The sequence below is a fragment of the Leclercia adecarboxylata genome, assembly GCF_006171285.1.
Taxonomy (GTDB): Bacteria; Pseudomonadota; Gammaproteobacteria; order Enterobacterales; family Enterobacteriaceae; genus Enterobacter; species Enterobacter barmai.
Genome location: NZ_CP040889.1, coordinates 2874972 through 2932642 on the forward strand (window position 1 = coordinate 2874972; position 57671 = coordinate 2932642).

Sequence of the window (57671 nt, forward strand, 5' to 3'; positions counted from 1 at the left end):
TTCCCGAAAGCCGACGTGGTGGGTAACCCGGTACGTGTCGACGTACTGGCGCTGCCATTGCCGCAGGAGCGACTCACCGGCCGTGAAGGGCCGGTACGCGTGCTGGTGGTAGGGGGATCGCAGGGCGCGCGCGTCCTGAATCAGACCATGCCGCAGGTGGCCGCGAAGCTTAACGATAGCGTGACGATCTGGCATCAAAGCGGAAAGGGCGCTCAGCAAACGGTAGAGCAGGCCTATGCCGATGCGGGCCAGCCGCAGCACAAAGTAACCGAATTTATCGACGACATGGCGGCGGCATATGCCTGGGCCGATGTCGTGGTCTGCCGCTCCGGCGCGCTGACGGTGAGCGAGATCGCCGCCGCCGGTTTGCCGGCGCTGTTTGTGCCCTTCCAGCACAAAGACCGTCAGCAGTACTGGAATGCGCTGCCGCTTGAAAAAGCCGGGGCAGCCAAAATTTTTGAACAGCCGCAGTTTACCGCCGAGGCGGTCGCCACCACCCTGGCGGGCTGGGACCGGGAGACATTACTGGCGATGGCGCAGCACGCACGTGCGGCGGCGATCCCGGATGCAACGGAGCGGGTGGCGAAAGAAGTGAGCCTGGCAGCCCAGGTTTAACCCTCGCAGCGCGTGTTGCGCTGCACGATTTTTTTGAAGTAGTCGATGGCGTTTAGAGAATGAATACACAACAACTGGCGAAACTGCGTTCAATCGTGCCCGAGATGCGTCGCGTCCGGCACATTCACTTTGTTGGCATCGGCGGCGCCGGTATGGGCGGTATTGCCGAGGTGTTGGCGAATGAAGGCTACCAGATCAGCGGGTCCGATCTGGCGCCGAACCCTGTTACGCAACAGTTGGCGTCGCTGGGTGCGACAATCTATTTCAACCATCGCCCGGAAAACGTTCTTGATGCGAGCGTGGTGGTGGTCTCCAGCGCCATTTCTGCCGATAACCCGGAGATCGTTGCGGCACACGAAGCGCGTATTCCGGTGATCCGCCGCGCAGAGATGCTGGCAGAACTGATGCGTTTTCGTCACGGCATTGCCATTGCCGGTACGCACGGTAAAACCACGACCACGGCGATGGTCTCCAGCATTTATGCTGAAGCGGGCCTCGATCCGACCTTCGTTAACGGCGGCCTGGTGAAAGCCGCGGGCGTTCACGCTCGCCTGGGACACAGCCGCTATCTCATCGCTGAAGCGGATGAAAGCGACGCGTCGTTCCTGCACCTGCAGCCGATGGTCGCGATTGTGACCAACATCGAAGCCGACCACATGGATACCTACCAGGGCGATTTCGAAAATTTAAAGCAAACCTTTATAAACTTTTTGCACAACCTGCCGTTTTATGGACGTGCCGTAATGTGCGTTGACGATCCGGTGATCCGCGAGCTGCTGCCGCGTGTCGGACGTCAGATCACTACCTACGGTTTCAGCGAAGACGCTGATGTCCGCGTAGAGAGTTACAGGCAGGTTGGTGCGCAGGGGCATTTCACCCTGGCGCGTCAGGACAAAGAGCTGTTGCAGGTGACGCTTAACGCGCCGGGACGCCATAACGCACTGAACGCGGCGGCGGCCGTTGCGGTCGCCACGGAAGAGGGCATTGACGACGAGGATATCCTGCGGGCGCTCGAAAGCTTCCAGGGGACCGGTCGTCGTTTTGATTTCCTCGGCGAGTTCCCGCTGGAAAGCGTTAACGGGAAAAGCGGTACCGCAATGCTGGTGGATGACTACGGCCATCACCCGACGGAAGTTGACGCCACGATCAAAGCGGCGCGCGCGGGCTGGCCGGACAAAAATCTGGTTATGCTGTTCCAGCCACACCGTTACACCCGTACGCGTGACTTATACGACGATTTCGCTAATGTGCTGTCACAGGTTGATACGCTGCTGATGCTGGAAGTGTACGCGGCAGGTGAGGCGGCTATTCCGGGTGCCGACAGCCGTTCGCTGTGCCGTACTATTCGTGGTCGCGGCAAGATCGACCCGATTCTGGTCTCCGATCACGCCCAGGCGGCAGCGATGCTTGCCCCGGTATTGACCGGCAATGATTTGATTCTGGTGCAGGGTGCCGGAAATATCGGCAAAATCGCCCGTACGCTGGCCGAAATCAAACTTAAGCCGCAAATTTCGGAGGAAGAGCGCCATGGCTGATAAGATTGCGGTCCTCTCTGGCGGCACCTCTGCCGAGCGCGAGGTTTCCCTGAATTCCGGCGCGGCCGTGCTGGCAGGGCTGCGCGAAGGCGGCGTTAATGCGCACCTGGTCGATCCGAAAGAGACCGACGTGACGCGCCTGAAAGAGCTGGGCTTTGATAAAGTTTTTATCGCGCTGCACGGTCGCGGCGGTGAGGATGGCACGCTGCAAGGCTTGCTGGACATCATCGGCCTGCCTTACACCGGCAGCGGCGTGATGGCGTCGGCCATTTCCATGGACAAACTGCGCAGCAAACTGCTGTGGCAGGGCGCCGGTTTACCGGTTGCCCCCTGGGTGGCACTGACGCGTCGTGAGTTTGAGCAGGGCCTGACAGCCAGCGTTAGCGGGCGCATTGCCGCGCTGGGTTTACCGGTGATTGTTAAGCCCAGCCGTGAGGGCTCAAGCGTAGGAATGTCTAAAGTTGATAAAGCTGACGATATATCATCAGCATTAGCGCTGGCTTTTCAACATGATGAAGAAGTTCTGGTGGAAAAATGGCTAAGCGGACCGGAATTTACCGTCGCGATGCTCGGTGAAGAAATTTTACCGTCAATTCGTATCCAACCAGCCGGAACCTTCTATGATTATGAGGCGAAGTATCTCTCTGATGAGACGCAATATTTCTGCCCAAGTGGTCTGGATGCCGGGCATGAAGCTGAAATCAACGCGCTGGTGCTTAAAGCCTGGCAAGTTCTTGGCTGCTATGGATGGGGAAGAATCGACGTCATGCAGGATAGCGACGGACAGTTTTATCTGCTGGAAGCCAATACCTCACCGGGCATGACCAGTCATAGCCTGGTGCCGATGGCGGCTCGCCAGGCTGGCATGAGCTTCTCGCAGCTGGTAGTCCGCATTCTGGATCAGGCGGGCTGATATGTCTCAGGCTGCGCTGAACACGCGAAACCGCGAAGAGGAAGAAGAATATTCTTCACGGCGGAGTAATGGAACGCGTCTTGCAGGGATCACCTTCCTGCTTGCCGTGCTGTGTACTGTGTTTGTCAGCGGCTGGATGGTGCTCGGCTGGATGGAAGATGCACAGCGTCTGCCTCTGTCGAAACTGGTGGTGACCGGCGACCGTCACTACACGCGTAATGACGATATCCGTCAGTCGATCCTGGCATTAGGGTCGCCTGGCACCTTCATGACGCAGGATGTGAACATCATCCAGAGTCAGATTGAGCGCCTGCCCTGGATTAAACAGGCGAGCGTCAGAAAGCAGTGGCCTGATGAATTGAAGATTCATCTGGTTGAATATGTACCCATTGCGCGTTGGAATGATCAGCATATGGTTGACGTAGATGGAGTTTCTTTCAGCGTCCCGGCCGATCGTGTCAGCAAGCAAAATTTACCTATGTTGTATGGGCCGGAAGGCAGCGAAAACGAAGTACTGGAAGGTTTTCGTAGCATGGGTAAAGTGCTGGCTAAGGATCGTTTTACCCTGAAACAGGCTGCAATGACGGCGCGTCGTTCCTGGCAGTTAACGCTGACGAACGATATCAAGCTGAATCTGGGGCGGGGTGACACGATGAAGCGTCTGGAACGTTTTGTAGAACTTTATCCCGTTCTGCAGCAGCAGGCGCAGGCTGAAGGCAAAAGGATTAGCTACGTTGATTTGCGCTATGACTCAGGCGCATCGGTCGGGTGGTCCCCGGCCCCGGTTGAGGAACCTAATCAGCAACAGAATCAGGCTCAGGTACAGGCAGAATAACAATGATCAAGGCGACGGACAGAAAACTGGTAGTAGGACTGGAGATTGGCACTGCGAAGGTTGCCGCTTTAGTAGGGGAAGTTCTGCCCGACGGTGTGGTCAATATCATTGGTGTGGGTAGCTGCCCGTCCCGTGGTATGGATAAAGGTGGGGTAAACGACCTCGAGTCGGTGGTGAAATGCGTACAGCGCGCCATCGATCAGGCCGAACTGATGGCAGATTGCCAGATTTCCTCCGTGTATCTGGCACTCTCTGGCAAGCACATCAGCTGCCAGAACGAGATCGGTATGGTGCCGATCTCAGAAGAAGAAGTCTCGCAGGAAGACGTCGAGAACGTAGTGCATACTGCGAAGTCGGTACGTGTTCGCGACGAGCATCGCGTCCTGCATGTGATCCCGCAGGAATATGCGATCGACTACCAGGAAGGTATTAAGAATCCGGTAGGACTTTCAGGCGTGCGTATGCAGGCAAAAGTGCACTTGATCACATGTCACAACGATATGGCGAAGAACATCGTCAAAGCCGTTGAACGTTGTGGCCTGAAAGTTGACCAACTTATTTTCGCCGGTCTGGCGGCAAGTTATTCGGTGCTGACGGAAGACGAACGTGAACTGGGCGTCTGTGTCGTCGATATCGGCGGTGGTACTATGGACATGGCCGTCTACACCGGTGGTGCACTGCGCCACACCAAGGTTATCCCTTATGCAGGGAATGTGGTCACCAGCGATATCGCGTACGCCTTCGGTACGCCACCGAGCGATGCCGAGGCAATTAAAGTGCGCCACGGTTGTGCACTGGGCTCCATCGTGGGTAAAGATGAGAGCGTTGAAGTGCCGAGCGTCGGTGGTCGTCCGCCGCGCAGCCTGCAGCGCCAGACCTTAGCCGAAGTGATTGAGCCGCGTTATACCGAGCTGCTTAACCTGGTGAACGAAGAGATTTTGCAATTACAGGAACAGCTTCGCCAGCAGGGTGTTAAACATCATCTTGCGGCGGGGATTGTATTAACCGGCGGCGCGGCGCAAATTGAAGGTCTTGCGGCCTGCGCTCAGCGGGTGTTTCATACGCAGGTGCGTATTGGTGCACCGCTGAACATCACCGGTCTGACGGATTATGCTCAGGAGCCGTATTACTCAACGGCAGTGGGCTTGCTTCATTACGGGAAGGAAACCCATCTCAGTGGCGAAGCAGAAGTAGAAAAACGTACGTCGGTAGGTTCGTGGTTTAAGCGAATCAATACCTGGCTGCGAAAAGAATTTTAATTTTAGTAAGAGACCGGAGAGAATTAACGGTTTCAGGCGACAGGCACAAAACGGAGAGAAACTATGTTTGAACCTATGGAACTGACCAACGACGCGGTGATTAAAGTCATCGGCGTCGGTGGCGGCGGCGGTAATGCTGTAGAGCACATGGTGCGCGAGCGCATCGAAGGTGTTGAGTTCTTCGCGGTGAACACCGATGCGCAGGCACTGCGTAAGACGGCTGTTGGCCAGACAATCCAGATCGGTGGCGGCATCACCAAAGGGCTGGGGGCTGGGGCAAACCCGGAAGTCGGCCGTAATGCTGCAGAAGAAGACCGTGAAGCACTGCGTGCTGCGCTGGATGGTGCAGACATGGTGTTTATCGCCGCAGGTATGGGCGGTGGTACCGGAACCGGTGCTGCGCCAGTTGTTGCGGAAGTGGCTAAAGATTTAGGTATCCTGACTGTTGCCGTAGTGACCAAGCCTTTCAACTTTGAAGGCAAGAAGCGTATGGCGTTTGCAGAGCAGGGTATCACCGAGCTGTCCAAGCACGTGGACTCGCTGATCACCATTCCAAACGACAAGCTGCTTAAAGTGCTGGGCCGTGGCATCTCTCTGCTGGACGCTTTTGGCGCAGCGAACGATGTCCTGAAAGGCGCAGTCCAGGGTATCGCCGAGCTGATTACCCGTCCGGGCCTGATGAACGTCGACTTTGCTGACGTGCGCACGGTGATGTCCGAAATGGGCTACGCGATGATGGGCTCCGGCGTGGCGAAAGGTGAAGACCGTGCAGAAGAAGCCGCTGAAATGGCGATCTCTTCTCCGCTGCTGGAAGATATCGATCTGTCCGGCGCGCGCGGCGTGCTGGTTAACATCACTGCGGGCTTCGACCTGCGTCTGGATGAGTTCGAAACCGTGGGTAACACCATCCGTGCGTTCGCTTCTGACAACGCCACCGTGGTAATCGGTACTTCCCTTGATCCGGAAATGAACGATGAACTGCGCGTAACGGTTGTTGCGACCGGTATTGGCATGGACAAACGTCCTGAGATCACTCTGGTGACCAATAAACCTGCTCAGCAGCCGGTGATGGATCGTTACCAGCAGCACGGTATGGCGCCGCTGACCCAGGAGCAGAAACCAGCCGCTAAGGTGGTTAATGACAATACTCCACAAACTCAGAAAGAGCCGGATTATCTGGACATTCCCGCGTTCCTGCGTAAGCAAGCTGATTAAGAATTAGCTGGAATTAGGGGATTTACGCTCTTTGTGCTAAACTGGCCGCCCGATAGTGATGTACACTCTCGGTTGGATAAGTAACTTGGCGAGATTATACGATGATCAAACAAAGGACATTAAAACGTATCGTTCAGGCGACAGGTGTCGGTTTACATACCGGCAAGAAAGTCACCCTGACGTTGCGCCCTGCGCCGGCCAACACCGGGGTCATCTATCGTCGCACCGACTTGAATCCACCGGTAGATTTCCCGGCTGATGCCAAATCTGTGCGTGATACCATGCTCTGTACTTGCCTGGTGAATGAGCATGACGTGCGGATCTCTACCGTAGAGCACCTGAATGCCGCCCTGGCGGGTCTGGGTATCGACAACATCGTTATTGAAGTTGATGCGCCAGAAATCCCAATCATGGATGGCAGTGCTGCACCGTTTGTCTATCTATTGCTGGATGCCGGCATCGAAGAGCTGAACAGCGCGAAGAAATTCGTACGCATTAAAGAGACCGTTCGTGTCCAGGATGGCGACAAATGGGCAGAATTCAAGCCGTTTAATGGTTTTTCGTTGGATTTCACCATCGATTTTAACCACCCGGCGATTGATTCCAGCGCTCAGCGCTATGCGATGAACTTCTCTGCTGATGCGTTTATGCGTCAGATCAGTCGAGCTCGTACGTTTGGTTTCATGCGTGATATCGAATATCTGCAGTCCCGTGGCCTGTGCCTGGGCGGCAGCTTCGATTGTGCCATCGTTGTTGACGATTATCGCGTACTGAACGAAGACGGCCTGCGTTTTGAAGATGAATTCGTTCGTCACAAAATGCTGGATGCGATCGGCGACCTGTTCATGTGTGGTCACAACATCATTGGTGCGTTTACCGCGTATAAATCCGGTCACGCGCTGAACAACAAACTGTTGCAGGCTGTTCTGGCAAAACAGGAAGCCTGGGAATATGTGACCTTCGAAGACGAAGCTGAACTGCCACTGGCATTCAAAGCACCGAGCACGGTTCTGGCGTAACGGCACACTCCGTTATGTAAATTCGACTGGTTGACCTGGCACTCTCTCCGGCCAGGAAGACCAGTCGTTTTTGTTTTTGCCTTTCCCGAATCGCTGTAGTCAATGGCGCGTTTGCTGATTTCATCACCATTTTTAACCTCCCCGGTGCCTCAATACTGCTGCTGTGAAGTAGCTTTAGTGGTACTATCTTGGCGCGAAAATATAAAAATCATACGGTGAGCCTGAAAGCTTACTTACTTGTGGTGGGGCAATTGAGCGGAATTCTGACGCGCTGGCGACAATTTGGCAGACGTTACTTCTGGCCGCATCTCCTTCTGGGGATGGTCGCGGCGAGTCTTGGCCTGCCTGCGCTCAGCAGTAACGCTGAAGCCGCCAGTACTGCCAGGACCACCACCACCCGCCACGATCTGAACACGCGGGTTAATTTCACCAATCTTGCCCTGCTGGAAGCGAACCGCCGACCGAATTTCACGGTGGATTACTGGCATCAGCATGCGATTCGTACCGTCATCCGGCATCTCTCATTCGCCATGGCGCCGCAGGCGTTACCTGCTGTTGAAGAGTCTTTACCGGTTCAGGCGCACCATCTGGCGCTGCTGGATACGCTCAATACGCTTCTGACGCAACAGAGCAAGCCGCCGGTTATTGTCCGTCAGGTCGCGCTTGCTGCATTCGAGCCACACACCGCTTTCTCCGTGTCCGCCTGGATTAGCCAGGTACAGGGCATCCGCGCCGGACCTCAACGCCTCAGCTAAATTAACCGTCTTTCAATACCTTAATTTAACTGCCCATGATGGGGCGTTTGAGAATTTATTATGTTAATCAAATTACTAACTAAAGTTTTCGGTAGCCGTAACGATCGTACCCTGCGCCGCATGCGTAAAGCTGTCAGCGTCATCAATGGCCTCGAGCCAGCGATGGAAAAACTTTCTGATGATGAGCTGAAAGCCAAAACCGCTGAATTCCGTGCCCGCCTTGAAAAAGGTGAAACCGTTGAAAGCCTGATCCCGGAAGCGTTCGCCGTTGTGCGCGAAGCGAGTAAGCGCGTGTTCGGCATGCGTCACTTCGACGTGCAGCTGTTGGGCGGTATGGTTCTGAACGACCGCTGCATCGCCGAGATGCGTACCGGTGAAGGTAAAACCCTGACCGCGACTCTGCCAGCCTACGTTAACGCCCTGTCGGGTAAAGGCGTGCACGTGGTGACCGTCAACGACTATCTGGCCCAGCGTGACGCCGAAAACAACCGTCCTCTGTTCGAATTCCTCGGTATGAGCGTCGGCATCAACATGTCCGGCCTGCCGGCTCCCGCGAAACGCGAAGCCTACAACGCTGACATCACCTATGGTACCAACAACGAATATGGCTTCGACTACCTGCGCGATAACATGGCGTTCAGCCCTGAAGAGCGCGTCCAGCGCAAACTGCACTATGCGCTGGTGGATGAGGTGGACTCCATCCTGATCGACGAAGCGCGTACGCCGCTGATCATCTCCGGCCCGGCTGAAGACAGCTCCGAGATGTATCGCAAAGTCGACAAAATCATTCCGCACCTGATCCGTCAGGAAAAAGAGGACTCCGACACCTTCCAGGGTGAAGGTCACTTCTCCGTGGACGAAAAAGCCCGTCAGGTGAACCTGACCGAGCGTGGCCTGGTCCAGATCGAAGAGCTGCTGGTTGCCCAGGGCATTATGGAAGAGGGCGAGTCGCTCTACTCTCCGGGCAACATCATGCTGATGCACCACGTGACTGCCGCCCTGCGCGCGCACGTGCTCTTTACCCGTGACGTGGACTACATCGTTAAGGATGGCGAAGTCATCATCGTCGACGAACACACCGGTCGTACCATGCAGGGTCGCCGCTGGTCCGATGGTCTGCATCAGGCGGTTGAAGCCAAAGAGAACGTCGATATCCAGAACGAGAACCAGACCCTGGCATCGATCACCTTCCAGAACTACTTCCGTCTGTACGAGAAGCTGGCAGGGATGACCGGTACGGCAGATACCGAAGCCTTCGAATTCAGCTCCATCTATAAGCTGGATACCGTGGTGGTGCCAACCAACCGTCCGATGATCCGTAAAGATATGCCGGACCTGGTCTACATGACCGAAGCGGAAAAAATTCAGGCCATCATCGAAGATATCCGCGATCGTACCGCTGCGGGCCAGCCGGTGCTGGTAGGGACTATCTCCATCGAAAAATCGGAAGTGGTCTCCGAAGAGCTGACCAAAGCCGGTATTAAGCACAACGTGCTCAACGCCAAATTCCACGCCAAAGAAGCGGATATCGTTGCGCAGGCGGGTTATCCGTCAGCCGTGACCATCGCCACCAACATGGCGGGTCGTGGTACTGACATCATGCTGGGCGGTAGCTGGCAGGCAGAAGTGGCCGCGCTGGAAAACCCAACGCCGGAGCAGATCGCGCAGATCAAAGCCGACTGGCAGGTTCGTCACGATGCGGTGCTGGCTGCGGGCGGTCTGCACATCATTGGTACTGAGCGCCATGAATCCCGCCGTATCGATAACCAGCTGCGCGGCCGTGCGGGTCGTCAGGGTGATGCCGGTTCTTCACGCTTCTACCTGTCGATGGAAGATGCGCTAATGCGTATTTTCGCCTCTGACCGTGTGTCGGGCATGATGCGTAAGCTGGGCATGAAGCCGGGCGAAGCGATTGAACACCCATGGGTGACCAAAGCCATCGCCAACGCCCAGCGCAAAGTGGAAAGCCGTAACTTCGATATTCGTAAGCAGCTGCTTGAGTATGATGATGTGGCCAACGATCAGCGTCGCGCGATCTACACCCAGCGTAACGAGCTGCTGGACGTTTCCGACGTGAGCGAAACCATTAACAGCATCCGCGAAGACGTGTTTAAAGCCACCATTGATGGGCACATTCCTCCGCAGTCCCTGGAAGAGATGTGGGATGTTGAAGGTCTGCAGGCGCGTCTGAAAAACGACTTCGACCTGGATCTGCCGATTCAGGAGTGGCTGGATAAAGAGCCGGAGTTGCACGAAGAGACCCTGCGCGAGCGTATTTTTGCTAACGCCCTTGAGGTGTATAAGCGCAAAGAAGAAGTTGTTGGCGCAGAGATGATGCGTCACTTCGAAAAAGGCGTGATGCTGCAAACCCTGGACTCCCTGTGGAAAGAGCACCTGGCGGCGATGGACTACCTGCGTCAGGGCATCCACCTGCGTGGCTATGCGCAAAAAGATCCGAAGCAGGAGTACAAGCGCGAATCCTTTGCAATGTTTGCCTCCATGCTTGAATCACTGAAGTATGAAGTGATCAGCACCCTGAGCAAAGTTCAGGTGCGCATGCCGGAAGAAGTGGAAGAGATGGAACAGCAGCGTCGCGAAGAAGCTGAGCGTCTGGCCCAGATGCAGCAGCTCAGCCATCAGGACGACGAAGAAGCCGCAGCCGCCGCGATTGCCGCGCAGTCCGGTGAGCGTAAGGTCGGTCGTAACGATCCGTGCCCATGCGGTTCCGGTAAAAAATACAAACAGTGCCATGGCCGTCTGAGCTAAGCCTGAAACACACCTGAAAGGCGCAGATATCTGCGCCTTTTTTATGGACGTAAGACAATGAAAATACTGCAAATCGCTGTCGGGATCATTCGCAATTCAGATAACCAAATCTTTATTACCCAGCGTGCAGCGGATGCGCACATGGCAAATAAATGGGAGTTTCCGGGCGGCAAAATCGAGTCTGGCGAGACGCCGGAACAGGCGCTGGCCCGCGAACTTCAGGAAGAGGTGGGGATCACCCCGCTCGGTGCGACCCTGTTCGACAAACTGGAATATACCTTCCCCGATCGCCATATCACGCTGTGGTTCTGGCTGGTGGAAAGCTGGGAGGGGGAGCCCTGGGGCAAAGAGGGACAGCTTGGAAACTGGGTGATGCTGAGCGCGCAGGATGCCGATAAATTCCCACCGGCAAACGCGCCTGTCATTGCCCGTTTAGTGGACAATCTGTAAGCCTGCCGGACAAAGCGCCAGCAGGCATTAAACGTTACTGCTGGCTTTCACTCCAGTCATCGCTGTCAGAGAGATCGCCTTCGCTTGGAATGCGTTTCTCTTCCGCGGCCCACTCACCCAGATCGATCAGCTGGCAACGCTTGCTGCAAAAAGGACGAAACGGGCTCTGCTCGCCCCAGATGACGGGCTTCCCACAGGTGGGGCAGTTCACGGTAGTAACATCAGACATCTTAACTCCTTAACAACACGCCAGTTCAAAGTCCAGGCGTTCCGGCACCAGGCCATGTTCACTGTCGAGCGGCATGAAACGAATCGCAAAGCGGCTTTTATGGCCTGAAATCTGCGGATAAAGCTGAGCGGCAAGGGGCAACTGCAGGCGCAGCAGATCGGCATCTTCCCCATTATCCTGATAAAAACCGTTCAGGCTGGTTTGCTTGCGGAACGGCGCGGAGTTGCGGATCAGGTCGAGGATCAGCGTCAACGCCTGGTTCAACGGCTCAAGGCTGACCAGCCAGTTTTGTACCTGGATATCGCGCTGCTCCTGCGGCATATGCAGCCAGATGTGCAGGGTCGGTAAATCGAAACTGCAGCAGCCGCCGGGAATGCTCAGACGCTGACGCACCAGCGCTACCAGGCGGTCTTCCCGCAGAAACTGGCCGATACGGGGTGCTGCCATTAACACTCCGCTGCTGTTTTTCAGCTGCTGGCGCAGACTGTCGATGCGGCTGTTGTCCACTCCCGGCACTTCTGCCCAGGCCTGCAATTTACGCTGCTGACGCTCCAGTTCTTTTACTAAATCAGTGCGGACTTCGCCACGCTCTAACACATCCAGCAGGTCGCCCACGTTACGGAAAAAATGCAGCGCCGTGGTGTGGTCGTGAACCGGAAGCAGGCTCGAAAGCTGCTGGATTAAAAACTCAATGCGCAGCCAGGTGCGCATTTTTTCATTGAGGGGATGCTCAAAAAGAACGTGGGTGTGCATTAGGCTTTTTCCTGTAAAACGGCCTGCGCCAGGTATTGCTGATGCAGGCGAGCCACATCCGATGCAATGGCATCCGGTGCGCCGTTATTATCAATAACATCATCCGCGACGGCCAGACGCGCTTCACGCGTGGCCTGCGCGGCAAGAATTTGTTCCGCATGTTCACGCCCGACGTTATCGCGGGCAATGGTGCGCTGAATTTGTGTTGCCGGGGAGACGTCCACCACCAGCACCCGGTCCGCTTTGTCATGGAGATTATTTTCCACAAGAAGCGGGACAACCCAGAGCACATAGGGTGACGTTGCTTGCGCTATCTGCTTCTGCGTCTCCTGCTGGATAAGCGGGTGAAGCAGGGCGTTAAGCCAGGCTTTCTCTTCAGGGTGGGCAAAAATGCGTTCGCGCAGCTTACGGCGATTAAGGGTGCCGTCAGGTGCGATCGTATCGTTGCCGAAATGTTCTGCGATAGCGCGTAATGCGGGTGTACCGGGTTCTACCACCTGGCGGGCAAGGATGTCGGCATCAATTATTGTGACGCCCAGACGAGAGAAGGCTTCTGCCACAGTGCTTTTGCCACTGCCAATGCCTCCCGTTAGTGCAACGATGTACCCCATTAAATAAAATCCTGGGAAATATTCATTATTGATATCAATTGCTTAAGATTTAATCTTTTATCAGCAAAGATTAAGCTCTGCTTACGTACTTTTTACCAGGTAAATTTATAGGATTGTAGCGTAAAAAAAGTGATTTTCGCAGTCTTGCGCAACAGGTATTAGTGCGTATGATAGCGTCACTGGAGTTGTGTGTTACGTTTTTTCGACATTTACCCCAGTACCCCAGGAATCCGCAAATGCGTATCGAAGAAGATCTGAAGTTAGGTTTCAAAGACGTTCTTATCCGCCCTAAACGTTCTACTCTGAAAAGTCGCTCCGACGTTGAACTTGAACGTCAATTCACCTTTAAGCATTCCGGTCAGACCTGGTCTGGCGTACCTGTTATCGCCGCGAATATGGATACCGTCGGGACGTTTGCCATGGCAAAAGCGCTGGCCTCCTTCGACATTCTGACCGCTGTGCACAAGCATTACAGCGTTGAGGAGTGGAATGCATTTGCAGGTTCCGTATCTGAAAACGTGCTGAAACACGTGATGGTTTCCACCGGCACCTCTGATGCCGATTTCGAAAAAACAAAACAGATTCTGATTGCGAATCCAAACCTAAACTTCGTCTGTATTGATGTGGCGAATGGTTACTCCGAGCACTTCGTTCAGTTCGTCAGCAAGGCGCGTCAGGCCTGGCCGACCAAAACCATTATTGCGGGTAACGTGGTTACCGGTGAAATGTGTGAAGAGCTGATCCTGTCCGGCGCAGACATCGTGAAAGTGGGCATCGGCCCGGGCTCCGTCTGCACAACGCGTGTAAAAACTGGCGTTGGCTATCCGCAGCTGTCAGCAGTTATCGAGTGTGCTGATGCAGCCCACGGCCTGGGCGGCCAGATCATCAGCGACGGTGGATGCACCATGCCGGGCGACGTGGCGAAAGCCTTCGGCGGCGGCGCAGACTTCGTGATGCTGGGCGGTATGCTGGCGGGCCACGAAGAGAGCGGCGGCACCGTGGTTGACGAAAACGGTGAAAAATTCATGCTCTTCTACGGCATGAGCTCTGAATCTGCGATGAACCGCCACGTGGGTGGTGTTGCGCAGTATCGTGCCGCTGAAGGTAAAACCGTTAAGCTGCCTCTGCGCGGCCCGGTTGAGAATACGGCGCGTGACATCCTGGGCGGCCTGCGTTCCGCATGCACCTACGTGGGTGCATCCCGCCTGAAAGAACTGACCAAGCGCACGACCTTTATCCGCGTTCAGGAACAGGAAAACCGCGTCTTCAACAGTCTGTAATGCCTCTCGCTGGCGCGTCCCGCGCCAGCGTTATCCCGCACTCATCGCATCCCCCAGATGGAAAATCGGCAGATACATCGCCACCACCAGCGTGCCGATAATCAGTCCCGTCACAATCAACAATAATGGCTCCAGCAGCGAGGCAAGATTGTCCGCCTGCTGAAAGGTCTGCTCATTGTGATGCTGCGCCAGATTGCTCAGCATGGTGTCCAGCGCACCCGATGCCTCGCCTGTGCGTACCAGCTGAATGCAGAGTGGCGTAAAAATCGCGGCGTCGTGCAGGGCTGACCAGATGGGCATACCCTGCATAATGCGATGCCGTATCGTCTGTAATTTCTCCCGCCAGAAGGGGCACTCCAGCGTCTCCTCCGTACTTTCCAGCCCCTGTATAAAAGCGATGCCCGCCTGTTGCGTGAGGGACAGAACGGTAAAGATCTGGCTAAGCTTTTGCCCCCGCACCAACTGGCCAATCACGGGGCTGGTCAGCAGCAGACGCTGGGTGGCGTACTGCCATCGTCGTTTGCGCCGAAGAAACAGCAGGCCCGATATGATTGCCAGCAGGCTTAACAGCAGTACAGCGCCCTGCTCCTGGAGCGCATTTGCCAGCCCCATGACGGCCCGGGTCAGGGTAGGTAAGGGGGTGTTAAAGGTTTTGTAGATCGCAGCGAACTCCGGCAACACCAGCGTCACCATCGCCAGCACCACCGCGACCGCCAGACTGAGAATGATCACCGGATAGCGCAGCGCTTTCTTTACCTTTGCGCTGAGCTGCTGCTGGGTTTTTTGCTGGTGCGCCAGCTGACGGCAACATTCATCCAGCTTGCCGGTCAGCTCCCCGGTTTTAATCATCGAGATATAGAGCGGCGGGAAGACGTGCGGCCACTTTTTCAGGGCGTCAGAGAAGGCGCATCCGGCGCTGAGGTCATCGGCGATGCTTTGCAACAGCGCCTGCCATTGCCGGGCCGGATGCTGTTGCGCCAGAAGCGACAGCCCTGCCGACAGCGTTAAGCCCGCCTGCAGCAGCGTCGCCAGCTGGTGGATAACATCGTAGCGATGCTGCGCCTGCCAGCGACTCTGCTGCGCGCATCGTCTGAGCTCAAGGGGGACAAGCTCTTTGCCCTGCAGGACTGTCCATGCCGTTTGTTTGTCGGGCGCCCAAAGCGCGCCCGCCTGGCGTTCCCCTTGTGGGCTGAGTGCTCGCCAGCGCCAGAGCTGATTACCTGCCATCCGGGGCACCCAGCATCTGCACCACCTCTTCGAGGGTGGTGTGGCCCTGTTCTACCGCCATGCAGCCATGTTCAAACAGCGTGACCATGCCCGTCTGTCGGGCCAGTTTTTCGATCTCTTCCACCGCAGCTCCGCTGGCAATGGCCGAGCGCAGTTCGCGGGTAATAACCATTACCTCGAAGATGGCCACACGGCCATAAAAACCGTGATAGCAGCGGTCGCAACCCACCGGCAGCCAGTGCGGCAGAGGGCGAGGCCACAGCGCCTGCGGTAGCGGCGTATCCCTTAGGGCCTCCTGACGACAGTGCGGACACAGCCGACGGACCAGCCGCTGGGCAATCACCAGAGACAACGCCGAGGAGATCATCCAGCGCGCCACCCCCATCTGCTGCAGACGTACCAGCGTTTCGGCGGTGGAGTTGGTATGCAGCGTCGACAGCACCAGATGGCCGGTCTGTGCGGCGTTGATGGCGATCTCCGCCGTTTCGCCATCGCGTATTTCGCCCACCATGATGATGTCCGGATCCTGACGTAACAGCGCGCGCAGTACGCTCTGGAAGGTTAACCCCGCCCGGGGGTTAATGGGGGTCTGGTTTAGCCCATCAAGCGGGATTTCGACAGGATCTTCGACGCTGCAGATGTTCACTGCAGGCGTGTTGCGGGCCTGCAACGCGCTGTACAGGGTGACGGTTTTGCCGCTTCCGGTGGGCCCGGTCACCAGAATCAGCCCCTGGGATTTATGCAGCGCTCCGGCGAATAATCGCTGCTGGGTTGTGCTCATGCCCAGCTGATCGAGCAAAAGTGCCTGTTGCTCCTGCTGCAGAAGCCGCAGGACGATTTTTTCTCCGCTGCGACAGGGGAGCGTGGCAATACGAAACGAGACGGGAGCCCCTGAAAGTTCAACCGTAAATTGCCCATCCTGGGGTAAGCGCCGCTCGGCGATATCCAGGTTGCCCAGCACCTTCAGCCTGGCGATAAGCGTTGTGCCCAGCTCGGATGAGAGGGGCTGTTGCGGGTACAGCACGCCATCGATGCGCAAGCGGATCTGCCAGCTCTCGTCGGCGGGCTCGATATGAATATCCGAGGCCCGCTGACTCATCGCCTGCATCAGGGTGCGGTTCAGGATCTCAATGGCGGAACTCGTGGCGCTGGCGACGGCGGGCAGATGCGATTCTGACGCGGTTTGCCGGTGCTTCTCCATTCTCTCGCTGGTCCAGCATTCGATATCGATCCTTTTCTGTGTGGCGAAACGTAGCGCCTCCAGTAGCTCAGACGGCGGGTTACCGACAACCGCGATAGTGATTTTGTCCGGATCGCGATTCAGCAGCTGGGCGTTATGACGCTGACACAGGGCCATTAACCGATCAGGATTCATTGCCTTTCTCCTCACCGGCCGTAAAGCGGAACACCTCTTCACAGGCCTGCTTCAGGGCACCGTCTGCGGCAATGGTACAGACGCGCTTCCAGCCGGTGATGCCATTGCCGTTATCCCACTGCGGCGTCATGACCACCTCCAGACCGTTCAGGCTCTCCTGTCCCGTCAGGGTGATGGCAACTTTGGCGATGCTCATGCCTGAGACATAGCGGGATGTCGCGGGGGAGGGGACACCGTTCACGCCCGCATCGCAGCTATCTGTCCCGCCATGATCGAGCGCGCAGAGTTCGACGGCGGTACGGTAGGGCAGGAAGGTTTGCAGCATATCGGTGAGGGCGGCTTTTCGCAGGTAGTTCTGATAGGCCGGAATGCCGATGGCACTCAGAATGGCGACGATGCCGATGACAACCATTAATTCGATGAGGGTAAATCCTTTTTGTCTTTCCATGATTCGCTCCTTGTTTAGACTGGCACTACTGTGGCAGGCAGACAAACCGGGGGCGAGCGGCAAAAAGCGTTTCGTGAAGCGGGATTCAGAGGGATGTGCTGGCGTTTCAGTGAGGTGCAGCGGGCTTGCGAGAGAGGTCGTAAATCTGGCAAGCCCGGCCGGTGCAGACCGGGCTTTATGTCACTTAGCGAAAGCGCATCGACAGGTCGAGGGCGCGAATGTGTTTGGTCAGCGCGCCAACGGAGATGAAATCGACGCCGGTTTCGGCAAATTCACGTAAGGTTTCACGCGTCACGTTGCCTGATACCTCCAGTCGGGCCTGGCCGTTGGTGCGTTTCACGGCTTCACGCATTTGCTCAGTTTCGAAGTTATCCAGCATGATGATGTCAGCGCCGGCTTTCAGCGCATCCTCCAGCTCCTGCAGGCTTTCCACTTCCACTTCGACCGGCACGTCCGGATGCAGCCAGAAGGCTTTCTCCACCGCCTGGCGTACGGAGCCGGAGGCAATAATATGGTTCTCTTTGATCAGGAACGCATCGGACAGCCCCAGACGGTGGTTCGCACCGCCGCCGCACAGCACGGCGTATTTCAGCGCGGTGCGCAGGCCCGGCAGGGTTTTACGCGTATCCAGCAGCTGGGTGTTGGTGCCTTCGAGCAGGTCAACATAGCTGCGCACTTCGCTTGCCACGCCGGAGAGCGTCTGGACAAAGTTAAGCGCGGTGCGTTCACCGGTGAGCAGCACGCGTGAAGGCCCCTCAAGTTCAAACAGCGGCTGGTTAGCCTTGATGCTGTCGCCGTCTTCAACATGCCACGTAACCTGGACCCGATCCCCGGCCAGTTGCGTAAAGACTTCTTCCACCCAACGTTTACCACAGAAAACCCCGTCCTCACGGGTAATAACGACGGCATGCGAACGGGCATCTTCCGCCAGCAGCTGGGCGGTAATGTCGTTGTCAGCGTTGACGTCTCCGCCCAGATCTTCGCGCAGCGCGTTGGCGACGCTTGCCGGAATATCCATATTTATACGTTCCAGCAGTACGTTACGTCTGTGGTCGGGGTTGTAGCGGCGTGGCGGCATGTTAAAACTCCAAATTGGTAACGAATCATAAGATTGAAACATGCTACTCTGAACCGGGAATCAGCACCATATATAAGGAGATCCTGCATGCACTCAGAACATGGCTGGCTGGCAGATGCACGGCGCGTTCCTTCGCCACACCACGATTGCCGCCCGGAAGATGAAATTCCGTCGCTGCTGGTTGTGCATAACATCAGCCTGCCGCCCGGCGAGTTTGGCGGCCCGTGGATTGACGCATTATTCACCGGGACAATCGATCCTGATGCTCACCCCTTCTTCGCGGAAATCGCCCACCTGCGCGTTTCTGCCCATTGTCTGATTCGTCGTGACGGCGAGATCGTCCAGTATGTTCCTTTCGATAAACGAGCCTGGCATGCGGGCGTGTCTCAGTATCAGGGGCGTGAACGCTGCAATGACTTTTCTATCGGCATTGAGCTTGAAGGGACAGATACGCTGCCCTACACCGACGCGCAATATGAGCAGCTGGCCGCGGTAACGCGCACGCTGATTTCGCTCTATCCGGCTATCGCCCGCAACCTGACCGGGCATAGCGATATTGCGCCGCAGCGCAAGACCGATCCCGGCCCGGCGTTTGACTGGGAAAGATTTAAAACCTTGCTTACCGCCCTGTCAGAAAAGGAGATGACATGACGTTATTTACCATGCTGCTGGTGATGATTGCTGAGCGTTTATTTAAGCTGGGCGAACACTGGCATCTGGATCATCGGATGGAAGTGCTGTTTCGTCGCATCCGCCACTTTTCCATGATCCGCACGATGCTGATGACGGCGGGCGTGATGGTGGTGGTGTTCCTGCTGCTGCGCTCGCTGTATGGCCTGTTCTTCAACGTGCCGCTGCTGGTGGTGTGGATCCTGCTCGGCGTGCTCTGTATTGGCGCAGGGAAGGTGCGTCTGCATTATCATGCCTATCTGAAGGCCGCCACCAACAATGATGCTCATGCCCGTGGGGCAATGGCTAGCGAGCTAACGCTTATTCACGGTATCCCGCCGGAGTGCGATGAACGCGAATTTTTACGCGAACTACAGAACGCGCTGCTGTGGATTAACTTCCGCTATTATCTGGCGCCGTTGTTCTGGTTTGTGGTGGGGGGCGCATGGGGCCCGGTTCTGCTGATGGGCTATGCGTTCTTACGTGCCTGGCAGAGCTGGCTGGCACGCTATCTGACCCCGCACGAGCGTTTACAGTCCGGTATCGACGCGATCCTGCACGTGGTGGACTGGTTGCCGGTACGGCTGTTCGGCGTGGTGTATGCCCTGATTGGCCACGGCGAGAAAGCCCTGCCGGCGTGGTTCGCTTCGCTGGGGGATCGCCATACCTCACAGTATCTGGTGTTAACGCGTCTGGCGCAGTTCTCTCTGGCGCGTGAGCCGCATACGGATAAGATCGAAACGCCAAAAGCGGCCGTTTCGATGGCCAAGAAAACCTCTTTTGTGGTGGTGGTGATTGTGGCGCTGCTGACCATTTACGGCACGCTGATCTAAACCAGCGTGCCGCAGGCCTTACACTGTATCAGCTGACGGGATGCCGAAATCGGGCATCCCGTTTTCTTTCCAGACAACGGTTTTCAGGCGGGTGTGGCGGTTCGGATCGTACAGCGGATCGCCCTCGATCTCGGTGTAGTTGCGCGCATGGTAAACCAGTACGTCTTCACCGTCCGGCGTTTGGGTAAAGCTGTTGTGCCCCGGCCCGTACTGGCGGTTCTCGTAGCTGGTGGTGAATACCGGCTGCGGGGATTTATGCCAGTTCGCCGGGTTGCGTGGGTCGGCATTGAGGTCGATCCACAGCAGTCCCATGCAGTAGTTTTCATCGGTGGCGCTGGCGGAGTAGCTGATAAACAAGCGGTCACCGTGGAACAGAACCGCCGGGCCTTCATTGACCCAGAATCCGCGGCACTCCCAGTCATATTCCGGTTTGCTGAGCATCACCGGTTCGCCTTTGAGCGTCCATGGATTTTCCATTTCGCACAGATAAAGGTTCGAGTTACCGGCGATGTCCGGGGCTTTTTGTGCCCAGAGATACCAGCGTTTGCCCTGGTGAACAAAGGTGGTCGCATCCAGCGCAAAGGTGTCGAACGGGGTGGTGATTTGCCCTTTCTCTACCCAGGTACCGGTGAGCGGATCGTTGTCGCTACATTCCAGGGCAAACATCCGGTGCTGGAACATACCGAGCTTGTCCAGCGCCTGGGTATGGGTGGCGGCAAAGTAGATGTACCATTTGCCGTCGATACAGTGCAGTTCCGGCGCCCAGATAAGCTCACTCATCGGGCCGGTCTCAGGCTTGCGCCAGACCACGACCTGCTCCGCGCTGCGCAGTCCGTCCAGCGAGTCGGCGCGGCGGATTTCCAGCCGGTCGTACTCCGGGACCGAGGCAATAAAGTAGTACTCTCCTTCATGGCGAAGAATGTACGGATCGGCGCGTTGTTCAATAAATGGGTTTGGCCAGGTTTGCATTTGGCTCTCCTTATTTAGTCTCAGCGGCTTTGAGTTCCTGATAGTCGTTCAGCTCGCGATAGTTGTTCCGGCGTTTCTCCAGATCTTGCTGAATCTGCTTCATGGTTTCGCGGTCCACCTTCAGCAGACGCACCACGCCTGCGGTAATGAGATACCCGACGCCAGGGATCACGGTGAAGAGCAGGACGATGCCGTTGATGGCGTCAGCGCTTTGCGCTTTTGCACCCGCATCATAACCGTACCAGGAGAGCAGGAAGCCCACCATGGCACCGGCAATCGCCAGCCCGAGCTTGAGGAAGAAGATGTTGCCGGAGAAGCTGATCCCGGTGATACGTTTACCGGTTTTCCATTCGCCGTAGTCATCCACGTCGGCCATCAGGGACCAGTGCAGCGGAGACGGGATCTGGTGCAGGATGTTCAGCAGGAAGTAGAGCACCACGATGGTTACGGTGGCTTTCGGATCGAAGAAATAGAAGGCGGTTGAGAAGATCGCCAGCACGATGTTGGTCCAGAAGAAGACCTTCAGCTTACACCAGCGGTCGGTCAGCACTTTTGCCAGCACGCTGCCCAGCATCATCCCTACCACGCCCAGGCTGATAAACAGGGTCGCGAAGTGGGTGCTCTGGCCCATTACCCAGGTGACGTAGTACATGGTGGCCGCCATGCGGATGAAGCCCGGGCAGACGTTGCAGAGGGTCAGCAGCAAAATGCGCACCCACTGGTCGTTCTTCCACACGTCCTTGAGATCGTTTTTCAGTTCGTCATTGGTTTGCACCGCCGGTTGCACACGCTCGCGCACGGTAGAGAAGCTGAACAGGAACATGCAGGTGCCAATCAGCGCCAGCACGGTCATCGCCATCTGGTAGCCCTTGGCCTTGTCCTCACCGCCGAACCAGTCGGCCATCGGCAGCAGGGTCAGGGACAGCAGCAGGGTGGCAATACCCACCAGCACAAAGCGGTAGGACTGACAGGCAACACGCTCTTTCGGATCGTTGGTGATAACCCCGCCCAGCGAGCAGTACGGAATATTAATCGCCGTATAGGTCAGAGAAAGCAGGAAATAGGTGACAAAGGCATAGATAACTTTGCTGTTGTAGGTCCAGTCCGGGGTGGTGAACATCAGGATACTGAACAGCGCATAAGGGAAAGCGATCCACAGCAGCCATGGACGAAATCGCCCATACTTACTGCGGGTACGGTCGGCGATAGCGCCCATGATCGGGTCGGTAACGGCATCAATGACGCGCACCGAGAGCAGCAGGACGCCCACCAGCGCAGGGGCCAGGCCGAAAATGTCCGTATAAAAATAGTTCACAAACAACATGATGGCGCCAAAGATGATGTTGCACCCGGCATCACCCATCCCATAGCCGATCTTTTCTTTCACTGATAGTTTATTGTTATCCATCGACGTTTCTCCGAGTAACGGTATGGAGAGAATTATTCGCTGGCAAAGCAAAATATGCGTTGCAGTATAACGTCGGTGATATGGATAAAATTGCTGTAGGCGGGAAAGTGTGAGGAAGGTAACAACCCTCTGCACCCGGTAAAGGTGCAGAGGGGAGGGGATTAGTGCGCTTTTACCGCTTTGGCATTTTTCTGTTTACACATGTAGCCCACGCCGAGGATCACAATCCAGACCGGGATCAGGTAGACCGAAATAGCCATGCCTGGGGTCATCAGCATGATAACCAGTACGGCTGCCATGAACAGCAGGCAAACCCAGTTACCCAGCGGGTAGAGCAGGGCAGGGAAGCGTGTTTTCACGCCCTGCTGCTGCTTGGCACGACGGAACTTCATGTGCGCCAGGCTAATCATCGCCCAGTTGATCACCAGAGCAGATACCACCAGCGCCATCAGCAGGCCGAAGGCCGATTCCGGTGCCAGGTAGTTGATCAGCACGCACAGTGCGGTCACCACAGCCGACACGATAATGGTATTCACCGGCACGCCACGCTTATCCACGTTGAGCAGCGCTTTCGGGGCGTTGCCCTGCTGGGCCAGGCCGAACAGCATACGGCTGTTACAGTAAACGCAGCTGTTGTAAACCGACAGTGCCGCGGTCAGTACCACCACGTTCAGCGCGTTCGCCACGAAGGTGTCGCCCAGCTCGTGGAAGATCAGGACAAACGGGCTGGTGTCAGCGGTAACGCGGGTCCACGGCAGCAGCGAGAGCAGCACGGCCAGCGAGCCCACATAGAAGATCAGGATACGGTAGATAACCTGGTTAGTGGCTTTCGGGATGCTCTGCTCCGGGTTGTCGGCTTCCGCAGCGGTGATACCCACCAGTTCCAGACCGCCGAAGGAGAACATGATGATCGCCATCATCATCACCAGCCCGGTCATGCCGTGCGGCAGGAAGCCGCCCTGATCCCAGAGGTTGCTCACGGAAGCCTGCGGGCCGCCGTTGCCGCTGAACAGCAGCCAGCCGCCGAACAGGATCATTGCCACAACCGCGATAACTTTAATAATGGCGAACCAGAACTCCATCTCCCCGAACACTTTGACGTTGGTCAGGTTGATGGCGTTGATCACCACAAAGAAGACCGCCGCTGAGGCCCAGGTTGGGATTTCAGGCCACCAGAACTGGATGTATTTCCCGACCGCGGTCAGTTCCGCCATCGCGACAAGGACGTACAGCACCCAGTAGTTCCAGCCGGACGCAAAACCGGCAAAGCTACCCCAGTATTTGTAAGCAAAATGGCTGAAGGAACCGGCTACCGGCTCTTCGACCACCATTTCACCCAGCTGACGCATAATAAGGAATGCAATAAAACCGGCAATGGCGTAGCCCAGAATAATTCCCGGACCGGCAGACTGAATGACCGATGCGCTACCCAGGAACAGGCCTGTGCCAATAGCGCCACCAAGAGCAATAAGCTGTATATGGCGGTTTTTGAGGCCGCGCTTTAGCTGATCGCCGTGCTGTTGACCTTCCATTATAAAACCTCGTGTGTGGTTGTTATGTTCACGCTCGGGCGTGTGTAATTATGAAATTCCATTTCATGTATTTATAAGTTTACGGTTCAATTGGCTGAAATAAACGGATGTGTCTTCCGTAATCGGAAGAATAGTGGTAAGCGACAGCGAATGCACCTGCTTTATGCGAGGAGAAAGCGAGTTCGAATAAAAAGAAAGCATTTGTAAATCGTCCCGTTTAAGTCCCTTTATCAACCTATAGAATAAAAATGCTCCATAAGTGGGCAGATTTTCATTTTTTACTCCGCTAAATCGGTTCAGATCGCACTTTCCACCGTTTCATTAAAGTTAAAACTGCCTCTTTTGGGGTAATCAATTCATTTGTGCAGAGTTACATTTTTGAAACGTTATTTCTGTAAGGTTGTTAAAATAAGCAGGGTTTAATGATTTCAATCAAAACCAATATGGACACAAGGTGAATACTTTGTTACTTTAGCGATACGAACATGAAATTGGTAAGACCAATTGACTCCGGGCAAAAAGGCGTAAGACAGGGAATATGGCCTACAGCAAAATTCGCCAACCAAAATTATCCGATGTGATTGAGCAGCAGCTGGAGTTTTTGATCCTTGAGGGGACCCTGCGCCCCGGTGAAAAACTACCACCTGAACGCGAACTGGCTAAACAGTTCGACGTTTCCCGTCCCTCGCTGCGTGAGGCGATCCAACGCCTCGAAGCCAAGGGCCTTCTGCTTCGTCGCCAGGGTGGCGGAACCTTTGTGCAAAACAGCCTGTGGCAGAGTTTCAGCGACCCGTTAGTGGAGCTGCTCTCCGACCACCCAGAATCCCAGTTTGATCTGCTTGAGACCCGTCACGCGCTTGAAGGCATCGCGGCCTATTACGCGGCGCTGCGCAGCAATGATGCCGATCGCGAGCGTATCCGCGAGCTGCATCAGGCCATCGAACGGGCCCAGGAATCCGGCGATCTCGACGCCGAATCCGACGCCGTTGTCCAGTATCAAATTGCCGTCACCGAAGCTGCCCACAACGTGGTGCTACTCCATCTGCTACGCTGCATGGAGCCAATGCTTGCCCAAAACGTTCGTCAGAATTTTGAATTGTTGTATGCCCGCCGGGAGATGCTTCCGCTGGTCAGCAACCATCGCACCCGAATCTTCGAGGCGATAATGGCCGGGGAGCCGGAGCAGGCGCGTGAAGCGTCGCACCGTCACCTGGCTTTCATTGAGGAAATCTTGCTGGACCGCAGCCGTGAACAGTCGCGTCGCGAACGTTCATTACGCCGCATACAGCAACGAAAGGATTAAGCGCCAGTTTTTTAGAGCGCGGCAACTAAACGCAGAACCTGTCTTATTGCGCTTTTAGTTTTCGAAATAGTTCGGGTTGTATCGCGGCGGCAAGCGCGCGAATCCCCAGGAGCATAGTTAACTATGTGACTGGGGTGAGGAAGCGCAGCCAACAAAGAGACAGCCTGAAATATGAAGAAAAGAAAGTGCAATGGGACAGGTTCCAGACAAATCAACGTATTAGATAGATAAGGAATACCCCCATGTCAGAACGTCTCCAAAATGACGTGGATCCGATCGAAACTCGCGACTGGCAACAGGCGATCGAATCGGTCATCCGTGAAGAAGGTGTTGAGCGCGCTCAGTATCTGATTGAACAGATGCTTTCTGAAGCCCGCAAAGGCGGTGTGAAAGTAGCTGCAGGTGCAGGGGCTAACAACTACGTAAACACGATTGCCGTCGAAGACGAACCGGAATACCCGGGCAATCTGGATCTGGAACGCCGCATCCGTTCTGCAATTCGCTGGAACGCCATCATGACCGTTCTGCGCGCGTCCAAAAAAGATCTGGAGCTGGGCGGCCACATGGCTTCCTTCCAGTCTTCCGCAACCGTTTATGAAGTGTGCTTTAACCACTTCTTCCGCGCGCGCACCGAGAAAGACGGCGGCGACCTGGTGTACTTCCAGGGCCACATCTCTCCGGGCGTCTACGCACGTGCGTTCCTGGAAGGTCGTCTGACTGAAGAGCAGATGAACAACTTCCGTCAGGAAGTTCACGGTAAAGGTCTGTCTTCTTATCCGCACCCGAAACTGATGCCAGAATTCTGGCAGTTCCCGACCGTATCTATGGGTCTGGGTCCAATCGGTGCGATCTACCAGGCTAAATTCCTGAAATATCTGGAACACCGTGGCCTGAAAGACACCTCCCAGCAGACCGTATACGCCTTCCTGGGCGACGGCGAGATGGATGAGCCAGAATCTAAAGGTGCGATCACCATCGCAACCCGTGAGAAGCTGGACAACCTCTGCTTCATCATCAACTGTAACCTGCAGCGTCTGGATGGTCCGGTAACCGGTAACGGCAAGATCATCAACGAACTGGAAGGCATCTTCGCAGGTGCTGGCTGGAACGTGATTAAAGTCATGTGGGGCGGTCGTTGGGATGAGCTGCTGCGTAAAGACACCAGCGGTAAACTGCTCCAGCTGATGCAGGAAACCGTTGACGGCGACTACCAGACCTTCAAATCCAAAGACGGTGCCTATGTACGTGAGCACTTCTTCGGTAAATACCCTGAGACCGCAGCCCTGGTTGCAGACTGGACTGACGATCAGATCTGGGCCCTGAACCGTGGTGGTCACGATCCGAAGAAAGTCTACGCTGCACTGAAAAAAGCGCAGGACACCAAAGGCAAAGCAACTGTAATCCTGGCGCATACCGTTAAAGGTTATGGCATGGGTGACACTGCCGAAGGTAAAAACATCGCGCACCAGGTTAAGAAAATGAACATGGACGGCGTGCGTTATATCCGCGACCGTTTCAACGTTCCAGTGACCGACGAGCAGGTTGAAAACCTCTCTTACATCACCTTCCCGGAAGGTTCTGAAGAGCACACCTATCTGCACGCCCAGCGTCAGAAGCTGAACGGCTACCTGCCGTCTCGCCAGGTGAACTTCACTGAGAAACTGGAACTGCCAGCGCTGGAAGACTTCTCTCAGCTGCTGGAAGAGCAGAACAAAGAGATCTCCACCACTATCGCCTTCGTGCGTGCCCTGAACGTGATGCTGAAGAACAAGTCGATCAAAGATCGTCTGGTTCCAATCATCGCTGACGAAGCGCGTACCTTTGGTATGGAAGGTCTGTTCCGTCAGATCGGTATCTACAGCCCGAACGGTCAGCAGTACACCCCGCAGGACCGCGAGCAGGTTGCATACTACAAAGAAGACGAGAAAGGTCAGATCCTGCAGGAAGGTATCAACGAGCTGGGCGCAGGCGCATCCTGGCTGGCTGCTGCGACCTCTTACAGCACCAACAACCTGCCGATGATCCCGTTCTACATCTACTACTCCATGTTCGGTTTCCAGCGTATCGGTGACCTGTGCTGGCAGGCTGGCGACCAACAGGCTCGCGGCTTCCTGGTAGGGGGTACTTCCGGTCGTACGACCCTGAACGGTGAAGGTCTGCAGCACGAAGATGGTCACAGCCACATTCAGTCTCTGACTATCCCTAACTGTATCTCTTACGACCCGTCTTACGCGTACGAAGTGGCAGTCATCATGCATGACGGTCTGACCCGTATGTACGGTGAAGCGCAAGAGAACATTTACTACTACATCACCACCCTGAACGAAAACTACCATATGCCGGCTATGCCAGCAGGTGCCGAGGAAGGTATCCGTAAAGGTATCTACAAACTCGAAACCATCGAAGGTAGCAAAGGTAAAGTTCAGCTGCTGGGCTCCGGTTCTATCCTGCGTCACGTCCGTGAAGCAGCGCAGATCCTGGCGAACGACTACGGCGTAGGTTCTGACGTGTACAGCGTCACCTCCTTCACCGAACTGGCGCGTGATGGCCAGGATTGCGAGCGCTGGAACATGCTGCACCCACTGGAAACTCCACGCGTTCCTTACATCGCTCAGGTGATGAACGACGCGCCAGCGGTGGCGTCTACTGACTATATGAAACTGTTCGCTGAGCAGGTTCGTACTTACGTTCCAGCTGATGATTATCGCGTACTGGGTACTGACGGCTTCGGTCGTTCTGACAGCCGCGAAAACCTGCGTCACCACTTCGAAGTTGATGCTTCTTACGTGGTTGTAGCAGCACTGGGCGAACTGGCTAAACGTGGCGAAATCGATAAGAAAGTGGTTGCGGAAGCAATTACCAAATTCAACATCGATGCAGAAAAAGTTAACCCGCGTCTGGCGTAAGAGGTAAAAGAATAATGGCTATCGAAATCAATGTACCGGACATCGGGGCTGATGAAGTTGAAATCACCGAGATCCTGGTCAAAGTAGGCGACAAAGTTGAAGCTGAACAGTCGCTGATCACCGTAGAAGGCGACAAAGCCTCTATGGAAGTCCCGTCTCCTCAGGCTGGCATCGTCAAAGAGATCAAAGTCTCTGTGGGCGATAAAACCGAGACTGGCAAACTGATCATGATTTTCGATTCCGCCGACGGTGCAGCAGCTGCTGCACCTGCGCAGGAAGAGAAGAAAGAAGCTGCTCCGGCTGCCGCTGCTCCAGCAGCTGCCGCGGCAGCGAAAGAAGTTAACGTGCCTGACATCGGCGGTGACGAAGTTGAAGTCACTGAAATCCTGGTGAAAGTGGGCGATACCGTTGCGGCTGAGCAGTCACTGATCACCGTAGAAGGCGACAAAGCCTCTATGGAAGTGCCTGCGCCGTTCGCGGGTACCGTTAAAGAGATCAAGATCAACACCGGTGACAAAGTCTCTACCGGCTCCCTGATCATGGTCTTCGAAGTGGCGGGCGCTGAAGGCGCTGCGGCTCCAGCGAAAGCGGAAGCTGCTCCGGCACAGGCCGCTGCACCAGCAGCCGCTGGCGGCGCGAAAGACGTTAACGTACCTGACATCGGCGGTGACGAAGTTGAAGTGACCGAAGTGATGGTGAAAGTGGGCGACAAAGTTGCCGCTGAACAGTCACTGATCACCGTTGAAGGCGACAAAGCTTCTATGGAAGTTCCTGCGCCATTCGCCGGTACCGTTAAAGAGATCAAAATCAGCACCGGCGACAAAGTCTCTACCGGTTCCCTGATTATGGTCTTCGAAGTAGAAGGCGCTGCGCCTGCAGCAGCTCCGGCTGCCGCTGCTGCTGCTGCACCGGCTCAGGCGGCTAAACCTGCTGCTGCTCCGGCTGCTAAAGCGGAAGGCAAATCTGAGTTTGCTGAAAACGACGCTTACGTCCACGCTACCCCACTGATTCGTCGCCTGGCGCGTGAATTCGGTGTGAACCTGGCGAAAGTGAAAGGGACTGGCCGTAAAGGTCGTATCCTGCGCGAAGACGTTCAGGCTTACGTTAAAGAAGCGGTGAAACGCGCTGAAGCGGCTCCTGCTGCTGCCACCGGCGGCGGTATCCCGGGCATGCTGCCATGGCCGAAAGTGGACTTCAGCAAGTTCGGCGAAATCGAAGAAGTGGAACTGGGCCGTATCCAGAAAATCTCTGGTGCCAACCTGAGCCGTAACTGGGTGATGATCCCGCACGTTACGCACTTCGACAAAACCGATATCACCGATCTGGAAGCGTTCCGTAAACAGCAGAACGCCGAAGCTGAGAAGCGTAAACTGGACGTGAAATTCACCCCAGTGGTCTTCATCATGAAAGCCGTTGCTGCGGCACTTGAGCAAATGCCACGCTTCAACAGCTCCCTGTCCGAAGATGGCCAGAAGCTGACGCTGAAGAAATACATCAACATCGGTGTTGCGGTTGATACGCCAAATGGTCTGGTTGTTCCGGTCTTCAAAGACGTGAACAAGAAGAGCATCACTGAGCTGTCCCGTGAACTGACCGTGATCTCCAAGAAAGCGCGTGATGGCAAGCTGACTGCTGGCGAAATGCAGGGCGGTTGCTTCACCATCTCCAGCATCGGCGGCCTGGGTACTACCCACTTCGCGCCGATTGTTAACGCGCCGGAAGTGGCGATCCTGGGTGTGTCCAAGTCCGCGATGGAGCCGGTATGGAATGGCAAAGAGTTCATGCCGCGTCTGATGATGCCAATCTCTCTGTCCTTCGACCACCGCGTGATCGACGGTGCTGATGGTGCTCGCTTCATTACCATCATCAACAACACCCTGAGCGACATTCGCCGCCTGGTGATGTAATCGAAGAGCCGGCCTGACGGCCGGCTTTTTTCTGGTAATCTCATGAAGTTTGTGTGGTTATTAGCGAAAGCGACAATTCGTGAGCCGTTTGTTGTTTCAAAATTGTTAACAATTTTGTAAACTGCGGGCGGATTGAACGACCCGGTGGACGACGGGTATAAATTAAGAGGTCATGATGAGCACAGAAATCAAAACTCAGGTCGTAGTACTTGGGGCAGGCCCGGCAGGTTATTCCGCAGCATTCCGTGCCGCGGATTTAGGTCTGGAAACCGTCATCGTAGAGCGTTACAACACCCTCGGCGGTGTTTGTCTGAACGTCGGCTGTATCCCTTCTAAAGCGCTGCTGCACGTTGCTAAAGTTATCGAAGAAGCCAAAGCGCTGGCTGAGCACGGTATCGTCTTCGGCGAGCCGAAAACCGATATCGACAAAATTCGTACCTGGAAAGAGAAAGTTATCACCCAACTGACCGGTGGTCTGGCCGGTATGGCCAAAGGCCGTAAAGTGAAAGTGGTAAACGGTCTGGGTAAATTTACCGGGGCAAACACCCTGGAAGTGGAAGGCGAAAACGGCAAAACCGTAATTAACTTCGACAACGCGATCATCGCGGCGGGCTCCCGTCCGATCGAACTGCCGTTCATTCCACATGAAGATCCGCGCGTGTGGGATTCCACCGACGCGCTGGAACTGAAAACCGTTCCAAAACGCCTGCTGGTTATGGGTGGCGGTATCATCGGTCTGGAAATGGGTACCGTGTACCATGCGCTGGGTTCAGAGATTGACGTGGTTGAAATGTTCGACCAGGTTATCCCGGCTGCTGACAAAGACATCGTTAAAGTCTTCACCAAACGCATCAGCAAGAAGTTCAACCTGATGCTGGAAACCAAAGTGACTGCCGTTGAAGCGAAAGAAGACGGTATTTACGTTTCCATGGAAGGCAAAAAAGCCCCTGCGGAAGCACAGCGTTATGACGCGGTGCTGGTGGCTATCGGTCGTGTACCGAACGGTAAAAACCTCAATGCAGGTGCAGCGGGCGTGGAAGTTGACGACCGCGGCTTTATCCGCGTTGATAAACAGCTGCGCACCAACGTGCCGCACATCTTTGCTATCGGCGATATCGTCGGTCAGCCAATGCTGGCACACAAAGGTGTTCACGAAGGCCACGTTGCCGCAGAAGTTATCGCCGGCATGAAGCACTACTTCGACCCGAAAGTGATCCCATCTATCGCGTACACCGAGCCAGAAGTTGCATGGGTTGGTCTGACCGAGAAAGAAGCGAAAGAGAAAGGCATCAGCTACGAAACCGCCACCTTCCCGTGGGCTGCTTCTGGCCGTGCTATCGCTTCCGACTGCGCAGATGGTATGACCAAACTGATCTTCGACAAAGAGACTCACCGTGTGATCGGTGGTGCGATTGTCGGCACCAACGGCGGCGAGCTGCTGGGTGAGATCGGCCTGGCGATCGAAATGGGCTGTGACGCTGAAGACATCGCGCTGACCATCCACGCTCACCCGACTCTGCACGAGTCAGTTGGCCTGGCGGCAGAAGTGTTTGAAGGCAGCATCACCGACCTGCCAAACGCGAAAGCGAAGAAGAAGTAATTCTTCCGGCATGAAAAAAGCGGCTCAAGAGCCGCTTTTTTTTATGCCTGAAAGATTACTGGGCGACCAGCTGCCAGCGGTCGTCCGGTTTAAACGCCGACATCGCTTTCGCTTCCTCTGCCGACTTCTCGCCGAGATTCGCCTGCCACACCCGATCGTCGCCGTTGATCATAAAGCTCATCACCCCGGTTTCGCCGTAGCTTACCGGCCAGGCGATCATCGCGAAGCCTGATTTGGTATCCGGCAGAATACGGAAGTGATAGCCGTGATAACCCTGACCGGGCTCTTTCGGGCTGAAGGCCGGGCCAAGCGGGCTGGGCGCTTCGCCAGGTTTTACCGGCCAGTACAGGCCATCTTTTTTGCCCTCGCTGCTGACAATCTTCTGCGCGTAGTGCGTGGTGAGGGCGTAGTAGCTGTCCTGGGCATCCACATAGGCATGCAGCGCTTCAATGGCGGCGAGCTCGTTGCGACCCACCTCGCGATTCAGGATCTCCTCTTTGGCTTCCTGCATGTCGAAATGCCAGCCTTTGTCGGTTTTCACCACCGGGATCGGCAGCTGCCAGTGGTACTCCCCGACGGTCAGCCATGCCATGTCGCCGTCTATCACCGTATGGTGGTTTACCTGCCAGTCGCGTTTAAAGCGATCCACGGCCTCGGGGTCGACGCCATCCGCCGGTAAGAAGCTGCGCCAGTCTTCTCCGAGAAGGTCGCCCAGCGCCGTTTCGTTCTGCTCGTTGATGGCTTTTGCCAGCGCATCGGTCGCCTGTTCGGGCGTGCTGAAATGGTGTTGGGCAAAGACGCCGGTCGATACCATGAACAACATCATTCCGCTGAGTAGTTTACTTTTCATTGTCGTCTCCCTTAACGATGACGGAATTCACGGTGTTCGCCACCACTGCGGCGCTCAGACATCTGCGCCCGACCGCCGCTGCGTTCGACATTGCGGGCCGTCTGCTGACGGCTCTGCATGCCGCGCTGCTGCTGCGCCTGCCAGTTGGCCGAGCGGCTGTCGTTGCCGCTGAGCGCATTGGCCCGCTGGTGCGTCTGCATCGCACGCTGTTGGTTCTGTGCGGTGCGCTGCTGAGTTTGTGCCTTGCGGGTGGTCTCCTGGCGTGCCGCCGTACGCTGCGTATCGCGCTGGGTGCTGGTAGCCCGTTTCGCCGTTTGCGGTCGATCGTTGTCGTATCCGCGGTAGTTGTTGCGCTGGGAGATTTGATTCAGCTGCTTATTTGCCGCCTGACGCTGCCCGTCGCGGGTGGCAGGACGCGCCGTCTGCGACAGGTTTTTACCCGTTGAACGCTCCATCTGGGTCATTGCCGCCTGGCGCTGGGCGTCGCGGTTGGCACCACCCTGCGGGGCAGCTGTGCTGAGGCTGGTGGTATTCCGGCGCACCGCAGGCGTGTTCTGCGCGTAGCGATTATTTAGCTGGCTGGAGGCATAAGGCACGCCGCCGCGATAGGCCGGGTTGTGCTGCCAGCCACGATTGGCATCAAGCCGCTCCCCGCTGATTTTATTGAAGTTATCCACGTTGATATTGATGTTGTTATCACCGTTTCGCGAATAACCGCCGTGGTGATCGTCATCGTGGTGATGGTGATCCCAGTCGTCATCGTCATCCCAGTCGATGTTGCTGAAGATGGCGTAGGTCGTCGCCACGCCGAGACTAAAGCCAAGCCCTTTGACCAGGCTGTCGGTGAACTGCTCCCCCGGAGGCGGCGGCAGATAGACCGGCGGATAGCTGGTGTTAGGCCAGGTGCCGTAGACCGTGCTGGGGTTGTAGGTCGGGACGTAAACTACCTGCGGATCGGCGGATTCAATCTTGATGACCGTCGGGGCAGGGGCCGGGGTTGATGTGGTCGATGTGGATGTGGTGGACGATGAGCTCACTTTGGCGGGCTCGGTTTTCGTCACGGTGGTCACCTTCTGCTGCGGCGTGGACTGCAGCGCGCCGGTCTGCTGCGCCAGCAGACGTAAGCGCTGGACGGAGTCCATCACATCCTTCGGCTGGGCCAGAAACGCATCGCCGAGACTCTGCACCCACGGCGGGTTTTCCCCCATCAGCGACATCAGCTGCGGGAAGGCGACCAGCGATTTCACGCTCGGATCCCAGGGCTGCCCGGCGACGGCCTGAATAGCCGCATCCCCCTGCATGCGCGGGTTGTCACGCGACCACTGCGCCGCCTGTATCACGTTCGTCGGATAGGTTGCGGCCATTAAAATCTGCGACAGCAGGGCATCCGGATAGAGCGCGATGGGTGCCACCCACTGGTCGATCTGCGCGGCGGTATAGACCACCGGCGCGGGTTGCCCCTGAGCCGGTGCAGGAGCTGATGCAGTTTGTGCTGTCGGTGCGGGCTGTGCCGGCGGTGGTGGCTGAGTGACGGTCTCAGGCGCACGGCTGTTGACGTAGACAACGCCAGATGCGGCTAACAGCCCGGCGCTACACAGGAGAACAAGCAGATGTGGCTTAAAGGGCAACTTCATAGTAAGACTCCGACGAAAGCGAGGCCGTGAGGCGTTTACGTTGCCGCGAGTATATGCACCCGGGTATTACTTTTTTGACTTAAACTGGGAACCGTTGCGAATGGCCTGATAAAGAGTGTGAGCAGTTATTACACAGATTATATCCGATGGCGAAAAACGCGTTGGGGTATTCAAACCCGCTTGCAAGTCATCTTATTGCGTAGCAAAATCTTTCTCGTTGGGGTTTTGCCACAAATCTGCCAACCCGGTGTGCTACCACCGCAAGGCAACAAACTAACCGCTTAAGGGCGGTTTTTTTGTGCCTGAAATTCTTCCCGCCTCGCCGCTATACCATGCTTAACGATTCAGCAAACAATTTAATGTTGCTTTTTTGTAAACGGATTAACACTGTCTGAAAATCCTGCTATGCTGCCCGACGCGGTATCGGGCATATACCCTACAAACTGCTGTCTCACAGGAGCGTGAAGAGAACGCCCGCCGCATATGACAATGAGAGCGAGGAGAACCGTCGTGCTAGAAGAATACCGTAAGCACGTAGCAGAACGTGCCGCCGAGGGGATTGTACCCAAACCTTTAGATGCAACCCAAATGGCCGCGCTCGTCGAGCTGCTGAAGAATCCGCCAAAAGGCGAAGAAGAATTCCTGTTAGATCTGTTGATCAACCGCGTACCGCCAGGCGTAGATGAAGCTGCCTACGTAAAAGCCGGTTTCCTTGCTGCGATTGCCAAAGGCGAAGCAACCTCCCCACTGGTTACCCCTGAAAAAGCGATTGAACTGCTCGGCACCATGCAGGGTGGTTACAACATTCATCCGCTGATTGATGCGCTGGACAGCGACACGCTGGCGCCGATTGCCGCTAAAGCCCTGTCCCACACGCTGCTGATGTTCGATAACTTCTACGACGTAGAAGAGAAAGCCAAAGCGGGCAACCGCTATGCGAAGCAGGTTATGCAGTCCTGGGCTGATGCCGAATGGTTCCTGAGCCGCCCTGCGCTTGCAGAAAAAATGACCGTCACCGTCTTCAAGGTGACCGGTGAAACCAACACCGATGACCTGTCTCCGGCACCGGATGCCTGGTCACGCCCGGATATCCCACTGCACGCCCTGGCGATGCTGAAAAACGCCCGTGAAGGCATTGAGCCGGATCAGCCAGGCGTGGTCGGCCCGATCAAACAGATCGAAGCGCTGGCACAGAAAGGCTTCCCGCTGGCGTACGTCGGTGACGTGGTCGGGACCGGTTCTTCCCGTAAATCGGCAACCAACTCCGTGCTGTGGTTCATGGGTGATGATATCCCGAACGTGCCGAACAAACGCGGCGGCGGTCTGTGCCTCGGCGGTAAAATCGCACCTATCTTCTTCAACACCATGGAAGATGCCGGCGCACTGCCAATTGAAGTGGACGTTAACAACCTGAACATGGGCGACGTGATTGACGTTTACCCGTTCAAAGGTGAAGTGCGTAACCACGAAACCAACGAGCTGCTGGCGAGCTTTGAACTGAAAACCGACGTGCTGATCGACGAAGTGCGTGCTGGTGGCCGTATCCCGCTGATCATCGGTCGTGGCTTGACCACCAAGGCGCGTGAAGCGCTGGGTCTGCCGCACTCAGACGTATTCCGTCAGGCGAAAGACGTGGCGGAAAGCGACCGTGGTTACTCTCTGGCGCAGAAAATGGTAGGCCGCGCGTGCGGCGTAGCCGGTATCCGTCCGGGTGCCTACTGCGAGCCGAAGATGACCTCCGTGGGCTCTCAGGACACCACCGGTCCAATGACCCGTGACGAACTGAAAGACCTGGCGTGCCTGGGCTTCTCTTCTGATCTGGTGATGCAGTCCTTCTGCCATACAGCGGCCTATCCGAAGCCGGTTGACGTCACCACCCACCACACCCTGCCAGACTTCATCATGAACCGCGGCGGTGTCTCCCTGCGTCCGGGCGACGGCGTTATCCACTCCTGGCTGAACCGTATGCTGCTGCCAGATACCGTGGGTACCGGTGGTGACTCCCACACCCGTTTCCCGATTGGGATCTCCTTCCCGGCGGGCTCCGGCCTGGTGGCGTTTGCCGCTGCGACCGGCGTAATGCCGCTGGACATGCCGGAATCCGTTCTGGTGCGTTTCAAAGGTAAAATGCAGCCGGGCATCACCCTGCGCGACCTGGTGCATGCGATCCCGCTGTACGCTATCAAGCAGGGCCTGCTGACCGTTGAGAAGAAGGGCAAGAAGAACATCTTCTCTGGCCGTATCCTCGAGATCGAAGGTCTGCCGGATCTGAAAGTGGAGCAGGCGTTCGAACTGACCGATGCGTCCGCTGAGCGTTCTGCTGCCGGCTGTACCATCAAGCTGAACCAGGCGCCAATCGAAGAGTACCTGACCTCCAACATCGTGCTGCTGAAGTGGATGATTGCAGAAGGCTACGGCGACCGCCGTACGCTGGAGCGTCGTATTCAGGGCATGGAGAAATGGCTGGCGGATCCACAGCTGCTTGAAGCCGACGCTGATGCAGAATATGCCGCAGTGATCGACATCGATCTGGCCGACATTAAAGAGCCAATCCTGTGTGCGCCGAACGATCCGGACGACGCGCGTCTGCTCTCTGACGTTCAGGGCGACAAGATTGACGAAGTGTTCATCGGCTCCTGCATGACCAACATCGGTCACTTCCGTGCGGCCGGTAAGCTGCTGGATACCCATAAAGGCCAGCTGCCAACCCGTCTGTGGGTGGCTCCGCCAACCCGTATGGACGCGGCGCAGCTGACCGAAGAGGGTTACTACAGCGTGTTTGGTAAGAGCGGTGCGCGTATCGAAATCCCTGGCTGTTCCCTCTGTATGGGTAACCAGGCGCGCGTGGCGGACGGTGCGACGGTGGTTTCCACCTCTACCCGTAACTTCCCGAACCGTTTAGGTACGGGGGCAAACGTCTACCTGGCCTCTGCGGAGCTGGCGGCGGTTGCGGCGCTGATTGGCAAACTGCCAACGCCGGAAGAGTACCAGACCTTTGTGGCTCAGGTTGATAAGACTGCGGTGGATACCTATCGCTATCTGAACTTCGACCAGCTCTCTCAGTACACCGAGAAAGCGGACGGGGTTATCTTCCAGACTGCAGTATAAAACCTGACCCCTCACCCTAACCCTCTCCCCATAGGGGAGAGGGAACAATTACACCCTCTCCCCTTTGGGGAGAGGGCCAGGGTGAGGGGTATTTTTTATTTTCATTCCTTCCACCCGTTCCGCTTTTTTTCTTCCTCCGGGCTGCGATAATTACTGCAAGAGCTTTGCAGAGGAAAATACTATGGATTACGAATTTCTGCGTGATATCACCGGTGTGGTGAAAGTGCGTATGTCGATGGGCCACGAAGTGGTCGGTCACTGGTTCAATGAGGAAGTGAAAGAGAACCTGAGCCTGCTCGATGAAGTGGAACAGGCTGCACGCACGGTAAAAGGCAGTGAACGATCCTGGCAACGTGCCGGCCATGAATACACGCTGTGGATGGACGGCGAAGAGGTCATGGTTCGCGCCAATCAGCTGGAGTTTTCCGGCGACGAGATGGAAGAGGGGATGAGCTACTACGATGAAGAGAGTCTGTCGCTGTGCGGCGTAGAGGATTTTCTGCAGGTGGTAGCGGCCTACCGCGAGTTTGTGAAACAGAAATAATATCAGGAGCGTCCCTGCTCCAGACGGGTCTTATACGGTCGCGATATTGCGGCCGTAGTAAATTTCACGCATCTCTTTCCACAGAAGGTCGGTAATGACCTTGCGCTCTTCTTCGCTTAAATCTTCCGGCCGGGTATGGAACATGTAGTGCTTAAGATCGAACTCCTTAAGCAGCATCTTGGTATGGAAGATATTCTCCTGATAGACGTTCACATCCATCATGTCATACAGCGCTTTCATATCCTCGGACATGAAGTTCTGAATCGAGTTAATTTCATGATCGATAAAGTGCTTCATACCGTTGATATCACGGGTAAAGCCGCGCACACGATAGTCGATGGTCACGATGTCAGACTCAAGCTGATGAATTAAGTAATTCAGCGCATTGAGCGGGGAGATCACGCCGCAGGTCGAGACTTCAATATCGGCGCGGAAGGTACATAACCCGCCTTCAGGATGGCTCTCCGGGTAGGTATGCACGCAGATATGGCTTTTATCGAGATGGGCTACCACCGCCTCCGGCAGCGGGCCGGGGTGCTCGGTATGGTCGATGAGCCCAGGATCAACGGGCTCTTCGCTGACCAGAATGGTCACGCTGGCGCCCTGGGGTTCATAATCCTGACGGGCGATGTTCAGGATATTGGCGCCGATAATAGAGCAGGTTTCTGACAGGATCTCGGTCAGTCGGTTGGCGTTATAGAGTTCATCGATATAGGCGATATAACCATCGCGCTCTTCCGCCGTTTTTACATAGCAGATATCGTAAATACAAAAACTCAGGCTTTTGGTCAGGTTGTTAAAGCCATGCAGTTTCAGCTTTTTCAATTCATTCACCCCCTCAGAGCATCTTGCAAATATTGTGGTAAGGCAAAGGCTGCGGTATGCACGGCCGGATTGTAGTAGCGGCAGGCCAGATTCGCCTGCTGGAAGCGCGCCTGAATAATGCCGGTAGAGAGATGGCGCAGGGCTTCGTTGTCCGTCGCCCAGGCAAAGGTCATCACGCCGCCGTAGTAGGTCGGGATCGCCGCCTGGTAGAAGCTGACGTCAGTAAAGTAGTGGCTCAGCTTACGGTGGCTGTCGATGGCCTCGTCCTGCTGCAGGAAGCAGACGCCGTTCTGCGCCACGAAGACACCGCCGGGATTCAGGCAGCGTTTGCAGCCCTCGTAGAACGCCGAGGTAAACAGGCTCTCCCCTGGCCCAATCGGGTCGGTGCAGTCGGAGATGATCGCATCGAAGGTGCGCGTCGTCTGGTTAACAAAATTAACGCCATCGTCGATGACCAGCGTGAAACGCGGATCGTCGTAGCTACCGGCATTGTGGTTAGGCAGATACTGGCGACAGAAGGAGACCACGCCAGCGTCGATCTCGACCATGGTGATGCTTTCGATGGATTTGTGGCGGGACACTTCGCGCAGCATAGCGCCGTCGCCGCCGCCGATAATCAGCACATGTTTCGCGTTGCCGTGCGCCAGCAGCGGGACGTGAGTCATCATTTCATGATAGATGAATTCATCACGTTCTGTGGTTTGCACCACGCCATCCAGCGCCATCACCCGGCCAAAGGCCGCGTTTTCGAAAATGATCAGATCCTGATGATCGGTTTTCTCATGATAGAGCACGTTATCAATGGCAAAGTACTGCCCAAAATGGTCATGCAGCGTTTCATGCCACACATTTTTTTCGGCCATGGGATGATACCTCCTTTGTTAACACCCGCTTAAAACGGGGGCAACATCATAGCTAACAATGACCGTGGTTGCACGGTCATAAATTCAGCAAAGGGGCATCGGGAGAAGAGTTACTTAACGTAGGCGAGGAGGCTCAGCGAGTCGCGAGCCAGGGCTTTACATTTTTTTGCCGTAGGGATGCCGATGCCGCTGAGATCGCGGTAGCTGTCTTCACCGAGGGTTTTCATATCGAAACTGTCGTAGTTGCTCAGATCCCACTGGTTCTGCTGAGCAAAAAAGACCAGTGCGCGACGGATCTGGCCGTTAGGTAAGTTCTGGTAGCCGCAGTCGTTTTTCAGAAACACAAACACCGCCGTTAAATCCGCCATATCTTCGGCTTCATTTTCACTCAGCGCATAGCTGTTTGCGCAGCCCATCATTAGTGTGGTGAACAGGATTGTTCGGAAAAACGTCTTCATTGCTTCTACCAATACGTCACGGAAATTCAACGTTAGCACACTTCCCGCCGGTGCGACGATCTTTATTATTGCTGCTTTTCTTGACCTTCCGGCAAGGGGAGGGTTTATGCTCAGGAGATCGACTGCTGCGAATAAGGAGATGAACATGCAACGCCGTGATTTTTTAAAATATTCTGCCGCCCTGGGTGTCGCCAGTGCGCTTCCGCTCTGGAGCCGCGCGGCTTTTGCCGCCGACCGGCCCGTTTTGCCTATCCCGAATTTACTCACCCCGGATGCGCGTAATCAGGTGCGCCTGGTGGTGCAGGCGGGCAAAACCACGTTTGGACCACACAACGCCACCACCTGGGGCTATAACGGCAACCTGCTGGGCCCGGCTATCCAGCTGCGCAAGGGAAAAGCGCTGACCGTTAACATCCACAACACCCTGAACGAAGAGACCACCGTCCACTGGCACGGTCTGGAAGTGCCGGGAGAGGTAGACGGCGGCCCGCACGGCATCATTAAGCCAGGCGGCCAGCGGACGGTGACCTTTACGCCGGATCAGCGGGCGGCAACCTGCTGGTTCCATCCCCATCAGCACGGCAAGACCGGGCATCAGGTGGCGATGGGATTAGCCGGTCTGGTCCTGATTGATGATGACGAAAGCCGCCTGCTGCGCCTGCCGAAGCAGTGGGGCATCGACGATGTGCCGGTAGTCGTGCAGGACAAGAAATTTACCGCCGACGGGCAAATTGACTATCAGCTGGATGTGATGAGCGCCGCGGTGGGCTGGTTTGGCGACACCCTGCTGACCAACGGGGCGATTTACCCCCAGCACAATGCGCCGAAAGGCTGGCTGCGCCTGCGACTGCTCAACGGCTGTAACGCCCGCTCGCTCAACTTCGCCGCCAGCGATAAGCGACCGCTATACGTCGTTGCCAGCGACGGCGGGCTGCTGGCTGAGCCGGTTAAAGTGACCGAACTGCCGATGCTGATGGGCGAGCGTTTTGAAGTGCTGGTGGACATCAGCGACGGCAAGCCGTTTGACCTGATTACTCTGCCGGTGAGCCAGATGGGGATGGCGGTGGCGCCATTCGATAAACCGCAGCCGGTGCTGCGCATTCAGCCGCTGCTGGTCACCGCCTCGGGCGCGTTGCCGGATACGCTGGCCAAAATGCCCGCTCAGCCGTCGCTCGAAGGCCTGACCCAGCGCAAGCTCCAGCTGTCGATGGATCCGATGCTCGATATGATGGGCATGCAGGCATTGATGAAGAAGTATGGCGACCAGGCGATGGCGGGGATGCATCACGGCCAGATGGGCCATATGAATCACGGCCAGATGGATCACAGCATGCACGGGTTTGATTTCCATAACGGCAACCGGATTAACGGCAAAGCCTTCGATATGCACACCCCGCAGTTTGCTGCTGCCAAAGGGCAGTACGAGCGCTGGGTGATCTCAGGCGAAGGCGACATGATGCTGCATCCATTCCATATTCACGGTACCCAGTTCCGCATCCTGACGGAAAACGGCAGGCCGCCAGCGGTACATCGTGCGGGCTGGAAAGACACGGTACGCGTAGAGGGTGGGGTGAGCGAGGTGCTAGTGAAGTTCGATCATGACGCGCCGAAAGAGTACGCCTATATGGCGCACTGCCATCTGCTGGAGCATGAAGATACCGGGATGATGCTGGGGTTCACGGTGTAAAAAAGCCCGGTGGCGCTAACGCTTACCGGGCCTACAAAACAAGATGTGCACGAACCGTAGGCCGGGTAAGGCGTAGCCGCCACCCGGCTTTTTAGTTACTTCGCGTCGTCAGGCAGCGCATAAGCAACAATGTAGTCGCCCATCTTCGTACCAAACGAACCGTGACCACCGGCAGAGATGACAACGAACTGCTTGCCATTCACTTCATAGGTCATCGGTGTGGCCTGTCCACCGGCTGGCAGACGTCCCTGCCACAGCTTTTCACCGTTGCTCATGTTGTATGCGCGCAGGTAGTTATCCGCGGTCGCACCAATGAACAGCACGTTACCGGCGGTGGAGATTGGGCCACCCAGCATCGGCATACCCATATTGAACGGCACCGGGATCGGCATCGGGAACGGCATGCTGTCCTGTGGCGTACCAATACGTTTTTTCCAGACGACCTGGTTGGTTTTCAGATCCAGCGCTGAAATATAACCCCAGGCAGGCTGTTTACACGGCAGGCCAAACGGAGACAGGAACGGGTTCAGCGTTACGCCATACGGCACGCCGTACTGCGGCTGAATGCCGGATTCAGTACCTGTACCCTGCGCGTCTTTCGGCTGTTCCATCGGATTGCCCGGGCCACGTGGGATCAGCTTAGAGACAAACGGCAGCGCCATCGGGTTGGCAATCGCCACCTGACGGTTCGGATCAACGGAGATACCGCCCCATTCGAACATCCCCAGGTTACCCGGGAACACCAGCGTACCCTGCTCGGACGGCGGGGTGAAGATGCCTTCATAGCGCATCTGATGGAACATCACGCGGCACACCAGCTGATCGAACATGGTGGCGCCCCACATGTCCGCCCCGCTGAGATCTTTCTTCGGACGGAAGCTCAGATCGGAGAACGGCTGGGTTTTGGTGACGTAGTCGCCTTTCGCCGCACCCTGCGGAACCGGTTTTTCCGGTGCCGGTACGACCAGCTCGCCGTTACGACGGTCCAGCACAAAGATATTGCCGGTTTTAGCCGGAGCATAGATCACCGGTACGGTTTTACCGTTAACGGTAATGTCCGCCAGCGTCGGCTGGGACGGCATATCCATATCCCACAGATCGTGGTGAACGGTCTGGTAGCTCCACGCCAGTTTCCCGGTGGTCGCATTCAGGGCCACGACAGAGCTGGCGTAACGCTCCTGCTCCGGCGTACGGTTGCCACCCCAGATATCCGGCGTGGTCACGCCCATCGGCAGATAAACCAGGTCCAGCTTCGCGTCATAGGCAGCAGGTGCCCAGGAGTTTGGCGAGTTGAAGGTGAAGGTGTGTTCATCCGACGGGATAGCGTTTGGATCTTTCGCACCCGGATCGAAGGCCCACAGCAGCTTACCGGTGTTGACGTCAAAGCCGCGGATCACGCCGGAGGTTTCGCGAACGGAGAAGTTATCCGTTACCGAACCGGCAATCACGATGGTTTTATCGGTGATGATCGGCGGGGAAGTCGGCTCATACAGACCCGGGGTCTGATCCGGCATGTTGGTCTGCAGGTTCAGCACGCCTTTGTTTGCAAAGGTTTCGCACAGCTTGCCGGTTTCAGCGTTAAGGGCAAACAGACGACCGTCGTTCACCGGCAGCATGATGCGACGCGGACAGTCGGCGATCACTTCAGGGCTGGCGTTATCAGCGCGTGCTTCGTGATAAGAGACGCCACGGCAGGTCACGTGCTGGAACTGATTGTTTGTTTTCAGCTGCGGATCGAAGTGCCATTTCTCTTTACCGGTGGCCGCATCAAGCGCGAACAGACGCTGGTGGGCGGTACACAGGTAGAGCATGTTGCCCACTTTAATCGGGGTCACTTCGTTGGTCAGTTCGCCCGGATCGTTCGCTTGTTTCAGATCGCCGGTACGGAATACCCAGGCTTCTTTCAGATTGTGCACGTTATCGGCATTAATCTGTTTCAGCGGGGAGTAGCGCTGACCTTCCTGGTTACGCCCGTAGGCAGGCCAGTCGGCATCGGCTACCTCAGAGATCGCCGCTGCAGGGGTTGAATCCGCATTCAGGGTACCTTTCACTTCCTGCGGATCGTTAAAGCCCGCCCAGGTCAGCATTCCGCCGGTGATCAGCAATGCCACCACCAGCGCGGCAACCGCACCGCTGGAGCGCACCAGCAGGCGACGCCAGACGAAGGGCAGGATCAGCCAGATACCGAAGAAGACCAGAATATCGCTACGCGGCGTCAGGGCCCAGAAGTCAAAGCCGACCTCCCATACGCCCCAAATCATCGTAGCCAGCAGCAGGGCAGCGTAGAGCCACAGTGCCGATTGTTTACTGCGCCATAGAAGGAACGTCACGCCAAGCATGACGATGCCTGCAACCGGGTAGTACCAGGAGCCACCAATGGCCACCAGCCACACCCCGCCGATTAACAGATACAGTCCGCAGAATGCAGCGAACAGCGCTGTTAGCCTCACGAGTAAACGTGAATGTTGGATTTTTGTTTCCGCCATAAAAGACACTCTATAAGTTTGTTAATTATTTAGTAGCAATTAATTATAGGCTTTAACAAGTGTGATCGGAATCACAAATCTGGCTTTTATGAACTGATGCGCCAGGAGGATTCATTTGCTGGTATACTTCAGGGCTTATGAAGCGATGCCGGACGCGAATCCATCGGCATTGAGAAATTCGTTATAAAATCATACGGTTAGTAAAATGAAACATACTGTTGAAGTGATGATCCCGGAAGCGGAGATCAAAGCGCGTATCGCCGAACTCGGTCGTCAGATCACCGAACACTACAAAGACAGCGGCAGCGAAATGGTGCTGGTGGGTCTGTTACGCGGTTCCTTCATGTTTATGGCCGATCTCTGCCGCGAAGTGCAGGTGTCCCATGAAGTCGATTTTATGACCGCCTCCAGCTATGGCAGCGGCATGTCGACCACCCGTGATGTGAAAATTCTCAAAGACCTGGATGAAGACATTCGCGGTAAAGATGTCCTGATCGTGGAAGACATCATCGATTCCGGTAACACCCTGTCAAAAGTACGCGAAATTCTCAGCCTGCGTGGCCCTAAATCGCTGGCGATTTGCACCCTGCTGGACAAACCGACCCGTCGTGAAGTGAACGTTCCCGTGGAGTTTGTCGGTTTCTCAATCCCGGATGAATTCGTGGTGGGTTACGGCATTGACTACGCCCAGCGCTATCGCCATCTGCCGTATGTCGGCAAAGTGGTGCTGCTGGACGAATAAGGTGGGTATTGCCCGGTGGCGCTCCGCTTACCGGGCCTACGGGACGTGCCGTTGTAGGCCGGGTAAGGCGAAGCCGCCACCCGGCTTTTTTATTTGTGGTTATCGTGCTTCTGGGTGAGGTTGGACAGGCCCTGACGGTAGCGCTGCTCCAGGGTTTCCCGGTTGGTGGCGGTTACGTCCAGATCCCGCAGCAGGCCATCATGAATACCGTAGGCCCAGCCGTGGATCGTCACCTTCTGCCCGCGTTTCCAGGCAGAGCGCATAATAGTGGAGTGGCCCAGGTTGTAGACCTGTTCCATCACGTTCAGTTCGCACAGGGTATCCAGGCGACGCTCCTGCGGCATTTGCCCCAGCAGTGAGCTATGTTTGAACCAGATATCACGAATGTGCAGCAGCCAGTTGTCGATAAGGCCCAGTTCCGTGTTTTCAACCGCTGCCTGGACGCCGCCGCAGCCGTAGTGACCGCAAATAATGATGTGTTCCACTTCAAGAACATCAACGGCATACTGCACCACCGACAGGCAGTTCAGGTCGGTGTGGATCACCAGGTTTGCAACGTTGCGGTGGACGAACAGTTCGCCAGGTTCGAGGCCGGTCAGACGTTCAGCCGGCACGCGGCTGTCGGAGCATCCAATCCAGAGAAAGCGTGGTTTTTGCGCCTTAGACAGTTTCTCAAAAAATCCGGAATCTTCTTCCAGCAGCATCTTTGACCATAGTGCGTTATTGCTGATGAGTGTATCTATGTCATTCATGGAGGCTAACGGCCTGTAACCGAGTGATTGCGTTGCGCTACTATAGGGTAACCCGACTTTTAATGAAACCACACAACGTGTGTCAGAACTATAGGTAAGTTTAATTCATGGCGATTGCACTTGAGCTTGAGCAACTTAAAAAAACCTATCCGGGGGGCGTCCAGGCGCTGCGCGGCATAGATCTCAAAGTAGAAGCCGGTGATTTTTATGCGCTTCTGGGGCCTAACGGGGCAGGTAAATCCACCACTATCGGAATTATCAGCTCGCTGGTGAATAAAACCTCCGGCCGGGTAAGCGTGTTTGGCTACGACCTGGAGAAAGACGTGGTCAACGCCAAACGCCAGCTGGGGCTGGTGCCGCAGGAATTTAACTTCAATCCGTTTGAGACCGTTCAGCAGATTGTGGTCAACCAGGCAGGCTACTACGGCGTGGAGCGCAAAGAGGCGGTTGAGCGCAGCGAAAAATACCTTAAACAGCTCGATCTGTGGGAAAAGCGCAACGAACGTGCGCGGATGTTATCCGGCGGCATGAAGCGTCGTCTGATGATTGCCCGCGCCCTGATGCATGAGCCAAAACTGCTGATTCTGGATGAGCCCACCGCCGGGGTCGATATCGAGCTTCGCCGCTCAATGTGGGGCTTTTTGAAGGATTTAAACGACAAAGGCACCACAATCATCCTCACCACTCACTATCTGGAAGAGGCGGAGATGCTCTGTCGTAACATCGGCATCATTCAGCACGGCGAGCTGGTGGAAAACACCTCGATGAAAGCGCTGCTCTCCAAGCTGAAATCAGAAACCTTTATTCTCGATCTGGCGGCGAAAAGCCCGCTGCCGAAGCTGGAAGGCTATCAGTATCGCCTGGTGGATACCTCAACGCTGGAAGTGGAAGTGCTGCGCGAGCAGGGGATCAACAGCGTCTTCAGCCAGCTGAGCCAGCAGGGGATTCAGGTATTAAGTATGCGTAACAAAGCAAACCGACTGGAAGAGCTGTTCGTCTCGCTGGTCCATGAGAAACAAGGAGATCGCGCATGATGCAGCTTTACTGGGTGGCGCTGAAAAGTATCTGGGCCAAAGAGATCAACCGCTTTATGCGCATCTGGATCCAGACCCTGGTGCCGCCGGTGATCACCATGACCCTCTACTTTATTATCTTCGGCAACCTGATCGGCTCGCGGATCGGTGAGATGCACGGCTTCACCTACATGCAGTTTATCGTGCCGGGCCTGATCATGATGGCGGTGATCACCAACGCCTACGCCAACGTGGCGTCGTCGTTCTTCAGCGCCAAGTTCCAGCGCAACATTGAGGAGCTGCTGGTGGCCCCGGTGCCTACGCACGTTATCATCGCCGGTTACGTCGGCGGCGGGGTGGCGCGCGGGCTTTGCGTCGGCGTGCTGGTCACGGCCATTTCGCTGTTCTTCGTGCCGTTCCAGGTTCACTCCTGGCTGTTTGTCGGCCTGACGCTGCTGCTGACGGCGGTACTGTTCTCGCTGGCGGGCCTGCTGAACGCGGTGTTCGCCAAAACCTTTGACGACATCAGCCTGATCCCGACCTTCGTCCTGACGCCGCTGACCTATCTCGGCGGGGTGTTCTACTCCCTGACGCTGCTGCCGCCGTTCTGGCAGGGGTTGTCACACCTGAACCCGATCGTCTATATGATCAGCGGCTTCCGCTTTGGCTTCCTCGGGATTTCCGACGTGCCGCTGGCGACCACCGTTGGCGTGCTGGTGATCTTTATCGTTGCCTTCTACCTGCTGTGCTGGAACCTGATCCAGCGCGGACGCGGACTGCGCAGCTAATCCTCAGGCCCGGCGGCGTTCTGCTGCCGGGCTGCTTTATTGACCACAGTCACCCCCGAATCTTCACCCTGCCGCTAAACTACCCCTTTCTGATGAGAGGTGACGATGCTGGGTTGGGTAATAACGTGTCATGATGAACATGCGCAGCAGATGGCGGATCAACTCGCCGTCCGCTTTGGGCCGCTGGCGCAGTGCCAGGTGGTGAATTTCTGGCGCGGCCTCAGCTGCAATATGCTCAGCCGCATGCTGTGCGATGCCCAGCATCAGGTCGACAGCGGTGACGGGGTGATCTTTCTGACCGATATCTCCGGCGCGGCGCCGTATCGCGCGGCAGCGTTACTGAGCCACAAACATGAAAACTGCGAAGTGATCTCCGGCATCAGCTTGCCGCTGCTGGAGATGATGTATCCCCTGCGAGAAATGACCGACAGCAGCGGCTTTCGCGACACCATCGTGGCCCGCGGCGCGCCGGACGTCAGCAGCCTGTGGCATCAGCAGCAGAAAAACCCGCCCTTTGTCCTGCTCCAGGGTCTGGAGAAATATTAAGCATTGGTATTGCTGACGCTTTTGTTACAATGGCGTCCGATTTTCGTCCTGAATAACTTTCAACTATGTCCGCGCGCATCCTTTTCCTGCTTCTGCTGCTGATCTCCGGCGGCGCATCTGCCAGTCTGTTAAGCCAGCAAGGGGCTCCGGCCCGCTATATGCAAACCACCGAAGATGCGGCTATCTGGGCGCAGGTGGGCAACAACGTTGTGACGGTGGGCAACGTGCGTGCCGGGCAGATCGTGGCGGTCGTTCCTACGTCGGCGGATTACTATGAGTTTCGCTTTGGCTTTGGCACCGGCTTTATCGACAAAGGGCATCTGGGCGAGGTGCAGGGGAAACAGCGGGTGGAGGATAGCCTTGGCGATCTGAACAAGCCGCTCAGCAACCAGAACTTGATCACCTGGAAGGATACTCCGGTCTACAACGCGCCCAGCGCAGGCAGCGCCCCGTTCGGCACCCTGGCGGACAATCTGCGTTATCCGATCCTCAACAAGCTCAAGGATCGCCTGAATCAGACCTGGTATCAGATCCGCATCGCCAACCGCCTGGCCTGGGTCAGCAGCCTGGATGCGCAGGAGGATAACGGCCTGCCGGTGCTGACCTATCACCATATTCTGCGTGACGAAGAGAACACCCGTTTCCGCCATACCTCAACCACCACCAGCGTCCGCGCCTTCAACAACCAGATGGCCTGGCTACGTGACCAGGGGTACGCCACGCTGAGCCTGTATCAGCTCGAAGGCTACGTACGCAATAAGATGAACCTGCCGGCCCGGGCGGTGGTGATCACCTTTGACGACGGCCTGAAATCGGTCAGCCGCTATGCCTGGCCGATCCTGAAGCAATACGGCTTTCACGCCACGGCGTTTATTATCTCCTCGCGGATCAAAGCCCATCCTTTGAAATGGGATCCGAAGTCGCTGCAGTTTATGAGCATTTCCGAGCTGCGGGAGATCCAGGATGTGTTTGACGTGCAGTCGCACACCCATTTCCTGCACCGGGTGGATGCGAATCGCCATCCGATCCTGCTGAGCCGCAGCTATCACAATATCCTGATGGATTTCAAACACTCCCGTCGGGCGCTGGCGCAGTTTAACCCGCACGTGCTCTACCTCTCGTACCCGTTTGGCGGCTACAACGATATCGCGGTAAAAGCTGCGAATGATGCCGGTTTCCATCTGGCGGTGACGACGGTAAAAGGGAAGGTGAAACCGGGAGATAATCCGTTCTTACTGAAGCGCTTGTACGTTCTCAGAACGGATTCTTTAGAGACCATGTCGCGGCTGATCAGCAATCAGCCGCGGGGGTAGGATCAGGCAACCTGGACAGGGATCGCTTTCGCGGTGCGTTTCATCTCGTTGTCGCCTTCGAAGTAGGCGACTTTCGGCTGCCAGCGGCGGGCCTCTTCGTCGGACATCATGACAAAGCTTGCGATGATGACGATGTCACCCACGTTGGCACAGTGCGCTGCCGCACCGTTCACGGAGATGATTTTAGAGCCCCGTTCTGCCGCGATAGCATAGGTTGAGAAACGATTGCCGTTGCTCACATTCCAGATATCAATGGCTTCGTTTTCAAGAATACCCGCCGCGTCGAGAAAATCCTGATCGATCGCGCAGGAGCCTTCATAGTGCAGATCGGCCTGAGTGACCTTCACACGGTGAAGCTTACCTTGCAGCATTTTGCGAATCATGATGTTACCTTTACTCTTCTTCGTAACCCACTTGCCCGCAAGTGGGGAGGGAAACTAATCCGTTAGCTATCTAGCAGCTCAATAGTTACTGAGCCAGTTCAACGACAGTATTGTCGATCAGGCGCGCCTGACCGAGCCACGCAGCAACCAGGATCACCGCGCGTTTGCTGGTGGCAGACAGTTCCAGCAGCGTATCGGCATCGCGGATCTGAATATCATCAGCCCGGAAACCTTTTTCATTCAGCTCTTGTTCGGCAATGGCGATAATCTCTTCGCTGCTGAGCGCTTTCTGCTGCAGCTTTTCGACCATGGCACTCATCACTTTGTACAGGCCCGGCGCGATTTTGCGCTGGTCTGGCGTCAGATAGCCGTTGCGCGAGCTCAGCGCCAGGCCGTCTTTGGCGCGCACGATGGGCACGCCAACGATGTCAATGTCGTAGCCCATGTCGGCCACCATCTTGCGGATCAGCGCCAGCTGCTGGAAGTCTTTCTCACCGAAGCAGGCGATATCCGGCTGCACCAGGTTAAACAGCTTGCTGACGATGGTAGAGACGCCGCGGAAATGACCCGGTCGGCTGGCCCCTTCGAGCATGGTGGAGATGCCCGGCACATCCACAAAGGTGGTCTCTTCGGTGCCCTTCGGATAGACATCATTCGGGGCCGGGGAGAAGACGAAATCAACCTGATGCTTTTTCAGCTTCTCGCAATCTTCCTGCAGCGTGCGCGGGTAGCGGGCCAGGTCGTCGGCGCGGTCAAACTGCATCGGGTTGACGAAAATACTCACCACCACCACATCGGCGCGGGCTTTGGCTTCGTCCACCAGCTTCATATGACCGTCATGCAGGTTGCCCATGGTAGGCACCAGCGCGATACGTTTACCTTCCTGGCGCAGGCGGCGAATATGCTGGCGCAGCAGCGGCAGGGTTTCAATGATTAGCACAACAAGACTCCTTACTGGAAACTGTGTTCTTCACCCGGGTAAACACCCGATTCAACGTCGGCAATATACTGCCTGACTGCGCCGCGCATGTCGCCTGCGTCGATAAGGAAATTCTTCGCAAATTTCGGGATGTGCCCGCCGGTAATACCAAACGCATCGTGCATCACCAGGATCTGGCCGTCGGTGACGTTACCGGCACCAATGCCGATCACCGGAATAGAGAGCGCCTCGGTGATGCGTTTCGCCAGCGCCACCGGCACGCACTCCAGCACCAGCAGCTGTGCGCCTGCGGCTTCTAAGGCCAGCGCATCATCAAACAGCGTCTGGGCAGCGTCACCGCGCCCCTGCACCTTGTAGCCGCCAAAGATATTGACCGACTGCGGGGTTAATCCCAGATGACCGCAAACCGGCACCGCGCGCTCGGTCAGCATGCGGACGGTGTCAACCAGCCAGGCGCCGCCTTCCACTTTGACCATGTTGGCCCCGGCGCGCATTACGGTGGCGGCACTTTCAAACGCCTGCTCCGGCGTGGCGTAGGCCATAAACGGCAGATCGGCGAGCAGCAGGCAGGCCGGTGCCCCGCGGCGCACCGCCCGGGTGTGATAAGCAATATCGTCTACCGTCACTGGCAGGGTGGAGTCATGTCCCTGGACCGTCATCCCTAACGAGTCGCCGACCAGCATGACGTTGATACCCTCTTCGGCAAAGAGTTTTGCGAAGCTGTAGTCATAGGCCGTAATGGTGGCGAAGCGCTGCTTGTCCTGCTTGCATTTCTGCAAGGTGGCGATGGTGGTTGGTTTCATACTGTTTCCTGATAGCCCAAAGCGAATCTGTGCGCATTCTAACAGTAACATTCGAGGGAACAATGATTTTAGGCAACCGATTAACCACAAATATTTCGTGGTTAATAAACAGAAATTTGCTGTTACCAGCGGGCAGGTTTTTCGGCGTTCAGCTGCGCCAGCAGGGCGCGGAGGCTTTCACCGTCGGGGAAGAGCAGATCGGGGGCAATTTCAAACAGCGGCCAGAGCATAAAGCCGCGATTTTTCATGTCGTAATGCGGCACAATCAGGCGTTCGGTGTTAATCAACGCATCGCCAAACAGCATGATGTCGAGATCCAGAGTACGCGGTCCCCAGCGCTCTTCCTTACGTACGCGCCCCTGCTGCAGCTCGATGCGCTGGGTGTTGTCCAGCAGCGCGTCGGCGCTAAGGTTCGTTTCCAGCGCGATGGCGGCGTTCAGGTAGTCGGGCTGATCCTGCGGGCCCAGCGGAGGGGTGCGATAAAATGCGGAGAGGGCGACAACGCGGGACTGCGGGATGTCGCCCAGCGCCTGGACGGCAGCATTAACCTGCTCCAGCGGAGAGGCCAGATTGCTGCCGATGGCAATATACGCAAGCGTCATGCCGCGCCTTCGCGACGTGGGGCGCGCTTGCGTGGACGACGGTGACGACGACGCGGGGCTGGCTCTTCATCGAGGTCGGTGAGCATGTCTTTCTGCGCCGGCGGGGCGGAAACCTGGAATTCACCCCACCACTGCACCAGAAGCTGCAGCTCGCGGTTGTTTTCGGCTTCGGCACGCAGGGCCATCAGATCGTAAGCGGCGCGGAATTTTGGATGCTCCATTAACTTCCAGGCGCGTTTACCCTGACGACGGGACATCCGCAGCTGAAGCTGCCAGATATCACGTACCAGCGTGGTAATGCGTTTCGGGATCGCCAGCGAACGGCAGGCTTCATCGAGCACGTCGTTGGCGGCCAGCGCGAAGGCATCGTAGTAGGCAAGGCCGCTTTCCTGGGCAATCTTCTGCGCCGTTTCCAGCAGCGGATACCAGAACATCGCCGCAAAGAGGAACGCCGGATTAACGCGCATATCGTTCTGAATGCGGTTATCGGTATTCTTCAGCACCTGGTCAATGATACGTTCCATCGCGCTGTCACCTTGTTCGGTGAAGTTGCGCGTAATGGTTGGGAACAGGGGCTGGAACAGGCTGTATTCGCGTAGCAGCTGGTAGGTGGCAAAGCCGTGGCCCGCCTGCAGCAGCTTCAGCGCCTCTTCAAACAGACGCGCCGGAGGCACATCGTTGATCAGCGTCGCCAGACGCGGGATCGGCTCGGCGGTCTCAGGGCTGATGCGCATATCCAGCTTGGCGGCGAACCGCACGGCACGCAGCATACGCACCGGATCTTCACGGTAGCGCGTCTCCGGGTTGCCGATCAGGCGGATCACGCCGGCTTTCAGATCCGGTACGCCACCGACGAAATCGCGGACGGTAAAGTCAGCCACGCTGTAATAAAGGCTGTTGATGGTGAAATCGCGACGCTGGGCATCTTCTTCGATAGAACCAAAGATGTTGTCACGCAGCAGCATGCCGTTCTGACCCTGTTGAGAGGTCGTACGGTCTGATGGGGTGCCTTCGTGATGACCACGGAAGGTGGCCACTTCGATGATCTCCGGCCCAAACATGACGTGGGCAAGACGGAAGCGGCGGCCAACCAGACGGCAGTTGCGGAATAATTTGCGCACCTGCTCAGGCGTGGCGCTGGTGGTCACGTCAAAATCTTTTGGCTTTTTGCCTAACAGTAAGTCACGCACCCCGCCACCAACGAGATACGCCTCATAGCCAGCTTTATTCAGACGATAAAGGACCTTCAGGGCGTTTTCACTGATATCTTTGCGGGAAATAGCATGCTGCTCGCGCGGAATAACCGACATCGTATTTTGAACAATGACGTCGTCCGCCATGCTCTCATCGCGGCTCAGCACCTTACGGCAAAAATTAGCGACTCGGGTAAAAATAGTACACCTCGGTAGTGTGTGTTTCAGAATTCAGGACAAAAAATAGCGGCTAATCATAGCTCAGCGAGACGCATTTGAGAATGCTGGATTTTCGGCACGCTATTTAGCGACCAGCGGGAGACCGCTTTTTCCAGCAATTCGTCGGTGCGCAGATCCTGCCACTCATTTGTTACATCCTGGTTTAGAAATTGTAAAGCATTGATAAGAACAGGGCGAGGATCGCCGGTCGGTAATGCGGGGGCATGATTCTGTTTCGAGAGTTTCATCCCTTTTTCATTCACCACCAGCGGCAGATGAATATAGTCAGGAACCGGCCAGCCAAACAGCTGGTAGAGCGAAATCTGCCGAACGGTAGGTTCAATCAGATCCGCTCCGCGAACAATTTCGGTCACCCCCTGGAAATGGTCATCCACCACGACCGCCAGGTTATAGGCAAACAGCCCGTCCCGCCGGTGGATAATAAAATCTTCTCCCGCCAGGCGCGCATCGGCGTGGAGTTCACCCTGTAAGCGATCGGTAAAGCGGGTCACCGGATGCTCCTGCACCACTCTCACCGCCGCGTTTTCCGGGCCGTGATGCAGCGCGCGGCAGTGGCCGTCATAGACGCCCCCGACGCTCTGAATGCGGGCGCGGGTACAGGTGCAGTAATACGAGAGACCCTGGGCGTGCAGCCAGGCAAGGCGTTCGCGATAGGCGTCGTGCCGTTGGGACTGCCACAGCACGTCGCCGTCCCAGTGCAGGTCGTAATGTTCCAGCTGACGCAGAATGGTCTCTGCTGCACCGGGAACTTCACGAGGAGGGTCGATATCTTCAATTCGCACACGCCAGATACCCTGTCGGGAACGGGCTTGCAGATAGCTGCCAAGCGCGGCAATGAGCGAGCCAAAATGCAGTTCGCCAGAAGGGGATGGCGCGAAGCGCCCAATATAGTCAGCAGGCATAATTACACAGCGCAGAAAGTAATCAGGCGGGAGAGGACTCCCGCCTGTGATAGCGTTATGACAGGGCTGGAATTAACCGGCCATCTGTTTTTCGCGGATTTCTGCCAGCGTTTTGCAGTCGATGCACAGGTCGGCTGTTGGACGGGCTTCCAGACGACGAATGCCGATTTCGACACCGCAGGACTCGCAGAAGCCGAAATCTTCGTCTTCGACTTTTTTCAGCGTCTTCTCAATCTTCTTAATCAGTTTGCGTTCGCGGTCACGGTTACGCAGTTCGAGGCTGAACTCTTCTTCCTGGGCGGCACGGTCTACCGGATCCGGGAAGTTAGCCGCTTCGTCCTGCATATGTGTAACGGTGCGATCGACTTCATCCCTGAGTTGATTACGCCATGCTTCAAGAATTCGCTTGAAGTGCGACAGCTGGGCTTCGTTCATATACTCTTCGCCCGGCTTCTCTTGATACGGCTCCACCCCAGCGATGGCGAGAATACTCAGGGACGATGTTTTACGGTTTTGCCCTTCTTGCATGTTGCTTCTCCTTAACACGCACTATCGATCCCCGTGTTGGGGGAAAAATCAGGCCGCTATAAATAGCAGATGCTTTTCCAGATGGCAATTATCTAAACGTAACACTTGACAAGCCTGTGAGGAAAAGCGTATTTGCGCACACGACCAGAATACTTATTAGCCAACGCTCAGCCCCCTTTATAACGAGACGGGAAGAGCGGATCTCAGAGTCATATTATCGGCAGAAAGTTCCGCTTTATAAGCCAAAACCTCCACCCCCTGCTTTTGTGCCTCATTCAACAGTTGCGCGTACTTAGGGTCAATATGGCGGGCAGGTGAAAAGCGTGCAATTGCGCTATGTAAAACCGCAAACAACAGCACGGCGCGTTTGCCCGCCGCCGCTACACTTATGAGCTCCCGGAGGTGCTTCTGCCCTCGCAGCGTCACCGCATCCGGAAAATAGCCATTGTCCTTTTCAGCTAACGTCACTGATTTCACTTCAATATAGCACTCGGGGCGATCGTCTGCCTGCAACATAAAGTCAATTCTGCTGCTTTCGCTGCCATATTTCACTTCGCTTTTTAGGGTCTTATAGCCGCACAGCTCAGGAATTAAATCCAGACTAATCGCTTCTTTGACCAACTGGTTTGCCCGCAGCGTATTTACGCAAATATATTCTCCGTCGGCGGTCTGGGTTATTTCCCAGGTGTACGGGTATTTGCGCTTGATATTGGTGGAGGTGGAGTACCACACCGTGTCGCCCGGCGTGGCGCAGCCGGTCATCGCCCCGGTATTGGGACAGTGCAGCGTCAGGGCAACGCCCTCAGGTGTCACCACATCGGCCAGAAAACGTTTATAGCGTTGCACCAGCGTGGCGGGTTGTAGGGCAGGGGTAAACTGCATGCAGATTCCTTGTTATTCGGTCAGCGTCCAGCGCTGAAGCGGCGTATAGCGCGTGCGCCCGCCGGCAAAACGGCTCTCATAGAGGACAAATTCCTTCACCGGAAACGTCCACTGAAAACCCGGCGGCGGAATGGCGACGGCATGGCTGGCGTCGCGCAGTAACGTGATATGCGGATGAAAGGGCTGCGGGCTCTGATAGCAACCGCTGCGCGCCGCCTGGGCCCGCAGCATGTTGGCCAGCTGCAATAGCCCCCGCGGCGGCTGGCGCGTTCCCAGCCAGACCACGCGGGAGCGCAGCCACTGTCCGGCATCGTCCAGGGTCAGGGTAAATCCCGGCTGGCGGATGCGTCCGGCCATCGCCGCCAGCGCCCGCTGCTTTTCAGGGCTGACATCCCCTAAAAACGCCAGCGTCAGGTGCAGGTTGGCGGCAGCCACCGGGCGGCCCGCTTCCGGCGCAAAATGGTCGGCGCGCCAGCGGACGATCTGCCGCTGGATCGGGGCGGGCATTTCAATGGCAAAGAACAACCTTTTTGACTCGGACATACGGGGTACTCGGTAATGAATTGTGGCGATGCTACAATGTACGCCGTCTAAAGTTAACCCTCTGGAGCCATTCGTGTCCTTGTTGCCGGTCGCTGCTGTCCTTCCCGATCTCCTTCTCGCGTTACAACACGCCCCCCAGGTTCTGCTGAACGCGCCAACCGGTGCGGGGAAGTCGACGTGGCTGCCGCTGCAAATTCTGGCCGGGGGGGCGGTCAACGGCAAAATCATCTTGCTTGAACCGCGCCGGATCGCGGCCCGTAACGTGGCGCAGCGTCTGGCGGAGCTGCTGGGCGAAAAGCCCGGGGAGACGGTTGGCTACCGGATGCGGGCCGAAACCTGCGTCGGGGAGAACACCCGGCTGGAGGTGGTCACCGAAGGGATCCTCACCCGCATGCTACAGCACGATCCCGAGCTGACCGGCGTGGGGCTGGTGATCCTCGATGAATTCCACGAGCGCAGCCTGCAGGCGGATCTTGCCCTGGCGCTGCTGCTGGACGTTCAGCAGGGGCTGCGCGACGATCTTAAGCTGCTGATCATGTCCGCGACGCTGGATAACGAGCGGCTCCAGCGCCTGCTGCCGGACGCGCCGACCCTTATCTCTGAGGGCCGCACCTTCCCGGTGGAGCGCCGCTATCAGTCGCTGTCGTCCCAGCTGCGCTTTGACGAGGCGGTGGCAGTGGCGACCGCCGAGCTGCTGCGTCAGGAGCCGGGCTCGCTGCTGCTGTTTTTACCGGGCGTGATTGAGATCCAGCGCGTGCAGGAGCAGCTGGCGCGTCGCGTGGGCGATGACGTGGTGCTCTGCCCACTGTATGGCGCGCTGTCGCTTGCCGAGCAGCGTAAAGCGATCCTGCCCGCCCCGGCAGGGCAGCGCAAAGTGGTGCTGGCGACCAATATCGCCGAAACCAGCCTGACCATCGAAGGCATCCGGCTGGTGGTGGACTCCGCCCAGGAGCGGGTGGCGAATTTCGACCCTCGCACCGGCCTGACCCGCCTGCTGACCCAGCGCGTCAGCCAGGCGTCGATGACCCAGCGCGCCGGGCGTGCCGGGCGACTGGAGCCGGGCATCTGCCTGCATCTCACGCCGTTTGAGCAGGCTGAGCGCGCTGCGGCGCAGGGTACAGCTGAAATCATGCAAAGCGATCTCAGCGGCCTGCTGATGGAGCTGCTGCAGTGGGGCTGCCGGGATCCGTCGCAGTTAAACTGGCTGGATCTGCCGCCAGCGACTAACCTTGCGGCGGCCCGTCGTTTGTTAACCCAGCTTGGGGCGCTGGCCGGGGAGCAGCTTACCGCCTTTGGTCAGAAGATGGCGAAGCTCGGCAACGATCCGCGGCTGGCGGCGATGCTGGCCAGCGCGTCGGATGAGGATGATATTGCGACGGCGGCAAAACTGGCCGCTATCCTTGAACAGCCGCCGCGCGGGGCCAGCAGCGATCTGGCTCAGGCCTTCTCCCGCAATCAGCCGGAGTGGCAGCAGCGCGCCCGGCAGCTGGGTTCGCGACTGAACAGCCGGGGCGGGGCGCCGGACAGCGACCGGGTGCCCGCGCTGCTGGCGAAGG

Annotated in this window: 52 protein-coding genes (2 of these 52 cut by a window edge); 26 read left to right on the top strand and 26 right to left on the bottom strand. The window is 56.5% G+C overall.

Annotation, left to right across the window (positions count from 1 at the left end; all coding sequences use genetic code 11):
- The 10 genes from murG to mutT form a co-directional block, all read left to right on the top strand.
- Positions 1–615, top strand: the 3' portion of a protein-coding gene (gene murG, locus FHN83_RS15505) for an undecaprenyldiphospho-muramoylpentapeptide beta-N-acetylglucosaminyltransferase (protein WP_139564333.1). 450 nt of this gene lie to the left of the window's left edge; only the last 615 of its 1065 coding nucleotides appear in the window; its start codon lies off the left edge, out of view; its stop codon occupies positions 613–615.
- 59 nt (positions 616–674) lie between these two features.
- The gene (gene murC, locus FHN83_RS15510; protein ID WP_039030373.1) at positions 675–2150 is read left to right on the top strand and encodes a UDP-N-acetylmuramate--L-alanine ligase; all 1476 of its coding nucleotides are present in this window, start codon (positions 675–677) and stop codon (positions 2148–2150) included.
- The gene (locus FHN83_RS15515; protein ID WP_039030372.1) at positions 2143–3063 is read left to right on the top strand and encodes a D-alanine--D-alanine ligase; all 921 of its coding nucleotides are present in this window, start codon (positions 2143–2145) and stop codon (positions 3061–3063) included. The genes murC and FHN83_RS15515 overlap by 8 nt, the downstream gene beginning before the upstream one ends.
- A 1-nt stretch (position 3064) precedes the next feature.
- Positions 3065–3898, top strand: coding sequence for a cell division protein FtsQ (ftsQ, locus tag FHN83_RS15520; RefSeq protein WP_039030371.1), 834 nt, complete (start codon positions 3065–3067; stop codon positions 3896–3898).
- Between the two features lie 2 nt (positions 3899–3900).
- Positions 3901–5157 (top strand): cell division protein FtsA, encoded by a 1257-nt coding sequence (ftsA, locus tag FHN83_RS15525; protein ID WP_039030370.1) that lies wholly within the window; start codon positions 3901–3903, stop codon positions 5155–5157.
- Positions 5158–5220: 63 nt separating this feature from the next.
- Entirely contained in the window at positions 5221–6372 is a 1152-nt protein-coding gene (gene ftsZ, locus FHN83_RS15530; RefSeq protein ID WP_039030369.1) for a cell division protein FtsZ, read from the top strand.
- Between the two features lie 101 nt (positions 6373–6473).
- A complete protein-coding gene (lpxC, locus tag FHN83_RS15535; protein WP_139564334.1) occupies positions 6474–7391 on the top strand; it encodes a UDP-3-O-acyl-N-acetylglucosamine deacetylase in 918 nt (305 codons plus the stop codon).
- Between the two features lie 251 nt (positions 7392–7642).
- Positions 7643–8146: a secA translation cis-regulator SecM gene (secM, locus tag FHN83_RS15540; RefSeq protein ID WP_171029968.1), complete on the top strand. Its 504-nt coding sequence runs from the start codon at positions 7643–7645 to the stop codon at positions 8144–8146.
- Positions 8147–8206: 60 nt separating this feature from the next.
- A complete protein-coding gene (gene secA / locus FHN83_RS15545; protein WP_039030367.1) occupies positions 8207–10912 on the top strand; it encodes a preprotein translocase subunit SecA in 2706 nt (901 codons plus the stop codon).
- 57 nt (positions 10913–10969) lie between these two features.
- A complete protein-coding gene (gene mutT / locus FHN83_RS15550) occupies positions 10970–11362 on the top strand; it encodes an 8-oxo-dGTP diphosphatase MutT (protein WP_139564335.1) in 393 nt (130 codons plus the stop codon).
- Between the two features lie 34 nt (positions 11363–11396).
- On the opposite strand, the gene yacG is transcribed toward mutT, so the two are convergent.
- From yacG to coaE, 3 genes are read right to left on the bottom strand one after another with little or no spacing between them, the layout of a single operon-like run.
- Complete coding sequence (yacG, locus tag FHN83_RS15555) at positions 11397–11591, bottom strand: DNA gyrase inhibitor YacG (RefSeq protein ID WP_139564336.1); 195 nt, start codon at positions 11589–11591, stop codon at positions 11397–11399.
- 9 nt (positions 11592–11600) lie between these two features.
- Positions 11601–12344, bottom strand: a complete 744-nt coding sequence (gene zapD / locus FHN83_RS15560; RefSeq protein WP_039030364.1) for a cell division protein ZapD — start codon at positions 12342–12344, stop codon at positions 11601–11603.
- Positions 12344–12955, bottom strand: coding sequence for a dephospho-CoA kinase (gene coaE, locus FHN83_RS15565; RefSeq protein ID WP_039030363.1), 612 nt, complete (start codon positions 12953–12955; stop codon positions 12344–12346). Before coaE ends, zapD begins: the two co-directional genes overlap by 1 nt.
- A 236-nt stretch (positions 12956–13191) precedes the next feature.
- Here coaE and FHN83_RS15570 point away from each other — a divergent pair, with 236 nt between their 5' ends.
- Positions 13192–14235 carry a GMP reductase gene (locus FHN83_RS15570; RefSeq protein WP_039030362.1) on the top strand — a complete coding sequence of 348 codons (1044 nt, stop codon included), beginning with the start codon at positions 13192–13194 and terminating at the stop codon, positions 14233–14235.
- A 30-nt stretch (positions 14236–14265) separates the two neighbouring features.
- On the opposite strand, the gene hofC is transcribed toward FHN83_RS15570, so the two are convergent.
- The 4 genes from hofC to nadC form a co-directional block, all read right to left on the bottom strand.
- A complete protein-coding gene (gene hofC / locus FHN83_RS15575; protein ID WP_139564337.1) occupies positions 14266–15462 on the bottom strand; it encodes a protein transport protein HofC in 1197 nt (398 codons plus the stop codon).
- Positions 15452–16837 (bottom strand): type II secretion system protein GspE, encoded by a 1386-nt coding sequence (gene gspE / locus FHN83_RS15580; RefSeq protein ID WP_039030360.1) that lies wholly within the window; start codon positions 16835–16837, stop codon positions 15452–15454. Before gspE ends, hofC begins: the two co-directional genes overlap by 11 nt.
- On the bottom strand, positions 16827–17285 hold the full coding sequence (gene ppdD / locus FHN83_RS15585; protein WP_139564338.1) for a prepilin peptidase-dependent pilin: 459 nt from the start codon (positions 17283–17285) through the stop codon (positions 16827–16829). The genes gspE and ppdD overlap by 11 nt, the downstream gene beginning before the upstream one ends.
- A gap of 184 nt (positions 17286–17469) precedes the next feature.
- Positions 17470–18363, bottom strand: a complete 894-nt coding sequence (gene nadC / locus FHN83_RS15590; RefSeq protein WP_139564339.1) for a carboxylating nicotinate-nucleotide diphosphorylase — start codon at positions 18361–18363, stop codon at positions 17470–17472.
- Positions 18364–18450: 87 nt separating this feature from the next.
- On the opposite strand from nadC, the gene ampD reads away from it, so the two are divergent.
- Positions 18451–19014, top strand: coding sequence for a 1,6-anhydro-N-acetylmuramyl-L-alanine amidase AmpD (gene ampD / locus FHN83_RS15595; protein WP_138370439.1), 564 nt, complete (start codon positions 18451–18453; stop codon positions 19012–19014).
- The gene (gene ampE, locus FHN83_RS15600) at positions 19011–19865 is read left to right on the top strand and encodes a beta-lactamase regulator AmpE (protein WP_039030356.1); all 855 of its coding nucleotides are present in this window, start codon (positions 19011–19013) and stop codon (positions 19863–19865) included. The genes ampD and ampE overlap by 4 nt, the downstream gene beginning before the upstream one ends.
- Before the next feature lie 18 nt (positions 19866–19883).
- Here ampE and FHN83_RS15605 read toward each other — a convergent pair whose 3' ends face one another.
- The 3 genes from FHN83_RS15605 to aroP all read right to left on the bottom strand — a co-directional run bounded on the left by FHN83_RS15605 (position 19884) and on the right by aroP (position 23774).
- Complete coding sequence (locus tag FHN83_RS15605) at positions 19884–20834, bottom strand: family 43 glycosylhydrolase (protein ID WP_139564340.1); 951 nt, start codon at positions 20832–20834, stop codon at positions 19884–19886.
- A 10-nt stretch (positions 20835–20844) separates the two neighbouring features.
- Complete coding sequence (locus FHN83_RS15610) at positions 20845–22242, bottom strand: glycoside-pentoside-hexuronide (GPH):cation symporter (protein ID WP_039030354.1); 1398 nt, start codon at positions 22240–22242, stop codon at positions 20845–20847.
- Positions 22243–22403: 161 nt separating this feature from the next.
- On the bottom strand, positions 22404–23774 hold the full coding sequence (aroP, locus tag FHN83_RS15615; protein WP_138370442.1) for an aromatic amino acid transporter AroP: 1371 nt from the start codon (positions 23772–23774) through the stop codon (positions 22404–22406).
- A 538-nt stretch (positions 23775–24312) separates the two neighbouring features.
- Here aroP and pdhR point away from each other — a divergent pair.
- The 4 genes from pdhR (at position 24313) to lpdA (ending at position 31490) form a co-directional block, all read left to right on the top strand.
- The gene (gene pdhR, locus FHN83_RS15620; protein ID WP_039030352.1) at positions 24313–25077 is read left to right on the top strand and encodes a pyruvate dehydrogenase complex transcriptional repressor PdhR; all 765 of its coding nucleotides are present in this window, start codon (positions 24313–24315) and stop codon (positions 25075–25077) included.
- A 242-nt stretch (positions 25078–25319) separates the two neighbouring features.
- Positions 25320–27983, top strand: a complete 2664-nt coding sequence (aceE, locus tag FHN83_RS15625; RefSeq protein ID WP_039030351.1) for a pyruvate dehydrogenase (acetyl-transferring), homodimeric type — start codon at positions 25320–25322, stop codon at positions 27981–27983.
- Between the two features lie 14 nt (positions 27984–27997).
- Positions 27998–29890, top strand: a complete 1893-nt coding sequence (gene aceF / locus FHN83_RS15630) for a pyruvate dehydrogenase complex dihydrolipoyllysine-residue acetyltransferase (protein WP_139564341.1) — start codon at positions 27998–28000, stop codon at positions 29888–29890.
- 175 nt (positions 29891–30065) lie between these two features.
- Positions 30066–31490 (top strand): dihydrolipoyl dehydrogenase, encoded by a 1425-nt coding sequence (gene lpdA / locus FHN83_RS15635; protein WP_039030349.1) that lies wholly within the window; start codon positions 30066–30068, stop codon positions 31488–31490.
- 55 nt (positions 31491–31545) lie between these two features.
- Here lpdA and FHN83_RS15640 read toward each other — a convergent pair whose 3' ends face one another.
- Positions 31546–32340 (bottom strand): DUF2950 family protein, encoded by a 795-nt coding sequence (locus FHN83_RS15640; protein WP_139564342.1) that lies wholly within the window; start codon positions 32338–32340, stop codon positions 31546–31548.
- Positions 32341–32351: 11 nt separating this feature from the next.
- Entirely contained in the window at positions 32352–33974 is a 1623-nt protein-coding gene (locus FHN83_RS15645; protein ID WP_138370445.1) for a DUF3300 domain-containing protein, read from the bottom strand.
- Positions 33975–34484: 510 nt separating this feature from the next.
- Here FHN83_RS15645 and acnB point away from each other — a divergent pair.
- Both acnB and yacL read left to right on the top strand, forming a co-directional pair.
- Positions 34485–37082, top strand: a complete 2598-nt coding sequence (gene acnB, locus FHN83_RS15650) for a bifunctional aconitate hydratase 2/2-methylisocitrate dehydratase (RefSeq protein WP_072036672.1) — start codon at positions 34485–34487, stop codon at positions 37080–37082.
- Positions 37083–37263: 181 nt separating this feature from the next.
- Positions 37264–37626 (top strand): protein YacL, encoded by a 363-nt coding sequence (yacL, locus tag FHN83_RS15655; RefSeq protein WP_039030345.1) that lies wholly within the window; start codon positions 37264–37266, stop codon positions 37624–37626.
- A gap of 30 nt (positions 37627–37656) precedes the next feature.
- On the opposite strand, the gene speD is transcribed toward yacL, so the two are convergent.
- The 3 genes from speD to FHN83_RS15670 form a co-directional block, all read right to left on the bottom strand.
- The gene (gene speD / locus FHN83_RS15660) at positions 37657–38451 is read right to left on the bottom strand and encodes an adenosylmethionine decarboxylase (protein WP_039030344.1); all 795 of its coding nucleotides are present in this window, start codon (positions 38449–38451) and stop codon (positions 37657–37659) included.
- 5 nt (positions 38452–38456) lie between these two features.
- Positions 38457–39314, bottom strand: coding sequence for a polyamine aminopropyltransferase (speE, locus tag FHN83_RS15665; RefSeq protein ID WP_139564343.1), 858 nt, complete (start codon positions 39312–39314; stop codon positions 38457–38459).
- A gap of 110 nt (positions 39315–39424) precedes the next feature.
- Positions 39425–39772, bottom strand: coding sequence for a YacC family pilotin-like protein (locus FHN83_RS15670; protein ID WP_039030342.1), 348 nt, complete (start codon positions 39770–39772; stop codon positions 39425–39427).
- A 145-nt stretch (positions 39773–39917) separates the two neighbouring features.
- Between FHN83_RS15670 and cueO the strand changes: the two genes are divergently transcribed.
- Positions 39918–41459, top strand: a complete 1542-nt coding sequence (gene cueO, locus FHN83_RS15675; RefSeq protein ID WP_139564344.1) for a multicopper oxidase CueO — start codon at positions 39918–39920, stop codon at positions 41457–41459.
- A gap of 95 nt (positions 41460–41554) precedes the next feature.
- On the opposite strand, the gene FHN83_RS15680 is transcribed toward cueO, so the two are convergent.
- Positions 41555–43945, bottom strand: coding sequence for a glucose/quinate/shikimate family membrane-bound PQQ-dependent dehydrogenase (locus FHN83_RS15680; protein ID WP_138370448.1), 2391 nt, complete (start codon positions 43943–43945; stop codon positions 41555–41557).
- Between the two features lie 205 nt (positions 43946–44150).
- On the opposite strand from FHN83_RS15680, the gene hpt reads away from it, so the two are divergent.
- Positions 44151–44687 (top strand): hypoxanthine phosphoribosyltransferase, encoded by a 537-nt coding sequence (hpt, locus tag FHN83_RS15685; protein WP_138370449.1) that lies wholly within the window; start codon positions 44151–44153, stop codon positions 44685–44687.
- Positions 44688–44776: 89 nt separating this feature from the next.
- Here the strand turns inward: hpt and can are convergent, their stop codons facing one another.
- Complete coding sequence (gene can / locus FHN83_RS15695) at positions 44777–45439, bottom strand: carbonate dehydratase (RefSeq protein WP_039030338.1); 663 nt, start codon at positions 45437–45439, stop codon at positions 44777–44779.
- A 107-nt stretch (positions 45440–45546) separates the two neighbouring features.
- Here can and FHN83_RS15700 point away from each other — a divergent pair, with 107 nt between their 5' ends.
- The 4 genes from FHN83_RS15700 (at position 45547) to FHN83_RS15715 (ending at position 49099) form a co-directional block, all read left to right on the top strand.
- Positions 45547–46473, top strand: coding sequence for an ABC transporter ATP-binding protein (locus FHN83_RS15700; protein ID WP_039030337.1), 927 nt, complete (start codon positions 45547–45549; stop codon positions 46471–46473).
- Complete coding sequence (locus tag FHN83_RS15705; protein ID WP_032616576.1) at positions 46470–47240, top strand: ABC transporter permease; 771 nt, start codon at positions 46470–46472, stop codon at positions 47238–47240. Before FHN83_RS15700 ends, FHN83_RS15705 begins: the two co-directional genes overlap by 4 nt.
- A gap of 105 nt (positions 47241–47345) precedes the next feature.
- Positions 47346–47786, top strand: a complete 441-nt coding sequence (locus FHN83_RS15710; protein ID WP_139564345.1) for a PTS sugar transporter subunit IIA — start codon at positions 47346–47348, stop codon at positions 47784–47786.
- A gap of 65 nt (positions 47787–47851) precedes the next feature.
- Complete coding sequence (locus FHN83_RS15715) at positions 47852–49099, top strand: polysaccharide deacetylase family protein (RefSeq protein WP_139564346.1); 1248 nt, start codon at positions 47852–47854, stop codon at positions 49097–49099.
- A 2-nt stretch (positions 49100–49101) separates the two neighbouring features.
- Here FHN83_RS15715 and panD read toward each other — a convergent pair whose 3' ends face one another.
- The 9 genes from panD to thpR form a co-directional block, all read right to left on the bottom strand.
- On the bottom strand, positions 49102–49482 hold the full coding sequence (panD, locus tag FHN83_RS15720; protein ID WP_039030334.1) for an aspartate 1-decarboxylase: 381 nt from the start codon (positions 49480–49482) through the stop codon (positions 49102–49104).
- Between the two features lie 85 nt (positions 49483–49567).
- Positions 49568–50422, bottom strand: a complete 855-nt coding sequence (gene panC, locus FHN83_RS15725) for a pantoate--beta-alanine ligase (RefSeq protein WP_138370452.1) — start codon at positions 50420–50422, stop codon at positions 49568–49570.
- Between the two features lie 11 nt (positions 50423–50433).
- Positions 50434–51225 carry a 3-methyl-2-oxobutanoate hydroxymethyltransferase gene (panB, locus tag FHN83_RS15730; protein WP_039030332.1) on the bottom strand — a complete coding sequence of 264 codons (792 nt, stop codon included), beginning with the start codon at positions 51223–51225 and terminating at the stop codon, positions 50434–50436.
- Between the two features lie 122 nt (positions 51226–51347).
- Entirely contained in the window at positions 51348–51827 is a 480-nt protein-coding gene (gene folK, locus FHN83_RS15735) for a 2-amino-4-hydroxy-6-hydroxymethyldihydropteridine diphosphokinase (RefSeq protein WP_138370453.1), read from the bottom strand.
- On the bottom strand, positions 51824–53221 hold the full coding sequence (gene pcnB, locus FHN83_RS15740; protein ID WP_205735744.1) for a polynucleotide adenylyltransferase PcnB: 1398 nt from the start codon (positions 53219–53221) through the stop codon (positions 51824–51826). Before pcnB ends, folK begins: the two co-directional genes overlap by 4 nt.
- Before the next feature lie 53 nt (positions 53222–53274).
- A complete protein-coding gene (gene gluQRS, locus FHN83_RS15745; protein ID WP_419146420.1) occupies positions 53275–54165 on the bottom strand; it encodes a tRNA glutamyl-Q(34) synthetase GluQRS in 891 nt (296 codons plus the stop codon).
- Between the two features lie 69 nt (positions 54166–54234).
- Entirely contained in the window at positions 54235–54690 is a 456-nt protein-coding gene (gene dksA / locus FHN83_RS15750; protein ID WP_012016093.1) for an RNA polymerase-binding protein DksA, read from the bottom strand.
- 177 nt (positions 54691–54867) lie between these two features.
- Entirely contained in the window at positions 54868–55572 is a 705-nt protein-coding gene (gene sfsA, locus FHN83_RS15755) for a DNA/RNA nuclease SfsA (RefSeq protein ID WP_039030329.1), read from the bottom strand.
- 12 nt (positions 55573–55584) lie between these two features.
- On the bottom strand, positions 55585–56115 hold the full coding sequence (thpR, locus tag FHN83_RS15760) for an RNA 2',3'-cyclic phosphodiesterase (protein ID WP_039030328.1): 531 nt from the start codon (positions 56113–56115) through the stop codon (positions 55585–55587).
- A gap of 73 nt (positions 56116–56188) precedes the next feature.
- On the opposite strand from thpR, the gene hrpB reads away from it, so the two are divergent.
- A protein-coding gene (gene hrpB, locus FHN83_RS15765) for an ATP-dependent helicase HrpB (RefSeq protein WP_139564348.1) crosses the window boundary here: on the top strand, positions 56189–57671 show its 5' portion. It continues 947 nt past the right edge of the window; only the first 1483 of its 2430 coding nucleotides appear in the window; it begins with the start codon at positions 56189–56191; the stop codon falls past the right edge of the window.

Excerpts from the sequence above, each read along its gene's own strand:
- murC (WP_039030373.1), top strand. The coding sequence starts at position 675 with ATGAATACACAACAACTGGCGAAACTGCGTTCAATCGTGCCCGAGATG.
- FHN83_RS15515 (WP_039030372.1), top strand. The coding sequence starts at position 2,143 with ATGGCTGATAAGATTGCGGTCCTCTCTGGCGGCACCTCTGCCGAGCGC.
- ftsQ (WP_039030371.1), top strand. The coding sequence starts at position 3,065 with ATGTCTCAGGCTGCGCTGAACACGCGAAACCGCGAAGAGGAAGAAGAA.
- ftsA (WP_039030370.1), top strand. The coding sequence starts at position 3,901 with ATGATCAAGGCGACGGACAGAAAACTGGTAGTAGGACTGGAGATTGGC.
- ftsZ (WP_039030369.1), top strand. The coding sequence starts at position 5,221 with ATGTTTGAACCTATGGAACTGACCAACGACGCGGTGATTAAAGTCATC.
- lpxC (WP_139564334.1), top strand. The coding sequence starts at position 6,474 with ATGATCAAACAAAGGACATTAAAACGTATCGTTCAGGCGACAGGTGTC.
- secA (WP_039030367.1), top strand. The coding sequence starts at position 8,207 with ATGTTAATCAAATTACTAACTAAAGTTTTCGGTAGCCGTAACGATCGT.
- mutT (WP_139564335.1), top strand. The coding sequence starts at position 10,970 with ATGAAAATACTGCAAATCGCTGTCGGGATCATTCGCAATTCAGATAAC.
- yacG (WP_139564336.1), bottom strand. The coding sequence starts at position 11,591 with ATGTCTGATGTTACTACCGTGAACTGCCCCACCTGTGGGAAGCCCGTC.
- zapD (WP_039030364.1), bottom strand. The coding sequence starts at position 12,344 with ATGCACACCCACGTTCTTTTTGAGCATCCCCTCAATGAAAAAATGCGC.
- coaE (WP_039030363.1), bottom strand. The coding sequence starts at position 12,955 with ATGGGGTACATCGTTGCACTAACGGGAGGCATTGGCAGTGGCAAAAGC.
- FHN83_RS15570 (WP_039030362.1), top strand. The coding sequence starts at position 13,192 with ATGCGTATCGAAGAAGATCTGAAGTTAGGTTTCAAAGACGTTCTTATC.
- hofC (WP_139564337.1), bottom strand. The coding sequence starts at position 15,462 with ATGGCAGGTAATCAGCTCTGGCGCTGGCGAGCACTCAGCCCACAAGGG.
- gspE (WP_039030360.1), bottom strand. The coding sequence starts at position 16,837 with ATGAATCCTGATCGGTTAATGGCCCTGTGTCAGCGTCATAACGCCCAG.
- ppdD (WP_139564338.1), bottom strand. The coding sequence starts at position 17,285 with ATGGAAAGACAAAAAGGATTTACCCTCATCGAATTAATGGTTGTCATC.
- nadC (WP_139564339.1), bottom strand. The coding sequence starts at position 18,363 with ATGCCGCCACGCCGCTACAACCCCGACCACAGACGTAACGTACTGCTG.
- ampD (WP_138370439.1), top strand. The coding sequence starts at position 18,451 with ATGCACTCAGAACATGGCTGGCTGGCAGATGCACGGCGCGTTCCTTCG.
- ampE (WP_039030356.1), top strand. The coding sequence starts at position 19,011 with ATGACGTTATTTACCATGCTGCTGGTGATGATTGCTGAGCGTTTATTT.
- FHN83_RS15605 (WP_139564340.1), bottom strand. The coding sequence starts at position 20,834 with ATGCAAACCTGGCCAAACCCATTTATTGAACAACGCGCCGATCCGTAC.
- FHN83_RS15610 (WP_039030354.1), bottom strand. The coding sequence starts at position 22,242 with ATGGATAACAATAAACTATCAGTGAAAGAAAAGATCGGCTATGGGATG.
- aroP (WP_138370442.1), bottom strand. The coding sequence starts at position 23,774 with ATGGAAGGTCAACAGCACGGCGATCAGCTAAAGCGCGGCCTCAAAAAC.
- pdhR (WP_039030352.1), top strand. The coding sequence starts at position 24,313 with ATGGCCTACAGCAAAATTCGCCAACCAAAATTATCCGATGTGATTGAG.
- aceE (WP_039030351.1), top strand. The coding sequence starts at position 25,320 with ATGTCAGAACGTCTCCAAAATGACGTGGATCCGATCGAAACTCGCGAC.
- aceF (WP_139564341.1), top strand. The coding sequence starts at position 27,998 with ATGGCTATCGAAATCAATGTACCGGACATCGGGGCTGATGAAGTTGAA.
- lpdA (WP_039030349.1), top strand. The coding sequence starts at position 30,066 with ATGAGCACAGAAATCAAAACTCAGGTCGTAGTACTTGGGGCAGGCCCG.
- FHN83_RS15640 (WP_139564342.1), bottom strand. The coding sequence starts at position 32,340 with ATGAAAAGTAAACTACTCAGCGGAATGATGTTGTTCATGGTATCGACC.
- FHN83_RS15645 (WP_138370445.1), bottom strand. The coding sequence starts at position 33,974 with ATGAAGTTGCCCTTTAAGCCACATCTGCTTGTTCTCCTGTGTAGCGCC.
- yacL (WP_039030345.1), top strand. The coding sequence starts at position 37,264 with ATGGATTACGAATTTCTGCGTGATATCACCGGTGTGGTGAAAGTGCGT.
- speE (WP_139564343.1), bottom strand. The coding sequence starts at position 39,314 with ATGGCCGAAAAAAATGTGTGGCATGAAACGCTGCATGACCATTTTGGG.
- FHN83_RS15670 (WP_039030342.1), bottom strand. The coding sequence starts at position 39,772 with ATGAAGACGTTTTTCCGAACAATCCTGTTCACCACACTAATGATGGGC.
- cueO (WP_139564344.1), top strand. The coding sequence starts at position 39,918 with ATGCAACGCCGTGATTTTTTAAAATATTCTGCCGCCCTGGGTGTCGCC.
- FHN83_RS15680 (WP_138370448.1), bottom strand. The coding sequence starts at position 43,945 with ATGGCGGAAACAAAAATCCAACATTCACGTTTACTCGTGAGGCTAACA.
- hpt (WP_138370449.1), top strand. The coding sequence starts at position 44,151 with ATGAAACATACTGTTGAAGTGATGATCCCGGAAGCGGAGATCAAAGCG.
- can (WP_039030338.1), bottom strand. The coding sequence starts at position 45,439 with ATGAATGACATAGATACACTCATCAGCAATAACGCACTATGGTCAAAG.
- FHN83_RS15700 (WP_039030337.1), top strand. The coding sequence starts at position 45,547 with ATGGCGATTGCACTTGAGCTTGAGCAACTTAAAAAAACCTATCCGGGG.
- FHN83_RS15705 (WP_032616576.1), top strand. The coding sequence starts at position 46,470 with ATGATGCAGCTTTACTGGGTGGCGCTGAAAAGTATCTGGGCCAAAGAG.
- FHN83_RS15710 (WP_139564345.1), top strand. The coding sequence starts at position 47,346 with ATGCTGGGTTGGGTAATAACGTGTCATGATGAACATGCGCAGCAGATG.
- FHN83_RS15715 (WP_139564346.1), top strand. The coding sequence starts at position 47,852 with ATGTCCGCGCGCATCCTTTTCCTGCTTCTGCTGCTGATCTCCGGCGGC.
- panD (WP_039030334.1), bottom strand. The coding sequence starts at position 49,482 with ATGATTCGCAAAATGCTGCAAGGTAAGCTTCACCGTGTGAAGGTCACT.
- panB (WP_039030332.1), bottom strand. The coding sequence starts at position 51,225 with ATGAAACCAACCACCATCGCCACCTTGCAGAAATGCAAGCAGGACAAG.
- folK (WP_138370453.1), bottom strand. The coding sequence starts at position 51,827 with ATGACGCTTGCGTATATTGCCATCGGCAGCAATCTGGCCTCTCCGCTG.
- dksA (WP_012016093.1), bottom strand. The coding sequence starts at position 54,690 with ATGCAAGAAGGGCAAAACCGTAAAACATCGTCCCTGAGTATTCTCGCC.
- sfsA (WP_039030329.1), bottom strand. The coding sequence starts at position 55,572 with ATGCAGTTTACCCCTGCCCTACAACCCGCCACGCTGGTGCAACGCTAT.
- thpR (WP_039030328.1), bottom strand. The coding sequence starts at position 56,115 with ATGTCCGAGTCAAAAAGGTTGTTCTTTGCCATTGAAATGCCCGCCCCG.